At 50.4% G+C, this 57,671-nt stretch carries 51 protein-coding genes, 2 tRNA genes, 2 other RNA genes, 1 pseudogene and 1 riboswitch (2 of these 57 only partly in view); of the genes and pseudogenes, 33 read left to right on the top strand and 23 right to left on the bottom strand.

What is annotated here, in order from left to right; translation table 11 throughout:
• The 3 genes from oppB to ychE form a co-directional block, all read right to left on the bottom strand.
• Positions 1-119, bottom strand: the 5' end (the start) of a protein-coding gene (gene oppB, locus OGY01_RS06490; RefSeq protein ID WP_005126405.1) for an oligopeptide ABC transporter permease OppB. 802 nt of this gene lie to the left of the window's left edge; only the first 119 of its 921 coding nucleotides appear in the window; the start codon lies at positions 117-119; the stop codon falls past the left edge of the window.
• Positions 120-242: 123 nt separating this feature from the next.
• A complete protein-coding gene (gene oppA / locus OGY01_RS06485; protein WP_048221368.1) occupies positions 243-1,874 on the bottom strand; it encodes an oligopeptide ABC transporter substrate-binding protein OppA in 1,632 nt (543 codons plus the stop codon).
• A gap of 773 nt (positions 1,875-2,647) precedes the next feature.
• The gene (gene ychE, locus OGY01_RS06480; protein WP_003020714.1) at positions 2,648-3,295 is read right to left on the bottom strand and encodes an NAAT family transporter YchE; all 648 of its coding nucleotides are present in this window, start codon (positions 3,293-3,295) and stop codon (positions 2,648-2,650) included.
• Positions 3,296-3,782: 487 nt separating this feature from the next.
• Between ychE and adhE the strand changes: the two genes are divergently transcribed.
• On the top strand, positions 3,783-6,461 hold the full coding sequence (adhE, locus tag OGY01_RS06475; RefSeq protein WP_045443611.1) for a bifunctional acetaldehyde-CoA/alcohol dehydrogenase: 2,679 nt from the start codon (positions 3,783-3,785) through the stop codon (positions 6,459-6,461).
• Positions 6,462-6,687: 226 nt separating this feature from the next.
• Here the strand turns inward: adhE and tdk are convergent, their stop codons facing one another.
• Positions 6,688-7,305 carry a thymidine kinase gene (gene tdk, locus OGY01_RS06470; protein ID WP_286492826.1) on the bottom strand — a complete coding sequence of 206 codons (618 nt, stop codon included), beginning with the start codon at positions 7,303-7,305 and terminating at the stop codon, positions 6,688-6,690.
• 644 nt (positions 7,306-7,949) lie between these two features.
• Between tdk and hns the strand changes: the two genes are divergently transcribed.
• On the top strand, positions 7,950-8,363 hold the full coding sequence (gene hns / locus OGY01_RS06465; protein WP_006684280.1) for a histone-like nucleoid-structuring protein H-NS: 414 nt from the start codon (positions 7,950-7,952) through the stop codon (positions 8,361-8,363).
• Positions 8,364-8,502: 139 nt separating this feature from the next.
• Here the strand turns inward: hns and galU are convergent, their stop codons facing one another.
• The 3 genes from galU to rssA form a co-directional block, all read right to left on the bottom strand.
• Positions 8,503-9,411: a UTP--glucose-1-phosphate uridylyltransferase GalU gene (gene galU, locus OGY01_RS06460; protein WP_045443617.1), complete on the bottom strand. Its 909-nt coding sequence runs from the start codon at positions 9,409-9,411 to the stop codon at positions 8,503-8,505.
• Positions 9,412-9,615: 204 nt separating this feature from the next.
• Positions 9,616-10,629 carry a two-component system response regulator RssB gene (gene rssB, locus OGY01_RS06455; RefSeq protein WP_045443620.1) on the bottom strand — a complete coding sequence of 338 codons (1,014 nt, stop codon included), beginning with the start codon at positions 10,627-10,629 and terminating at the stop codon, positions 9,616-9,618.
• Positions 10,630-10,719: 90 nt separating this feature from the next.
• Positions 10,720-11,625, bottom strand: coding sequence for a patatin-like phospholipase RssA (gene rssA, locus OGY01_RS06450; protein ID WP_045443623.1), 906 nt, complete (start codon positions 11,623-11,625; stop codon positions 10,720-10,722).
• A gap of 111 nt (positions 11,626-11,736) precedes the next feature.
• On the opposite strand from rssA, the gene OGY01_RS06445 reads away from it, so the two are divergent.
• From OGY01_RS06445 to OGY01_RS06420, 6 genes are all read left to right on the top strand, one after another.
• The gene (locus tag OGY01_RS06445; protein ID WP_045443627.1) at positions 11,737-12,192 is read left to right on the top strand and encodes a YchJ family protein; all 456 of its coding nucleotides are present in this window, start codon (positions 11,737-11,739) and stop codon (positions 12,190-12,192) included.
• A 56-nt stretch (positions 12,193-12,248) separates the two neighbouring features.
• The gene (gene purU, locus OGY01_RS06440; protein WP_045443630.1) at positions 12,249-13,091 is read left to right on the top strand and encodes a formyltetrahydrofolate deformylase; all 843 of its coding nucleotides are present in this window, start codon (positions 12,249-12,251) and stop codon (positions 13,089-13,091) included.
• Positions 13,092-13,247: 156 nt separating this feature from the next.
• Positions 13,248-13,332, top strand: a tRNA-Tyr gene (locus OGY01_RS06435).
• A 35-nt stretch (positions 13,333-13,367) separates the two neighbouring features.
• Positions 13,368-13,452 (top strand) — tRNA-Tyr (locus OGY01_RS06430).
• Between the two features lie 44 nt (positions 13,453-13,496).
• Positions 13,497-13,627: non-coding RNA, RtT sRNA (locus OGY01_RS06425), on the top strand.
• Between the two features lie 44 nt (positions 13,628-13,671).
• Positions 13,672-13,802: non-coding RNA, RtT sRNA (locus tag OGY01_RS06420), on the top strand.
• A gap of 208 nt (positions 13,803-14,010) precedes the next feature.
• Here the strand turns inward: OGY01_RS06420 and narI are convergent.
• The 5 genes from narI to OGY01_RS06395 form a co-directional block, all read right to left on the bottom strand.
• A complete protein-coding gene (gene narI, locus OGY01_RS06415; RefSeq protein ID WP_286492677.1) occupies positions 14,011-14,688 on the bottom strand; it encodes a respiratory nitrate reductase subunit gamma in 678 nt (225 codons plus the stop codon).
• Positions 14,688-15,398, bottom strand: coding sequence for a nitrate reductase molybdenum cofactor assembly chaperone (gene narJ / locus OGY01_RS06410; protein ID WP_045443637.1), 711 nt, complete (start codon positions 15,396-15,398; stop codon positions 14,688-14,690). The genes narI and narJ overlap by 1 nt, the downstream gene beginning before the upstream one ends.
• Positions 15,395-16,933, bottom strand: a complete 1,539-nt coding sequence (gene narH, locus OGY01_RS06405) for a nitrate reductase subunit beta (protein ID WP_045443641.1) — start codon at positions 16,931-16,933, stop codon at positions 15,395-15,397. Before narH ends, narJ begins: the two co-directional genes overlap by 4 nt.
• A complete protein-coding gene (locus OGY01_RS06400) occupies positions 16,930-20,673 on the bottom strand; it encodes a nitrate reductase subunit alpha (protein ID WP_286492675.1) in 3,744 nt (1,247 codons plus the stop codon). Before OGY01_RS06400 ends, narH begins: the two co-directional genes overlap by 4 nt.
• 392 nt (positions 20,674-21,065) lie before the next feature.
• A complete protein-coding gene (locus tag OGY01_RS06395) occupies positions 21,066-22,457 on the bottom strand; it encodes a NarK family nitrate/nitrite MFS transporter (RefSeq protein ID WP_045443647.1) in 1,392 nt (463 codons plus the stop codon).
• A 340-nt stretch (positions 22,458-22,797) separates the two neighbouring features.
• Between OGY01_RS06395 and narX the strand changes: the two genes are divergently transcribed.
• Positions 22,798-24,594: a nitrate/nitrite two-component system sensor histidine kinase NarX gene (gene narX, locus OGY01_RS06390; protein ID WP_045443650.1), complete on the top strand. Its 1,797-nt coding sequence runs from the start codon at positions 22,798-22,800 to the stop codon at positions 24,592-24,594.
• Positions 24,587-25,237, top strand: a complete 651-nt coding sequence (narL, locus tag OGY01_RS06385) for a two-component system response regulator NarL (RefSeq protein WP_286492673.1) — start codon at positions 24,587-24,589, stop codon at positions 25,235-25,237. The genes narX and narL overlap by 8 nt, the downstream gene beginning before the upstream one ends.
• Before the next feature lie 20 nt (positions 25,238-25,257).
• Here the strand turns inward: narL and OGY01_RS06380 are convergent, their stop codons facing one another.
• Positions 25,258-26,643 carry a YchO/YchP family invasin gene (locus OGY01_RS06380; protein WP_502873401.1) on the bottom strand — a complete coding sequence of 462 codons (1,386 nt, stop codon included), beginning with the start codon at positions 26,641-26,643 and terminating at the stop codon, positions 25,258-25,260.
• Positions 26,644-26,866: 223 nt separating this feature from the next.
• Between OGY01_RS06380 and OGY01_RS06375 the strand changes: the two genes are divergently transcribed.
• Both OGY01_RS06375 and OGY01_RS06370 read left to right on the top strand, forming a co-directional pair.
• Positions 26,867-27,220: a DsrE/DsrF/TusD sulfur relay family protein gene (locus OGY01_RS06375; RefSeq protein ID WP_045443655.1), complete on the top strand. Its 354-nt coding sequence runs from the start codon at positions 26,867-26,869 to the stop codon at positions 27,218-27,220.
• A 263-nt stretch (positions 27,221-27,483) separates the two neighbouring features.
• Complete coding sequence (locus OGY01_RS06370) at positions 27,484-27,729, top strand: DUF1883 domain-containing protein (protein ID WP_045443658.1); 246 nt, start codon at positions 27,484-27,486, stop codon at positions 27,727-27,729.
• Positions 27,730-27,790: 61 nt separating this feature from the next.
• Here OGY01_RS06370 and OGY01_RS06365 read toward each other — a convergent pair whose 3' ends face one another.
• Positions 27,791-28,486 carry a gamma-glutamylcyclotransferase gene (locus OGY01_RS06365; RefSeq protein ID WP_045443661.1) on the bottom strand — a complete coding sequence of 232 codons (696 nt, stop codon included), beginning with the start codon at positions 28,484-28,486 and terminating at the stop codon, positions 27,791-27,793.
• A 401-nt stretch (positions 28,487-28,887) separates the two neighbouring features.
• On the opposite strand from OGY01_RS06365, the gene chaA reads away from it, so the two are divergent.
• Complete coding sequence (gene chaA, locus OGY01_RS06360; RefSeq protein WP_045443664.1) at positions 28,888-29,988, top strand: sodium-potassium/proton antiporter ChaA; 1,101 nt, start codon at positions 28,888-28,890, stop codon at positions 29,986-29,988.
• Positions 29,989-30,096: 108 nt separating this feature from the next.
• On the opposite strand, the gene kdsA is transcribed toward chaA, so the two are convergent.
• Genes kdsA through hemA form a run of 6 tightly spaced genes read right to left on the bottom strand, consistent with a single transcriptional unit; the run spans position 30,097 to position 35,402 of the window.
• The gene (kdsA, locus tag OGY01_RS06355) at positions 30,097-30,951 is read right to left on the bottom strand and encodes a 3-deoxy-8-phosphooctulonate synthase (protein WP_003020772.1); all 855 of its coding nucleotides are present in this window, start codon (positions 30,949-30,951) and stop codon (positions 30,097-30,099) included.
• A 35-nt stretch (positions 30,952-30,986) separates the two neighbouring features.
• A complete protein-coding gene (gene sirB1 / locus OGY01_RS06350) occupies positions 30,987-31,796 on the bottom strand; it encodes an invasion regulator SirB1 (protein ID WP_045443670.1) in 810 nt (269 codons plus the stop codon).
• 3 nt (positions 31,797-31,799) lie between these two features.
• Positions 31,800-32,192, bottom strand: a complete 393-nt coding sequence (gene sirB2, locus OGY01_RS06345) for an invasion regulator SirB2 (protein WP_045443673.1) — start codon at positions 32,190-32,192, stop codon at positions 31,800-31,802.
• Positions 32,189-33,022, bottom strand: a complete 834-nt coding sequence (gene prmC, locus OGY01_RS06340; protein WP_045443676.1) for a peptide chain release factor N(5)-glutamine methyltransferase — start codon at positions 33,020-33,022, stop codon at positions 32,189-32,191. Before prmC ends, sirB2 begins: the two co-directional genes overlap by 4 nt.
• On the bottom strand, positions 33,022-34,104 hold the full coding sequence (gene prfA / locus OGY01_RS06335) for a peptide chain release factor 1 (protein ID WP_045443679.1): 1,083 nt from the start codon (positions 34,102-34,104) through the stop codon (positions 33,022-33,024). The genes prmC and prfA overlap by 1 nt, the downstream gene beginning before the upstream one ends.
• A gap of 41 nt (positions 34,105-34,145) precedes the next feature.
• Positions 34,146-35,402, bottom strand: a complete 1,257-nt coding sequence (hemA, locus tag OGY01_RS06330; protein WP_045443682.1) for a glutamyl-tRNA reductase — start codon at positions 35,400-35,402, stop codon at positions 34,146-34,148.
• A 305-nt stretch (positions 35,403-35,707) separates the two neighbouring features.
• On the opposite strand from hemA, the gene lolB reads away from it, so the two are divergent.
• The 12 genes from lolB to OGY01_RS06270 all read left to right on the top strand — a co-directional run bounded on the left by lolB (position 35,708) and on the right by OGY01_RS06270 (position 47,506).
• Positions 35,708-36,331 carry a lipoprotein insertase outer membrane protein LolB gene (lolB, locus tag OGY01_RS06325; protein ID WP_045443685.1) on the top strand — a complete coding sequence of 208 codons (624 nt, stop codon included), beginning with the start codon at positions 35,708-35,710 and terminating at the stop codon, positions 36,329-36,331.
• Positions 36,328-37,179 (top strand): 4-(cytidine 5'-diphospho)-2-C-methyl-D-erythritol kinase, encoded by an 852-nt coding sequence (gene ispE, locus OGY01_RS06320; protein ID WP_286492671.1) that lies wholly within the window; start codon positions 36,328-36,330, stop codon positions 37,177-37,179. Before lolB ends, ispE begins: the two co-directional genes overlap by 4 nt.
• A 262-nt stretch (positions 37,180-37,441) precedes the next feature.
• Complete coding sequence (gene prs / locus OGY01_RS06315; RefSeq protein WP_001518537.1) at positions 37,442-38,389, top strand: ribose-phosphate diphosphokinase; 948 nt, start codon at positions 37,442-37,444, stop codon at positions 38,387-38,389.
• Between the two features lie 124 nt (positions 38,390-38,513).
• Complete coding sequence (gene dauA / locus OGY01_RS06310) at positions 38,514-40,193, top strand: C4-dicarboxylic acid transporter DauA (protein WP_225760978.1); 1,680 nt, start codon at positions 38,514-38,516, stop codon at positions 40,191-40,193.
• A gap of 108 nt (positions 40,194-40,301) precedes the next feature.
• On the top strand, positions 40,302-40,826 hold the full coding sequence (locus OGY01_RS06305; RefSeq protein ID WP_286492670.1) for a GNAT family N-acetyltransferase: 525 nt from the start codon (positions 40,302-40,304) through the stop codon (positions 40,824-40,826).
• Positions 40,827-41,059: 233 nt separating this feature from the next.
• Positions 41,060-41,287: riboswitch (cobalamin riboswitch) on the top strand.
• A 195-nt stretch (positions 41,288-41,482) separates the two neighbouring features.
• Positions 41,483-42,535 (top strand): ABC transporter substrate-binding protein, encoded by a 1,053-nt coding sequence (locus OGY01_RS06300; RefSeq protein WP_286492669.1) that lies wholly within the window; start codon positions 41,483-41,485, stop codon positions 42,533-42,535.
• Positions 42,536-42,601: 66 nt separating this feature from the next.
• The gene (locus OGY01_RS06295; protein ID WP_200010999.1) at positions 42,602-43,666 is read left to right on the top strand and encodes a FecCD family ABC transporter permease; all 1,065 of its coding nucleotides are present in this window, start codon (positions 42,602-42,604) and stop codon (positions 43,664-43,666) included.
• Positions 43,663-44,484, top strand: a complete 822-nt coding sequence (locus OGY01_RS06290) for an ABC transporter ATP-binding protein (RefSeq protein ID WP_200011001.1) — start codon at positions 43,663-43,665, stop codon at positions 44,482-44,484. The genes OGY01_RS06295 and OGY01_RS06290 overlap by 4 nt, the downstream gene beginning before the upstream one ends.
• Before the next feature lie 17 nt (positions 44,485-44,501).
• Entirely contained in the window at positions 44,502-44,942 is a 441-nt protein-coding gene (locus OGY01_RS06285; RefSeq protein ID WP_200011004.1) for a pseudoazurin, read from the top strand.
• A gap of 24 nt (positions 44,943-44,966) precedes the next feature.
• Positions 44,967-45,518 (top strand): ubiquinol-cytochrome c reductase iron-sulfur subunit, encoded by a 552-nt coding sequence (petA, locus tag OGY01_RS06280; protein WP_353622507.1) that lies wholly within the window; start codon positions 44,967-44,969, stop codon positions 45,516-45,518.
• Position 45,519: 1 nt separating this feature from the next.
• Positions 45,520-46,692: a cytochrome b gene (locus OGY01_RS06275; RefSeq protein ID WP_286492667.1), complete on the top strand. Its 1,173-nt coding sequence runs from the start codon at positions 45,520-45,522 to the stop codon at positions 46,690-46,692.
• 4 nt (positions 46,693-46,696) lie between these two features.
• On the top strand, positions 46,697-47,506 hold the full coding sequence (locus OGY01_RS06270; protein WP_286492666.1) for a cytochrome c1: 810 nt from the start codon (positions 46,697-46,699) through the stop codon (positions 47,504-47,506).
• Positions 47,507-47,551: 45 nt separating this feature from the next.
• On the opposite strand, the gene ychH is transcribed toward OGY01_RS06270, so the two are convergent.
• A complete protein-coding gene (gene ychH / locus OGY01_RS06265) occupies positions 47,552-47,830 on the bottom strand; it encodes a stress-induced protein YchH (RefSeq protein ID WP_045443721.1) in 279 nt (92 codons plus the stop codon).
• 274 nt (positions 47,831-48,104) lie between these two features.
• Here ychH and pth point away from each other — a divergent pair, with 274 nt between their 5' ends.
• The 3 genes and pseudogenes from pth to OGY01_RS06250 all read left to right on the top strand — a co-directional run.
• On the top strand, positions 48,105-48,689 hold the full coding sequence (pth, locus tag OGY01_RS06260; protein WP_016153302.1) for an aminoacyl-tRNA hydrolase: 585 nt from the start codon (positions 48,105-48,107) through the stop codon (positions 48,687-48,689).
• A gap of 115 nt (positions 48,690-48,804) precedes the next feature.
• Positions 48,805-49,899 (top strand): redox-regulated ATPase YchF, encoded by a 1,095-nt coding sequence (ychF, locus tag OGY01_RS06255; RefSeq protein WP_200011009.1) that lies wholly within the window; start codon positions 48,805-48,807, stop codon positions 49,897-49,899.
• Positions 49,900-50,065: 166 nt separating this feature from the next.
• A pseudogene (locus OGY01_RS06250) lies at positions 50,066-50,733 on the top strand (tyrosine-type recombinase/integrase); the annotation flags it as partial.
• Between the two features lie 267 nt (positions 50,734-51,000).
• On the opposite strand, the gene OGY01_RS06245 reads toward OGY01_RS06250, so the two are convergent.
• Positions 51,001-51,891 (bottom strand): LysR family transcriptional regulator, encoded by an 891-nt coding sequence (locus tag OGY01_RS06245; protein ID WP_286492664.1) that lies wholly within the window; start codon positions 51,889-51,891, stop codon positions 51,001-51,003.
• A gap of 174 nt (positions 51,892-52,065) precedes the next feature.
• On the opposite strand from OGY01_RS06245, the gene OGY01_RS06240 reads away from it, so the two are divergent.
• On the top strand, positions 52,066-52,755 hold the full coding sequence (locus tag OGY01_RS06240; RefSeq protein WP_286492662.1) for an aspartate/glutamate racemase family protein: 690 nt from the start codon (positions 52,066-52,068) through the stop codon (positions 52,753-52,755).
• Between the two features lie 170 nt (positions 52,756-52,925).
• Here the strand turns inward: OGY01_RS06240 and OGY01_RS06235 are convergent, their stop codons facing one another.
• Positions 52,926-53,483, bottom strand: coding sequence for a nucleotidyltransferase family protein (locus OGY01_RS06235; RefSeq protein WP_045443742.1), 558 nt, complete (start codon positions 53,481-53,483; stop codon positions 52,926-52,928).
• A gap of 581 nt (positions 53,484-54,064) precedes the next feature.
• On the opposite strand from OGY01_RS06235, the gene OGY01_RS06230 reads away from it, so the two are divergent.
• The 4 genes from OGY01_RS06230 to OGY01_RS06215 form a co-directional block, all read left to right on the top strand.
• Positions 54,065-54,241, top strand: a complete 177-nt coding sequence (locus OGY01_RS06230) for a hypothetical protein (RefSeq protein ID WP_156184442.1) — start codon at positions 54,065-54,067, stop codon at positions 54,239-54,241.
• Positions 54,242-54,441: 200 nt separating this feature from the next.
• Positions 54,442-56,544 carry a TonB-dependent receptor gene (locus tag OGY01_RS06225; protein ID WP_286492660.1) on the top strand — a complete coding sequence of 701 codons (2,103 nt, stop codon included), beginning with the start codon at positions 54,442-54,444 and terminating at the stop codon, positions 56,542-56,544.
• Positions 56,544-57,497, top strand: coding sequence for an ABC transporter substrate-binding protein (locus OGY01_RS06220; protein ID WP_045443748.1), 954 nt, complete (start codon positions 56,544-56,546; stop codon positions 57,495-57,497). Before OGY01_RS06225 ends, OGY01_RS06220 begins: the two co-directional genes overlap by 1 nt.
• Positions 57,494-57,671, top strand: partial view of a class I SAM-dependent methyltransferase gene (locus OGY01_RS06215; protein ID WP_200011020.1) — the 5' portion only. The gene runs 572 nt beyond the window's last position; 178 of the gene's 750 nt are visible here — the first part of the coding sequence; its start codon is at positions 57,494-57,496; its stop codon lies off the right edge, out of view. The genes OGY01_RS06220 and OGY01_RS06215 overlap by 4 nt, the downstream gene beginning before the upstream one ends.

The raw sequence follows: 57,671 nt of genomic DNA, 5'->3' as shown, positions 1-57,671 counted from the left end.
GCGCGCTCCCCGGTGAAAGGACTTCCCGGTGCAAGGCGCATCATAAAGAATGAAATCGTAATAAGAATAAACAGCGTCGGAATCGCTTCCAGACAGCGGCGTAATATAAATTTCAACATTGCCCGTACCTTCTGGCGTGTGCCTTTACACCTCTTTCACCCAAACGTCATGGCAAAGAGGTGTTTATAGTTCAATGAAAAAAGACACTGTGGGGCAAAAAAAGATTGCCCCACGTCTTGCCATTAATGCTTGATAATATACAAGTCTTTAACGTGGATATTATCCATCGGGTCTTTACCGGAGTATCCGCCTACCCATGGTTTCACCAGGCGGGCGTTAACATAGTAATAAACCGGTACAATCGCAGAGTCGGCATCAAGCTGCTGTTCTGCTTTCGAATACAGCTCACTACGCTGCGCTTCATCCGTAGCTTTCAGAGTATCTGCAATCAGCTTGTCAAATGCAGGGCTCTTATAGTGGACGGTGTTGTTGGAGCTGTCAGACAGCACCATATTCAGGAAAGAGGTCGGCTCGTTGTAATCCGCACACCAGCCTGCACGCGAAACATCATAGTTGCCCTGATGACGCGTATCGAGGAAGGTCTTCCACTCCTGGTTTTCCAGCTTCACGTTTGCGCCCAGATTTTTCTTCCAGATAGATGCCGCAGCGATAGCCAGTTTCTTATGCAGATCAGAGGTGTTATACAGCAGATCGAAGGTCAGTGGTTTTTCAGCAGTGAAGCCTGCTTCAGCCAGCAGTTTTTTAGCTTCTTCGTTACGTTTTTCCTGTGACCATTTGAACCACTCTGGTTCAACCAGTTTCGCGCCATCGGTATATGGCGGTGTAAAGCTATAAGCCGGTAGATCGCCCTGGTTTTTTACTTTGTTGACGATAATGTCACGATCCAGCGCCAGCTTCAGTGCGGTACGAACACGAACATCGTTGAACGGTGCTTTCTGGTTGTTAATTTCGTAATAGTAGGTACACAGATACGGATCAACGTGAACTTCGTTCGGGATCTCTTTTTTCAGCTTCTGGAATAACTCAATCGGCATGTTGTTATAGGTCATGTCGATTTCACCACTGCGATAGCGGTTAACGTCAGTGACTTCAGAGGAAATAGGCAGGTAGGTTACCTGGTTAATAACCGTTTTATCGTTGTCCCAGTAGTTGGTATTACGCTCAAGCACAATGCGTTCGTTAACTACCCAATCTTTCAGTTTGTATGACCCGTTAGAAACGATGTTAGCTGGCTGGGTCCATTTATCACCAAATTTTTCAACAACGGCTTTAGGGACTGGTGAAACGGAAGAGTGAACAAGCAGTTTATAAAAATAAGGAACTGGTTCACTAAGGGTCACTTCAAAGGTATGGTCATCAACCGCTTTTACACCGAGGTCTGTTACCGGCTTTTTACCGGCGATAATATCATCAATATTGACAATATGACCGTACTGCAAATAACTGGCATACGGTGATGCGGTATTCGGATTGGCCAGACGCTGCCAGCTATAGACGAAATCTTGTGCAGTAACAGGTGTTCCGTCAGACCATTTTGCGTCTTTACGCAGATGGAATGTCCAGACTTTAAAATCTTTATTTTCCCATTTCTCAGCCACGCCTGGTGATGGTTTGCCATCAACGTCACTGATTAATAAACCTTCGAATAAGTCACGGTTAATGTTGGATTCCGGTACACCTTCGATTTTATGTGGATCGAGTGACTGAACTTCCGAGCCATTATTACGCACCAGCGTCTGTTTTTCAGCAAGCTGAACACCAGCTGGCACAACTGCCGCCGTAGCAACATTCCCGGCTATTAGCGCAGTTAGGATCCCCGCAGCTACTAAACTTTTTTTTGTGATGTTAGACATTGTGTTTGTACTCCCTCATTATTATGGCTGGTTTTATAACCAGACTGTTAATCCTGTTAGGATTCCTGTACAGCACCGGAGATTTTCTGCCGTCAGGTGGTTTATTGTTTACTGCTCGCTATCACCGACTTTATTTATTCTGGCGATTCGTACGACCGCCTTGCGTCGATTATCTACGTACCTCCCCTGCCGGAAGCACGCTACTACTTTTGCTGTGAGAAACTAATTGAAAATTATTCTCATCAACGTGAAATCTTCTGCAAAATACCTGGCCGGAAAGTACCAAATGCGTTTCTTAACCGCCAATACATTTTACAGATTTGTTAACCAATTCTCTTTTATCGAAAATAAATCGTACTAAACAGAGTCTCAACAAAAGAGAGAGCTTGTAATAAAAACAACAAAATCAACTAGATACGTCAAATTCGCAGTAAACAACCCTGTCCGGTCTCTGCTTGACGTCAAAATGTACATAAAATTAACAATTGGTTATTAATTAGCACATTCATCTAAAATAGATGCTGAAATAACTAATAACATTTCGATAATCCTACAGCAAGCCCCAGAGTATGATGTTAATAAAATAACAATGACTCCGCAGCTCAACCGTAATGCCTTTAAAATAATTATCTTTAAAATCAATACATAATGTAAATATACGCAACCAGCCGCTTCAATCATTCCAGTGCTGGTTTTCAACTTTAGTGAGAGGTTTTACTAATAATGAAAAGAAACGGAGCTGGAATCAGCTCCGTTTGCGGTAAACAAACTCGTCAGGCAAGCAAGCCAGGGAAGATGGATTTGATCCCGGTGACAATGAATTCGATACCCAATGCCATAAGCAATAACCCCATAATTCGCGTAATGACGTTGATACCTGTTTGCCCCAGCAGGCGAACCAGCCAGGGTGCCATGCGGAAAAGTCCCCAACAACACAAGGCAAACAACGCAATTGCTACAAAGAAACCGAACAGGTTTATTGCACTGTGATAACGAGTTCCCCAGACGATGGTTGAACTTATCGCCCCCGGCCCCGCCATCAACGGCAATGCCAGCGGGACAACACCGATACTTTCACGTATGGCGGTCTCTGATTTTTCCTGTTTGTTTTGCTTATCTTCCCCGAGTTTTCCGCTGATCATCGACATCGCAATGGTGACAACCAGAATCCCACCGGCAATCCTGAACGAATCAATCGAAATACCGAAGAGTTGTAGAATACCGTCACCAAGGAACAAAGAGGTCCACAGGATGATAGCAACTGACAGGTTCGCCGTGAGGTTTGTTTTATTACGCGCCGCAGCGGTTTGGTAGCTGGTCATGCTGATGAAAACAGGGATGATCCCTACGGGGTTGACCAACGCAAATAACCCAATGAAAAATTTAAAATAAACAGGAAAATCAAATAGCGTTTGGATCACGGTTAGCTCCGAAGCGTTAGCCGGATAAAAATGAGTCATAAAAATTGATTAAAACCGCGCTGAAGATACGCCTTTTAGCAGCATAGTTCACCTTCTATCTGTGTATATGTGTGTAAACACGCTACCATTACTCAGTGTTATTAATATGTATTAAATATGATAATGTTACACCCATCCATCACATCAATTTATTAACACTTACCGATAAACGCTAAAAGGGCCTGCTGAAAGGTGTCAGCTTTGCGTAATTTTGATCCAGATCACGCAATTACTACTCAGAAGTGAGTAACCTTGCTTACGCCACCTGGAGGTAACGCGTTAGAGTTAAATGACGCTAGCGTATAAGCTCTTTTAGTAAATCAATGTAAATGGACGTTAATTAACCGTTTGATTTTCAAAACGTTACACAAATTTTCGTCGATCTGTCTATACTCTCGTATCGAGCAGATGATTTACTAAAAAAGTTTAACATTATCAGGAGAGCATTATGGCTGTTACTAATGTCGCTGAACTTAACGCACTTGTAGAGCGCGTAAAAAAAGCCCAGCGTGAATATGCCAGTTTCACTCAAGAACAAGTCGACAAAATCTTCCGCGCCGCCGCTCTGGCTGCCGCAGATGCTCGAATCCCTCTCGCGAAGATGGCCGTTGCCGAATCCGGCATGGGTATCGTCGAAGATAAAGTGATTAAAAACCACTTTGCTTCCGAATACATCTATAACGCTTATAAAGATGAAAAAACCTGTGGTGTCTTAGCTGAAGACCACACCTTCGGTACTATCACTATTGCTGAACCTATCGGCATTATCTGCGGTATCGTACCAACTACTAACCCGACTTCTACCGCTATCTTCAAATCGCTGATCAGCCTGAAGACCCGTAACGCCATCATCTTTTCTCCGCACCCACGTGCTAAAGATGCAACCAACAAAGCAGCTGATATTGTTCTGCAGGCTGCTATCGCTGCTGGTGCACCGAAAGATCTGATCGGCTGGATCGATCAACCTTCCGTTGAACTGTCTAACGCCCTGATGCATCACCCGGACATCAACCTGATCCTTGCGACCGGTGGTCCAGGCATGGTTAAAGCAGCATACAGCTCTGGTAAACCGGCAATCGGCGTAGGCGCAGGTAACACTCCTGTTGTTATCGATGAAACGGCTGATATCAAACGTGCTGTTGCATCTGTACTGATGTCCAAAACCTTCGATAACGGCGTAATCTGTGCTTCCGAGCAGTCCGTTGTGGTTGTTGATTCTGTCTATGACGCTGTTCGCGAACGTTTCGCCAGCCACGGCGGCTACATGCTGCAGGGCAAAGAGCTGAAAGCTGTTCAGGATGTTATCCTGAAAAATGGCGCGCTGAATGCTGCTATCGTTGGTCAACCGGCGTACAAAATTGCTGAGCTGGCAGGTTTCTCAGTACCGACTACCACCAAGATTCTGATTGGTGAAGTTAAAGTTGTTGATGAAAGCGAACCGTTTGCACACGAGAAACTGTCACCAACGCTGGCAATGTACCGTGCTAAAGACTTCGAAGACGCTGTTGAGAAAGCAGAAAAATTGGTTGCAATGGGCGGTATCGGTCACACCTCGTGCCTGTACACTGACCAGGACAACCAGCCAGAACGCGTTGCTCACTTCGGTCAGATGATGAAAACCGCGCGTATCCTGATTAACACCCCTGCTTCTCAGGGTGGTATCGGTGACCTGTACAACTTTAAACTCGCGCCTTCCCTGACTCTGGGTTGTGGTTCCTGGGGTGGTAACTCCATCTCTGAAAACGTTGGTCCTAAGCACCTGATCAACAAGAAAACCGTTGCTAAGCGAGCTGAAAACATGTTGTGGCACAAACTTCCGAAATCTATCTACTTCCGTCGTGGCTCACTGCCAATCGCACTGGATGAAGTGATTACCGATGGTCACAAACGTGCTCTGATCGTGACCGACCGCTTCCTGTTCAACAACGGTTACGCTGATCAGATCACCTCCGTTCTGAAAGCTGCTGGCGTTGAAACTGAAGTGTTCTTTGAAGTTGAAGCTGACCCGACTCTGACCGTTGTTCGCAAAGGCGCTGAGCTGGCTAACTCCTTCAAACCAGACGTTATCATTGCGCTGGGTGGTGGTTCCCCGATGGACGCCGCGAAGATCATGTGGGTAATGTACGAACATCCGGAAACCCACTTCGAAGAACTGGCGCTGCGCTTTATGGATATTCGTAAACGTATCTACAAGTTCCCGAAAATGGGTGTGAAAGCGAAAATGATCGCTGTCACTACCACTTCCGGTACGGGTTCTGAAGTAACGCCGTTTGCGGTTGTTACCGACGATGCAACCGGTCAGAAATATCCGCTGGCAGATTACGCTCTGACCCCGGATATGGCGATTGTCGACGCCAACCTGGTGATGGATATGCCGAAGTCTCTGTGTGCTTTCGGTGGTCTGGATGCTGTAACTCACGCTCTGGAAGCTTACGTTTCCGTGCTGGCTTCTGAATTCTCCGATGGCCAGGCTCTGCAAGCGCTGAAACTGCTGAAAGAAAACCTGCCAGCGTCCTACCATGAAGGTTCTAAGAACCCGGTAGCACGTGAACGTGTACACAGTGCAGCGACTATTGCCGGTATCGCGTTTGCTAACGCCTTCCTGGGCGTATGTCACTCAATGGCGCACAAATTGGGTTCTCAGTTCCACATTCCTCACGGTCTGGCGAACGCCCTGTTGATCAGCAACGTTATCCGCTATAACGCGAACGACAACCCAACTAAGCAGACTGCATTCAGCCAATACGACCGCCCTCAGGCACGTCGTCGCTACGCTGAAATCGCAGATCATCTGGGTCTGAGTGCTCCGGGCGACCGTACGGCAGCAAAAATCCAGAAACTGCTGGCATGGCTGGAAGAAATCAAAGCTGAGCTGGGTATTCCTAAGTCTATCCGTGAAGCTGGCGTTCAGGAAGCTGACTTCCTGGCACACGTTGACAAACTGTCTGAAGATGCGTTTGATGACCAGTGTACCGGTGCTAACCCGCGTTATCCGCTGATTTCTGAACTGAAACAGATCCTGATGGATACTTACTACGGTCGTGAATACAACGAAGGTGAAACTGTCGCTAAAACAGAAGTAACTGCTGCGCCAAAAGCTGAGAAAAAAGCGAAAAAATCCGCTTAATTCCCACGCATAAGTTTTAGCATCACCATAAACGGTCCCGATGGGACCGTTTTTTTTCGTCTGAATCTTACAAATTCAAACGGTTCTGGCATCAGACATTGTAGGTCAATGGCACTAACAGAAAATCGTACATAGAAGGCAAGAACGGCGTCAGAAGAGAGAGTATGGTCAGGGTAGACCAATAGACCTACCCAGGGTGTATCAGCGCTTATGAGCGTTTGAGGGATTAATTGTGGTTGTGTCGTTCCTGAATGGCCGTTAAAGAGCCTTCAGACTGCGCTTCTTTATAATGCTTGCGGCATACCGATACATAACGCTCATTCCCGCCTATTACGACCTGCTCGCCCTCATTAAAAGGTCGCCCAGCCTGATCAAGTCGTAATACCATGCTCGCCTTGCGGCCACAGAAGCAAATGGTCTTTAATTCAACCAGCTTATCTGACCATGCGAGCAGGTATTCGCTGCCACAAAATAATTCACCACGAAAATCGGTGCGTAAACCGTAACATAAAACAGGAATATCGAGCTGATCGACAACCTCTGATAATTCATAAACCTGTTGTCGTGTCAAAAACTGAGACTCGTCCACCAGCACACAATGTATTCTTTGCTGCGCATTCTCCGCACGAATCTCTTCGAACAATGATGAATTTTGGTTAAACAATTTTGCAGGTGACGACAGTCCTATACGTGAACTTACTTTTCCCGCACCAAAGCGATCATCAATTTCCGCTGTATATACAACAGCACGCATACCGCGTTCCTGATAATTGTACGAAGATTGCAGCAATGCAGTCGACTTACCTGCATTCATTGCAGAATAGTAAAAATATAGCTGTGCCATTGACCGTAAGCCCTCACCTGGGGAAATAAATATGCGCAGGATTGTAGCATAACTCGCAAACTTGTCGGTGTTCGTCGTCACCAGAAGGTATAAAAGAGCGGACACTCATCACCCTCCTCCCCCTAAATAATGTGGGTACAGTAAGTGTTCGCGGGAGCATTCTTAAGTGTGTAATGGTGTAAATGCGCACAACCAAAGTGCAAGTGACATGAAGTATGACGAGTATATACACACTCTTTCACAAATAGTGCTAACAAAATTCATCAATGCTACTTATCGTCACAGATCAATAAAGAACCCTTGCTCTTATTGTTATTGCCTCTCGCTGTGACAACCTCGTAATAGCGAATTTCCGTAAGCAAAACTAATACAAAAGGTTGAAATTGCTGCAAAGAGATACTATTACAACACGGTAAAAATGTGACCTGAATCCTGAATTTTTACTCTCCCCTGATGAGAAGCCCCCTCACCAATAAGCCTTTTTTATGCCGTTCATCAGGTAAAATTTAAGACTGGAGAATAAATAATGATACTAAATAAAGCGCAATTTTGAATTCCTTACATTCCTGGCTATTGCACAACTGAATTTATAGCTCTATTATTAGCTCAACAAACCACCCCAATATAAGTTTGAGATTACTAAAATGAGCGAAGCACTTAAAATTCTGAACAACATCCGTACTCTTCGTGCGCAGGCAAGAGAATGTACTCTGGAAACGCTTGAAGAAATGCTGGAAAAATTAGAAGTTGTCGTTAGCGAGCGTCGCGAAGAAGAAAGCGCTGCCGCTGCTGAAGTTGAAGAGCGTACTCGTAAACTGCAACAATATCGTGAAATGCTGATTGCTGACGGTATTGACCCTAACGAACTGCTGAATAGCATGGCTGCTGTTAAATCTGGCACCAAAGCTAAGCGCGCAGCACGTCCGGCTAAATATAGCTATGTAGACGAAAATGGTGAAACCAAAACCTGGACTGGTCAGGGTCGTACACCGGCTGTGATCAAGAAAGCAATGGAAGAACAAGGTAAACAACTGGACGATTTCCTGATCAAGGATTAATTCAGAATTAGTTTGCTTAAAATCCCGCCTGTGGCGGGATTTTTTTTATCTGTACTTCGTACAACCCCCCACCCGGATTAGGTATAAAAAAACGGCGCTGGATTAACAGCGCCGTTTCGTCCTGATTAATACCGGACTGTTACTTCTTAATACCCATCTCGTCTTCGAGCCAGGCTTTAAATTCAGCGCCAAGCGTATTATGGCGAATACCATATTCAACGAACGCCTGCATATAACCTAGCTTATTACCACAGTCATGGCTTTTGCCCTTCATATGGTAGGCTTCAACTGTTTCTTTTTCAATCAGCATATCGATGGCATCGGTCAACTGAATTTCATCACCGGCTCCCGGAGGTGTTTTTGCCAGCAGAGGCCAGATATCTGCGCTGAGAACATAACGTCCGACAACAGCAAGATTAGAAGGTGCAACATCGGCTTTTGGTTTTTCAACTACACCAACCATCGGTACGCTTTCACCCGGTGTTAATTCAACGCCTTTACAATCAACAACACCGTAAGCCGTCACATCCGCTACAGGTTCCACCATAATCTGACTGCTTCCAGTTTCATCGAAACGGTGGATCATTTCAGCGAGGTTATCGCGGGATAAATCAGATTCGTATTCATCAAGAATAACGTCTGGCAGAATGACCGCAACGGGTTCATCGCCAACAACCGGATGCGCGCACAATACCGCGTGACCCAGACCTTTAGCCAGCCCTTGACGAACTTGCATAATAGTCACGTGTGGCGGGCAAATAGATTGAACCTCTTCGAGAAGCTGACGTTTTACACGTTTTTCCAGCATAGCTTCAAGTTCAAAGCTTGTATCGAAGTGGTTTTCAATTGAATTTTTAGACGAATGAGTCACCAGCACAATTTCAGTGATACCCGCAGCAATACATTCGTTTACGACGTACTGAATTAATGGCTTATCAACCAGTGGAAGCATCTCTTTCGGGATTGCTTTCGTAGCCGGTAGCATCCTGGTTCCTAATCCCGCTACCGGGATAACGGCCTTTTTGACTTTTGAATTTAGGGCAGCCATTTAAAACTCTCCTGGACTGTTCATGTATTGAACGTGTTCATTAATCTGTATCGCATCCGAGTATATCAGTACCGCGACAAGCATCAGGTCTGAAAAGGACGCGGGTCGGAATAATTAAGACAATTACCAATAAATCTGGCGCTGATAGTAGCACTCACGCAGACAAGGAGGTGAAGTAATTTTATTCTCCTCCTATTCGATTGTTCATTCCGCAGACAACATCAGACGCAGGCGTCCTCCAGCCCCCCAAATTTGGCACTGCCAGGACTCACAGCGTTGACTTAGCTGGTTAAGATAAGTATTACCTAATGTCCCCAGGGGAACACCATTACTGATTTGTACGTGATGTGAGCCTGTATTTAATGTCGCATTCAGACCCGCGGATACCAGTATCAGATTTTTTAATCCACTATGATAATACCCCACCAGCAACGGAAACTGACCCGGTAAGTTGGCCTGTCGCAGCAGATGGTTAACCTGTTTCAATAATGTTCCCAGTTCCGGCAACCGTTGATTTTGATGTGCCAGTTGTTCCTGCAGCAGTCCATTAAACAATGCACGCAATAACAGTGCGGCCAAAACACCATTGTCCCCCGCTCGAGTCACATCCAGACAATAGAAAGCGAGGTCGTGGTCTGACAGCGGCGCGATATCAAGCACCAACCCCGGTTGGTCGGCGGCAACCAGTTGTCGATAATTAATTCGACATTGAGAGATAACTTGCTGAACCGGAGGCTGTAACTCCTGCAGCAGTTTTGCAGCCGCCGCAGGGTCATCTACCATTGCATCCCAGTCACGGAACAACCGCTCCTCTTCTTCTACACGCGAGTTAAACATGTTGGGATAGAGACACGCAAAGACCGTTTCACGCAGGCGGTTGAGGTCCTTTACTGGCTTTAGCAGTACATCGTCCACTCCGAGTCGCAGCGCTTTGGCAATATCAGCCATATTTTCTGTTGCAGAGATAACCAGAATCGGCGTTTGATCGCCGCGATTACGCAAATATTCGACCAGTTTAAGACCGTTCATTCTCGGCATAGCAAGATCGCAGATCATCAAATCAGGTGTGAAGTGTCCAAGTAACTCCAGCGCATCAAGCCCATCGCCTGCTACAGCCGTTGTCGCTCCCAAAGAGGAAAACCATGAATCCAGAAGCGAGCGAAATACAGGCTCATCTTCAACAATAAGAATCTGTTTTCCGACCAATGGCTGCGTCATATTCTCCCCCCTGACTGGCTTTAATAAATAGTGGCATGCTATTGCTACTCACGCCTGTCAGAATTTACTTAAGTGTTGATAAAAAATGCGTTAAACGTTGGTCTTCACCAGGGGCAAAAGTTCATCCATTTTCTTCTCTACCGCTAACTGCCCGGCAGCAATCGCGGCGCTTGCGCGGTGAAAATCCAGCGTGGATATTTGCGGACAAAATGGCTGAATAAGGATATCTGGCGGATCACCGGCCATGCGGTTGCGTTTAAGACGGTTTTCCAGAACCTGAATTGAGGTCGTCATGATCTCCATCGCCGTCGGCGCGGTTACTGCACGTCGCGCAGTAATATTACTCAACCGCTCTTTCAGGCGAGCATGCCACGAAAGCTCATCATCACTCGATTCTGTATCATTGCTGACGTTGAAGGAGAGCAGATCTTGTTGCATGAGATGCGCATCATGTTGCAGATCGACTGCAATGACGATATCAGCGCCCATCGCTCGCGTGAGAGAGACTGGCACGGGGTTAACTACTGCGCCATCAACCAACCAGTAGCCATTATGTGCAACCGGAGACATCAGGCCAGGAATACTGCAGGAGGCTCGGACTGCAAGGTGCAAGTCACCTTCCGTAAACCATAGCTCCCGGCCAGTACTCAAATTAGTCGCAACAGTTGCAAAACGGCGAGAGCATTGTTCGATGGCTTCCACCGGCATGACATTACGATACTGGTTAAATACCCGTTCACCGCGCAGTAATCCCCCCCTGCGCCACGAGAGATCCATCAGACGTAACACATCCCAGTAGCTAAATGAGCAGACCCACTGCTCAAGGGCGGGTAATTTGTTGCAAGCGTAGGCGGCCCCGACCAGCGAACCGATGGAACACCCTGCCACAATATCAATATCAATGCCCATGTGTTTAAGGGCCTTAATCACACCGATGTGCGACCAGCCTCGTGCTGCGCCGGAACCTAGCGCCAGCCCAATTTTAATTTTTCTCATTGTACCTACAGACTTCCCCTGGCTTGCAGACGTAGCAACATCGCCACGGCTCAGTTAACATAGTGCCACCGTGGCGTTTTTACGCCGTTTTTTTATTCCAGGGAGTAATTTGTGTCTCAGCTTTGTCCCTGTGGTAGCGCTGTCGAGTATAGCCTATGTTGCTACCGTTATGTGTCCGGCGCGCAAGTAGCACCTACGCCGTCACACCTCATGCGTTCTCGTTACTGTGCTTTTGTGATGAAAGACGCAGATTACCTGATTAAAACCTGGCACCCGGACTGTAATGCAGCCGCTTATCGGGATGATATTATCGCAGGGTTTGCCCATACCGAATGGCTCGGACTGACCATTTTTGAACAGGCGACGTCAGACACAGACAATGTCGGATATGTCAGCTTCGTTGCGCGTTTTTCTGAACAGGGGAAAACAGGCGCAATTATCGAGCGATCTCGTTTTTTAAAGGAAAACGGCCAGTGGTATTATATTGATGGTACGCGCCCTCAACCAGGCCGAAACGACCCCTGCCCTTGCGGGTCAGGTAAAAAATTTAAAAAGTGCTGCGGCTAACCAATGCCCGACAGCGCATCAATGATGCAAACATTCTCAACAGGATTACCCCGGCAATGCATTCACAACAACGTAAAGTTCTTCGCACTATCTGTCCCGATCAGAAAGGTTTGATCGCACGGATCACCAATATTTGTTACAAGCATGAACTGAACATCGTGCAAAACAATGAATTTGTTGACCATCGCACCGGGCGCTTTTTTATGCGCACGGAACTGGAAGGTATTTTTAATGACGTCACGCTACTGACCGATCTGGACAGCGCCTTACCAGAAGGTTCAATTCGCGAACTAACGCCGGCAGGACGTCGCCGCATCGTTATATTGGTCACCAAGGAAGCACATTGTTTGGGTGACCTGTTAATGAAAGCCAATTATGGCGGACTCGATGTTGAAATTGCTGCGGTTATTGGCAACCACGATACGCTGCGTTCTCTGGTTGAGCGTTTTGATATTCCCTTTGAGCTGGTCAGCCACGAAGGATTAACACGCGAAGAACACGATCAGAAAATGGCCGATGCCATCGACGCACATCAGCCCGATTATGTTGTATTGGCGAAATATATGCGTGTTTTGACCCCAGAATTTGTTTCACGCTTTCCGAATAAGATCATTAATATTCACCACTCGTTCCTGCCAGCCTTTATTGGTGCACGTCCGTACCATCAGGCTTATGAGCGCGGTGTTAAAATTATCGGTGCAACGGCTCACTATGTGAATGATAACCTCGATGAAGGTCCAATTATTATGCAGGACGTGATTCATGTGGATCACACCTATACCGCAGAAGATATGATGCGTGCGGGCCGCGACGTAGAAAAAAATGTTTTAAGCCGGGCCTTGTATCAGGTTCTGGCCCAGCGAGTCTTTGTCTACGGTAACCGAACGATTATTCTGTAATCGATTGATAATTAAATTGGTTACCTTTACATCTTTACGCGTAAAAATCAGGCAACCAGTTCTTTTTTATCAACGGAATACTTTACAGCGGCGCGTCATTTGATATGATGCGCCCCGCTTCCCACCGGAAGCAGGCCAGTACAAGCATTACCCCGTGGTGGGGTTCCCGAGCGGCCAAAGGGAGCAGACTGTAAATCTGCCGTCATCGACTTCGAAGGTTCGAATCCTTCCCCCACCACCATTTCAAAGTATCGTCCTACAATTTGAATTACCCCTGGTGGGGTTCCCGAGCGGCCAAAGGGAGCAGACTGTAAATCTGCCGTCATCGACTTCGAAGGTTCGAATCCTTCCCCCACCACCATCACTTCCCTGAAGCACAATAACCAACTCAAAAACTACTGCTTAATGTTCTGCCCTTGGGGAAGGACGAGAATCTTCGACTAAGGTTCGATTCGAGCGTAGCGAGAAAGCGTTGTCGCAGGCAACGACCCGAAGGGCGAAGCGCGCAGCGCTGAGTAATCCTTCCCCCACCACCATCACTTCCCTGAAGCACAATAACCAACTCAAAAACTGCTGCTTAATGTTCTGCCCTTGGGGAAGGACGAGAATCTTCGACTAAGATTCGATTCGTGCGTAGCGAGAAAGCGTTGCCGCAGGCAACGACCCGAAGGGCGAAGCGCGCAGCGCTGAGTAATCCTTCCCCCACCACCATCACTTCCCTGTAGCATTTAAACCCAATCAAATCACAATCCCCTATATTCTGCCCATGCGGGAAGGATGAGAAGCTTCGATTCGAGCACACCATTTGCCTGATGCACGATGCTTATCAGACTTACAAAAAACGCCTGCATTCACCATCCTGCAAACAGTTATAAAAAAACCCCGCCGAAGCAGGGTTTTGTCTTACGAAAATAACGGATTAGTGACGTGCGCGCACAATCTGGTATTTACGCGCCAGATACTCGACAGGAACGCTCCAGATATGCACCAGACGCGAGAACGGGAACAACAGGAACAACGTCATACCGAGCACCAGGTGCATACGGAAGATGAACGCCACACCGTCCAGATATTGAGAAGCGCCGCCGTGGAAAGTCACCACGGACTGTGCCCAGTTCACCAGCTTCATCATCTCGCTGCCGTCCATATGCTGGGCAGAGAATGGGATAGTCAGCAGACCCAACGCACACTGGATAACCAGGACAGATAGCACCAGAATATCCGCGCCAGTAGTGGTTGCGCGTACGCGTGGGCTGAACAGACGGCGTTTAAGCAGTAATACGCCCCCCACCAGGCACATCACACCGGATGCACCGCCAGCAAACATTGCCATCTTTTGTTTTACTTCCAAAGGCAGCCACGCTTCGTACATCCAGTGCGGCGTCAGCATACCAAGGAAGTGACCAGCGAAAATACCCAGGATCCCGATGTGGAACAGGTTTGACGCCAGGTTCATTCCTTTACGATCCAGCATCTGGCTGGAAGCCGCGCGCCAGGTGTACTGACCGTAGTCATAACGCAGCCAACTACCAATCAGGAAGACAGAACCCGCGATGTACGGATAGATGTCAAAGAAGAACGTATTCAGGAAGTGCATTATTGCTGTCCTCCGGTGGTGATATTCAGGTACTGCGGCGCAACGGCCCCGGCAAAACGACGCTGGTGAGCGGAGATTTCAGATTCGCCGCACCCCTGGTCGGCAAAGAATTTCACCTGCTCTTCTTCCCAGACCGCATCCAGCGCCTGCGGAGTGTCGTCACGAACTTCATCCGCAATTTTTTCAGCCACTTTGTTGCTGTCGATAGCAGCGTTAGCCAGTTTCAACAACAGATCGAACAGCACGGCGTAGCGGCTCTCGCGCTGTTGCAGACGCGCACTGAGCAGCGCCAGAATCGGTGCGATATCCTGCAAGCCGCCCAACGCTTCTTCCTTCGGCAACTGAGCCAGATATTCCAGATATAACGGAAGATGATCTGGCAGTTCGCGGCTGTCGAGCTGTAAACCGTGTTGCTCGTACTGAGCCATCAGGTCTACCATCGCCTGACCGCGATCGCGGGATTCTCCATGAACATGTTCAAACAACAGCAGAGAGGTTGCACGACCACGGTCGAACAGCTCGCTGTAGCTTGCCTGCACATCCAGCATATCCTGCGCGGTTAAATCACGCAGGAAGACGCCCAGGGTCTGAGCATCCTCTTTGTCCAGGTTCTCAGATGATGCGAGTGCATCGAAAAGTTCCTGCTGATGCTGCCACAGGGCAGCATCTGGGTATTCGAGCAGGCGCGAAACAATGACGAGTTCAATCATTGGTGCGGCTCCGTTTTACTGGTCACATCGACAGCATCGATGCGGCGGCTGTTGAACAGATTGAATTTTGTGTCAGAACCATGACAACCATCACCAAAGCTAAAGCCGCAACCCCCTTTCTCCGGGAACGCTTCGCGCGCCAGTTCACGATGGCTGCTCGGCACGACGAAACGATCTTCGTAGTTAGCAATCGCCAGGTAACGATACATCTCCTGTGCCTGAGCTTCAGTCAGTCCGACCTCTTCCAGCGCACGGGTGTCGACTTTACCGTCAACCGTTTCCGCACGTTTGTAGTGACGCATCGCCAGCATACGTTTTAGTGCCAACAGCACCGGCTGGGTATCGCCGGCAGTCAGCAGGTTTGCCAGGTACTGAACCGGAATACGCAGGCTGTCTACATCCGGCAGAATGCCATTGCTGCCCAGTTCGCCCGCGTCAGCCGCTGACTGAATCGGTGACAATGGCGGCACATACCAGACCATTGGCAATGTGCGATACTCCGGATGTAGCGGCAGTGCCAATTTCCAGTCCATCGCCATTTTGTACACCGGAGACTGCTGTGCCGCGTCAATCACGCTCAGTGGGATGCCATCTTTCAGCGCCTGTTCAATGATCGCCGGATCGTTCGGATCGAGGAATACATCCAGTTGACGCTGGTACAGGTCTTTCTCGTTTTCCGTGCTTGCCGCGCTTTCAATCGCGTCCGCGTCATACAACAGCACGCCGAGGTAGCGAATACGACCTACGCATGTTTCGGAACAAATGGTCGGCTGACCAGCTTCGATACGCGGGTAGCAGAAAATGCATTTCTCGGATTTGCCGCTCTTCCAGTTGAAGTAGATTTTTTTGTACGGACAACCTGTGATGCACATACGCCAGCCACGGCACTTATCCTGGTCAATCAGTACGATGCCATCTTCTTCACGCTTGTAGATGGCGCCGCTTGGGCAGGTCGCCACGCACGCCGGGTTAAGGCAATGCTCACACAGACGCGGCAGATACATCATGAAGGTGTTCTCGAACTGACCGTACATCGCCTTCTGCATGTTCTCGAAGTTTTTGTCTTTCGACAGCTTCTCAAACTCACCACCCAGATCATCTTCCCAGTTCGGACCCTTGGTGATTTTATCCATACGCTTGCCGGTGATCAGCGAACGAGGACGAGCAATCGGCTGCGCCTTGCTGTCAGCTGGCGTGTTATGCAGCGTCTGGTAGTCGAAATCAAACGGTTCGTAGTAATCATCCAGGCCCGGCAGGTGCGGGTTGGCAAAGATTTTACCCAGAAGCATCGCGCGGTTACCCATACGCGGCTGCAGTTTGCCGTTGATCTTACGAACCCAACCGCCTTTCATTTTCTCCTGGTTTTCCCAGTCAGTTGGGAAACCGGTACCCGGCTTGGTTTCAACATTGTTGAACCACGCATACTCGGTCCCTTCACGGCTGGTCCAGACGTTTTTACAGGTGACTGAGCAGGTATGACAGCCGATGCACTTATCGAGATTCAGCACCATGCCGACTTGTGAACGAATTTTCATTTTACGCTCTCCTGTACCTGGTCATTGCCTTCGCCATCCAACCAGTTAATGTTCTTCATCTTACGTACAACCACGAACTCATCACGGTTTGAACCTACGGTACCGTAGTAGTTAAAGCCGTATGCCAGGTGCGCATAACCGCCAATCATATGGGTCGGTTTCGGCGTAATGCGGGTCACCGAGTTATGGATACCACCACGTTGACCGGTAATTTCAGAGCCAGGCAGGTTAACGATACGTTCCTGTGCGTGGTACATCATGGTCATCCCGGCAGGGACACGCTGGCTTACTACAGCACGAGCAGTCAGCGCACCATTGCTGTTGAAGACTTCAATCCAGTCGTTGTCTTCAATACCAATCTCTTTGGCATCCTCTTCACTCATCCATACAACCGGACCACCGCGGCCTAAAGTCAGCATCAGCAGGTTGTCACTGTAGGTGGAGTGGATACCCCACTTCTGGTGTGGCGTCAGGAAGTTGAGCGCTTTTTCCGGGTTGCCATTGGATTTCTCACCCATCACCTCTTTCACCGAACGGGTATCGATTGGCGGACGATAGACCAGCAGGCTTTCACCGAAGTCACGCATCCACTGATGATCCTGATACAGTTGCTGGCGACCCGTCAGCGTACGCCATGGGATCAGCTCATGAACGTTGGTATAACCGGCATTGTAAGAAACGTGTTCATCTTCCAGGCCAGACCATGTCGGGCTGGAGATAATTTTGCGCGGCTGCGCCTGAATATCACGGAAGCGGATTTTCTCGTCTTCTTTATTGAGCGCCAGGTGCGTATGGTCCCGACCGGTAAACTCGCTCAGCGCCGCCCATGCTTTGACGGCTACCTGGCCGTTAGTTTCCGGGGCCAGTGTCAGAATCATCTCTGCCGCATCAATCGCCGTATTCAGCATAGGCTGGCCTTTAGCCGGACCTTCTGCCTTGGTGTAATTGAGCTTACGCAGCAGATCCATTTCACTCTGGGTGTTCCAGGTAATCCCTTTACCACCGTTACCGACTTTATCCATCAGCGGGCCAATAGAGGTGAAACGCTCGTAGGTGGCCGGATAATCACGCTCAACGGTCATGATGTGCGGTGCAGTTACGCCTGGTATCAGATCACATTCGCCTTTCTTCCAGTCTTTTACATCCAGCGGCTGCGCCAGTTCGGCGGCAGAGTCGTGCTGGATAGGCAGTGTAACCACATCAGTTTCTTTACCGAGATGGCCAACACAAACTTCAGAGAATTTCTTCGCGATGGCTTTATAGATTTCCCAGTCGCTTTTCGATTCCCATGCCGGGTCAACGGCGGCAGACAACGGATGAATAAACGGATGCATATCCGAGGTATTCATGTCGTCTTTTTCGTACCAGGTCGCGGTTGGCAGCACGATGTCTGAATAGAGGCAGGTGCTTGACAGACGGAAGTCCAGCGTCACCACCAGATCCAGTTTGCCGTCGAGACCGTTATCCTGCCATTCCACTTCTTCCGGCTTCACACCGCCCTGTTTGCCCAGATCCAGCCCCTGAATACCGTGCTCGGTACCCAGCAGGTACTTCAGCATATATTCATGGCCTTTACCGGAAGAACCCAGCAGGTTTGAACGCCAGATAAACAGGTTACGCGGATGGTTTTTACCGTTTTCCGGCTGCTCTGCCGCGAAACGAATCGAGCCTTCTTTCAGCGCTTTCACGGTGTAATCAACTGGCGTCATACCCGCTTTCTTCGCTTCATCGGCGATGCGCAGTGGGTTAGTGCCTAACTGCGGAGCAGACGGCAGCCAGCCCATACGTTCTGCGCGGACGTTGAAGTCCAGCAGATGGCCGGTGTAACGGGATTTATCCGCCAGCGGTGACAGCAGTTCTTGCGCCGTAACCGACTCGTAGCGCCATTGGCTGGAGTGGTTATAGAAGTAAGAGGTGCTGTTCATGTGACGCGCTGGACGCTGCCAGTCGAGGGCAAACGCCAGAGGCTGCCAGCCGGTTTGCGGACGCAGTTTTTCCTGGCCCACGTAGTGCGCCCAACCGCCGCCGCTCTGACCGACACAGCCGCAGAAGATCAACATGTTGATCAGGCCGCGATAGTTCATGTCGAGGTGATACCAGTGGTTCAGACCGGCCCCGACGATAATCATCGAACGACCGTGCGTTTTATCCGCGTTATCGGCAAATTCACGCGCGATACGGACGATCTGTGAGCGGGAAACACCGGTGATTTTTTCTGCCCACGCTGGGGTATACGCTTTGATGTCATCGTAGCTGGTCGCACAGTTTTCATCGTTCAGACCGCGTTCCAGACCGTAGTTAGCCATGGTCAGATCGTAAACGGTAGTCACCAGTGCAGTAGAACCATCTGCCAGACGCAGGCGTTTCACCGGCAGTTTATGCAGCAGAACATTTTCCAGTTCGACTTTATTGAAGTGTTCAGTACCTTCACCGCCGAAGTACGGGAAACCAACTTCAGCGATATCATCCTGACTACCCAGCAGGCTGAGCTGCAGTTCGGTTTCTTCACCAGACGTGCCGTCACGCTGCTCAAGATTCCATTTGCCTTTTTCGCCCCAACGGAAACCGATTGAGCCGTTTGGCGCGACCATATCGCCATTGGTATTAATCGCGACAGTTTTCCATTCCGGGTTGTTTTCCTGACCCAGAGAATCAACAAGATCCGCAGCACGCAGCATACGGCCCGCAGCATAGTAACCGTCACGCTCTTCAAGCATTACCAGCATCGGCATGTCGGTATAACGACGCACGTAGTCGGTAAAATACTGGCTCGGATTATCGAGGTGGAACTCACGCAACATAACGTGGCCCATCGCCAGTGCCATCGCGGCATCGGTACCCTGCTTCGGCGCCAGCCACAAGTCGCACAGCTTGGCGATTTCTGCATAGTCCGGCGTAATCGCAACGGTTTTGGTGCCTTTGTAACGAACTTCCGTGAAGAAGTGGGCGTCCGGAGTACGGGTCTGCGGAACGTTAGAGCCCCAGGCGATGATATAGCTGGAGTTGTACCAGTCAGCAGATTCAGGTACGTCGGTCTGTTCACCCCAGGTCTGTGGAGACGCAGGCGGCAGGTCGCAGTACCAGTCGTAGAAGCTCAGGCAGGTACCGCCAATCAGGGACAGGTAGCGTGCGCCGGAAGCGTAAGAAACCATCGACATTGCCGGGATCGGAGAGAAACCAGCGACACGGTCAGGACCGTAGGTTTTGACCGTGTAAACGTTGGAAGCCGCAATCAGTTCATTCACTTCCTGCCAGGAAGAACGGACAAACCCACCACGACCACGCGCTTGTTTGAAGCTTTTTGCTTTATCGGCGTCTTCAATGATGGATGCCCATGCGTCTACCGGATCGCTGTGCAGTCTTTTCGCTTCACGCCACATCTTCATCAGACGTTTGCGCATCAGCGGATATTTGAGACGGTTAGCGCTGTAGAGATACCAGGAATAGCTCGCACCGCGCGGGCAGCCGCGTGGTTCGTGGTTCGGCAGATCAGGACGGGTACGCGGGTAGTCAGTTTGCTGAGTTTCCCAGGTCACCAGACCATTCTTCACGTAGATTTTCCAGCTGCATGAACCGGTGCAGTTTACCCCATGGGTTGAGCGCACGACTTTGTCATGCTGCCAACGCTGGCGGTATCCATCCTCCCAGTCCCTGTTAGTATCGAGAAGCTGGCCGTGCCCATCGGCAAAGGTTTCGCCCTTCTGTTTGAAGTAGCGAAACCGGTCCAGGAATTTACTCATCGGTTGTCTCCTGTAGGAGCCTGACGGCTCTCTGATAAATCGACATTGCTTGATTGCCTGCGAAGTTAACGCTCTGAAAGCACGTAGGAATTGATAACGATCAAGGCAGACAGGGATGAAAAATGGAGGTTAATTTTCATATACCCCCTAAGTGGGATATTTTTATTGAATCTAACTAATTGATATTAAATAATATTTCCAATAACGCTCATCATGCAAATGTTAATTTCTTTACAAGTGGGTATTAAGGGGTATGCCCCCTGCCTGGCATATTGCATGCACACTATCTCAGGCGGTCACCTTGAAATAACTCATTAGTATGTTGTAACTAAAACCAGACAAAAAAAAAGCGCGGTCTAACACCGCGCAATGGATAATCAATTGTTACTTTTTTACTTTTTAGAATGCCGTCCGTATACCACCCAGGTGATTACCACGCAGGCGACATAGAAGATTAGAAAGACTTTCATCGCCCCCACAGGCGAACCGGTTAACGCCAGAGAAGTACCAAATGCTTTTGGAATAAAAAAGCCGCCAATTGCGCCAATGGCTGAGATAAAGCCCAACGCTGCAGCTGTATCAGTTGCCGCTTCACGCATCGCTTTCTCTTCAGAACCACCTTCCGCTTTAACCCTGTCCATCGTCAGCTTACGGAAGATGACAGAGATCATCTGGAAGGTAGAGCCACTGCCCAGACCGGCTGTCAGGAACAACGCCAGGAACACGACGAAGAAGGCCATAAAGTTGCCACCCTCACCGTTTACAGGCAAGGTCAGGAACAGCAAGGCGCTGAAAACTGCCATCAGTACAAAGTTCACCAGCGTAACGCGCGTCCCGCCCAGTCGGTCAGAGATTGCACCGCCCGCAGAACGAGCCAGGGCACCAATCAGCGGACCAAAGAAGGCGTAATGCAGGATCTGCACATCCGGAAACTGAGTTTTTGACAGCATCGCGAAACCGGCAGAGAAGCCGATGAAGGAGCCAAAGGTCGCCAGATACAGCAGGCTCATAATCCACAGATGCCCACGTTTCAGCACCGGAAGTTGCTCTTTCAGCGACGCTTTCGAGGTTGCCAGTTCGTTCATACCGAACCATGCCGCCAGTGTGAACACCGCCAGGAACGGTACCCAAACCCATGCAGCGTTTGCCAGATACAATTGCGTGCCATCCGGTTGTTCCACGCCATGACTGCCAAATACGGCGAAAATGGACAACGAAACCACCAGCGGCGCAACCAGTTGCATCACGCTGACGCCCATATTGCCCAAACCGCCATTCAGACCCAGCGCACCACCCTGTTTCTGTTTTGGAAAGAAGAAACTGATGTTTGCCATGCTGGAAGCAAAGTTTGCACCCGCAAAACCGCACAACAAGGAGATCACAATAAAGGTACTAAAAGGCGTGGTGGTATCCTGCACGGCAAAACCTAACCATACGCAAGGGATGATCAGGATACCGGTGCTGAATGCCGTCCAGCGGCGTCCACCAAATAGTGGAACCATAAAGGAGTACGGTACGCGCAACAGTGCGCCGGAAACCGATGGTAACGCCGTCAGCATAAACAGCTGTTCAGTTGTGAAGTCGAAACCGACCTTCGGCAGATTCACCGCAACGGCGCTGAATAACATCCACACACAAAACGCCAGCAGCAGACAAGGGACGGAAATCCACAGGTTACGGCTGGCAACTCGTTGACCACGCTGTTGCCAGAAGACGGGATCTTCCGGCCGCCATTCTGTAATTACAGCTCCAGATGCCCTTTCCGGGGCAGATGAGTGACTCATAGACACCTCTGATACTTGTTTCGATGCCTGCCACATTAGGGTTTACAGCCGGTGGTAAGTTGATATAAATCAAAGGAAAAGGTGTCATTATTGATGCTTAAAATTTATCATTACCCCAAATGAGTAGCTAACATCGGTAAAAAAGATGTGGTTTTTCACGCTTCTGTCACACGCTACTCCCCTCTGTCAGGAATCGCTCCCACCAGTGGCAATTAAGGGGTAGCCCGTTTGAGGTATGGGTATACTCCAGTGTATAGCTGAGAATAACGCCACTGCCTGCAGCAGAATCGTCATTCAATAAGGTTTTCTGCTCAATGAAAACCCGAAGGAAGAAGTCACCATGTTTAAACGTTGTCTCTCACCGCTTACGCTGGTCAACCAGGTGGCGCTTATTGTTTTACTGTCCACTGCTATTGGCGTGGCGGGTATGGCTGTCTCCGGCTGGCTGGTTCAGGGGGTTCAGGGCAGCGCCCATGCGATCAACAAAGCGGGCTCACTGCGAATGCAAAGCTATCGCCTGCTGGCAGCGGTGCCACTGGATGCCGACGACCAACCGCTGCTGGAAGAGATGGAAAAAACCGCGTTTAGCCCGGAACTGACTCGCGCCGCGCTCCGTGACGGGCAGCAGGAACAGTTGAAAGCATTGCAGAATTACTGGCACACCGAACTGGCGCCAGGGCTCGCGCATGCACAAAATGGCGCAGCGGTGGCCGGGGACGTTTCACGTTTCGTGACAGGGTTGGATCAACTGGTCACGGCCTTCGACCACACCACCGAACTGCGTATTGAACGCGTGGTCATGCTGCATCGCCTGATGGCGATATTTATGGCATTGCTGCTGGTCTTCACCATTATCTGGCTACGCGTGCGCCTGTTGCAGCCGTGGAAACAACTACTGGCGATGGCTCGTGCAGTCAGTCAGCGCGACTTCACCCAACGCGCACATATCAGTGGCCGTAATGAAATGGCCGCACTGGGATCGGCACTGAATAATATGTCAGAGGAACTGGCCGAAAGTTACGCGGTACTGGAACAGCGGGTCCAGGAGAAAACAGCAGGTCTGGAACATAAAAATCAGATCCTCTCTTTCCTGTGGCAAGCTAATCGTCGTCTGCACTCCCAGATACCACTTTGTGAACGCCTTTCCCCGGTACTCAACGGCCTGCAAAATTTAACATTACTGCATGATATTGAACTGCGGGTTTACGATCTGGAGGATGAAGATAACCATCAGGAGTTTACCTGTCAGTCTACTGTCAGCTGTGATGAAAAAGGGTGTCACCTGTGTCCACGCGGCATTCAACCCGCAATTGACGGGGGAATTACGCTGAAATGGCGGCTAACCGATGCACATACCCAGTACGGTATTCTGCTCGCCACCTTGCCATACGGACGCCATCTCAGCCACGACCAACAGCAACTGGTGGACACGCTGGTTGAACAACTGACCGCTACGCTGGCGCTGGACAGGCACCAGGAGCGCCAGCAGCAGTTGATTGTTATGGAGGAGCGTGCCACCATTGCTCGCGAACTGCATGATTCTATTGCACAATCTCTCTCTTGTATGAAAATGCAGGTCAGTTGCTTGCAGATGCAGGGTGACGCGCTACCAGAAAACAGCCGCGAGCTGTTGAGTCAAATACGTAACGAACTGAACGCCTCGTGGGCGCAGTTGCGCGAACTGTTAACCACCTTCCGTTTGCAGCTAACGGAACCTGGATTGCGGCCTGCGCTGGAAGCCAGCTGTCAGGAATACAGCGCCCGCTTTGGCTTTACGGTGAAGCTGGATTATCAATTGCCGCCACGTCTGGTGCCTTCCCATCAGGCGATCCACTTGCTGCAAATTGCCCGCGAAGCCCTGAGTAATGCCCTTAAACACTCCCAGGCCGATGACGTTATCGTGACGGTGGTGCAAAATGGCAAGCAGGTCAAACTGACTGTACAAGATAACGGCTGCGGCGTACCGGAAAACGCCGAACGCAGTAACCACTACGGCATGATAATAATGCGTGACCGTGCGCAGAGCTTGCGCGGCGATTGCCGCGTTCGCCGTCGCGAGACAGGCGGTACTGAAGTTACTGTCACTTTTATTCCCGAAACAAACTTCACAGATGTCCAAGGAGATACCCATGAGTAATCAGGAACCGGCAACCATCCTGTTGATCGACGATCATCCGATGCTACGAACCGGTGTAAAACAGCTTGTCAGCATGGCGCCCGATATTACCGTGGTCGGTGAAGCCAGTAGTGGCGAGCAGGGTATTGAGCTGGCTGAATCCCTTGATCCGGATCTGATTCTGCTGGATCTGAACATGCCCGGAATGAACGGTCTGGAAACACTCGATAAGTTGCGAGAAAAATCACTTTCCGGCCGCATCGTGGTTTTCAGCGTATCTAACCATGAAGAAGACGTTGTTACCGCACTGAAACGCGGCGCAGATGGCTATCTGCTAAAAGACATGGAACCGGAAGATCTGCTGAAAGCGCTGCAGCAGGCAGCAGCAGGTGAAATGGTACTAAGCGAAGCCCTGACACCTGTTCTGGCTGCCAGTCTGCGGGCGAACCGTGCGACTTCCGACCGGGACGTTACCCAGTTGACGCCACGCGAGCGCGACATTCTGAAGCTGATTGCCCAGGGTCTACCAAACAAGATGATTGCCCGTCGTCTGGACATCACCGAAAGCACGGTAAAAGTGCATGTTAAGCATATGCTGAAGAAGATGAAACTCAAATCACGCGTTGAAGCAGCGGTGTGGGTGCATCAGGAACGTATATTCTGATAATGAGTTCCTGAAGTATTTTAACGAGGATCATTTTCCGACACGGTGATGAACGGTTCGGCCAGCGATAGCGTGATCTCATTGGAAGAGACACGCTGGCCCAGCCCGTCTTCCACTACCACTGACAACCGCCAGCGGTTTGTTGCCCCTTCGCTACCGTCCCACTTCGGCATAATAATCGTCCAGCCTTCCGCACTGCGGGTATTTGTCCCGGCCGTTAAGCTCAGTGCCTGCGTATCCCCCTGCCACGCCAGATGGCGAATACCATGCAGACTACGGACCTCAAGCTTCAGTACCACCGTTTCACCCGGTTTGAGATCCCAGGGCGGCGTTGCCAAAAAGACGGAAAGAGATTTGCGCTGGCGATATTCCATCGTTGGCAGATTATCACGTTGCGGAAAGTCATAACGACTGCCACGCAGTGACTGGCTGCTCGCCACTTCACTGACCATCAGCTGTTTTTTCAGGGAGACGCCAAAACGATAATTGAGGTTTAATCCAAGGTTATTTTGACTCACTCCACTTTCCCCCTGCTTGTGCTGTGCGGTCAATGTTATCAGTGGGACCGGCGTATAGCTTAGCCCCAGTTTGACCGCTACAGGGTTGTGGTATCCGGCTCCGGAATGAAACAGATCCACCCGATCGCCGAAATATTGTTCAACGCTGACACTGGTATTGAGGTGCTCATAAAATGGCACCCGCATCAGCGCGGTAAGGTCATACCCACGCGCCATCCGCTGCTCTTGCGTCGCTGAACGCTCCTGCCAGGCAGAGAACGGTTGATAGTAATTCGCGGATAAGCGCAGATACTCTCCCCACGCTTCTGCCCCCAATCCGCCCCGGGACAGATTTTCATCCAACAGGTTATCGTAAAAGGTGTTGTAGCCCAGCAACCAACCGTCCCGCACCCAGCGTTGTCCGATACCCACATTACTGACTAATCCCTCATCCTGTTGAGTCAGCCCCAACTGGCTCCAGGTAAGGTAACGCTGATTATCCTGCCAGGGTATAAACCAGTTACCACGACTGCCGCTAAAACTGCCCTCATTATCAATCTGGAGCCCAACGCTGGCTCTTCCCCAGGGAGAAAGCCATGATTCAAGCTGCTGATTAACCTGTTCACTCACCGTGTCACGCACCTGGCCAAACGCGAACTGCTTCGCCTGCTCGCCCGTATCAAGCCCGTTGTCGGTCATACTGGCTTCGCCAAACGCTTTAACCATTTCAGCAAAATGCTTTTCTCCTGCCCTGGACTCCGGTGCCATGCCAAGGTCAGGCAGACCATCATCATTATTGTCGAAAGGGTTTTCAGCTTTCTGAATAAAGGAAGGGGGTGCGCTGGCAATACCGCCTGCCGGCGGCAAGAGTAGGAGGAGATACAGCGGACTACAGACTATACGGCTCAAAACGTCAGTTGTTTCTTACATCAATAAATTACAGCGGCATACATATCCTAAACCATAGCGTTTTCACGCAATATTTGCAGCCCTGCTCTCTCTTTTCCGGATTATCCCTGGACGAAAAGTACTTGTGACCCGCCCCTTCACTCATGCTTCCTTTTCCATACAAACAACACGGAGTAACATAGATGCTGATGAGTAATCCTGTCCCCTGACAACCGGAGTCAAAATGCAAAAGATTGTGATCATCGCGAACGGTGCGGCCTATGGAAGCGAATCGTTATTCAATAGTCTGCGTCTGGCCATTGCGCTGCGTGAACAGGAGAGTAGCCTGGAGCTACGTCTGTTTTTGATGTCGGACGCAGTGACAGCTGGGTTACGTGGGCAAAAACCCGCGGAAGGCTACAATATTCAGCAAATGCTGGAAATTCTGACCGCACAAAATGTGCCGGTAAAACTCTGCAAAACCTGCACCGATGGACGCGGGATCACCGCATTGCCATTAATCGACGGAGTGGAAGTCGGTACGCTGGTAGAACTGGCACAGTGGACGCTGGCGGCAGATAAGGTTCTGACCTTCTGATTCGCTAAGTTTCAGGCAAGCGCACTACCAGGAGCAGCTATTCCCCGATTTAATCTTACATGGGCGTGGTTTCACTGAAAGTTAGCACGCCCTTTCAACGCTTCTGAGGGATTTTGTCATTTTTGTTTAATCGTTATGCCATTTTTTGATCAAAATCAGCATCCTGTTACTCCCCCTTTGGTGTTATGCAATGAGTGAAATGTGAACAACATCACGCAGCACTTTCGAAAGAGAGTACGTTGTTTTCAAGAACGGGGTGAAAAATGGCATTAGTGAAGGCAAGTTTAAAGTTATTTGGTGGAGATACGGTGGTTGTGCGCTGCTCTGAGCGCTGTCACATCCACCTGATGAGCGAGAAAAATCACGTCAAAGACATGCAGACTGACATTTTAAGCGTGCAGGATCGTGATAACGCGTGGCTGACCGTACCGTACACAGGCGTCTGGAATGTGCTGATCGACAGTCACAGCCAGTCGCTGGAGCACTCAATCAGTTATATTGCAGCCTGATTGTAAAAGGCCCGATAGCGCATACGCTTATCGGGCATCTTACAGGTAAGCGGGTTCTCGCTTACGCATATCCTGGTCGCATAACTCCTTCCGGCAGATCCTCACCCAACAATCTTTTGACGGTTATCACCAGATCGTTAAGACAATCATCCTTCATTCCCAATCTGGAAAGCTCTTGTTCCAGCGAGAACAAATACTGTGCGTTAGTCCCTAATGGCCCACTGGCGGCAGCGATAAGCGGCGCGATGACCTGCGCTCGGGTATCGGACTCAAACAGTGGGTGACGCGGATCCATAATAAAGACCAGCGCATTGACCGTCCTGCCATCATCCAGCGCCAGCTGACACCAGGTTGGAAGATAACAGCCAGTAATCATTTCACGCTTCCACAGCAGGGAAAGCTCTTGTTCCAGGGTGGCATCCGGTAAGCGATATGCGACACCGGTCGTGCGCCCGCCCTCCTTCAGAGCCAGCATACGTCCTGGCTGACACGCCGTTCCTCGCCCCGCAGTCAGACGCAGACAAAAAGCCCGATGCCAGCCAACCAACGTCCCGGTACAGGACTCTTCAAACTCTAAAGCCGGGTTCCACATCAACGATCCATAACCAAAGATCCACACCGGTCCATCATCAGGTCGGCAAGAGAGCGTGGCTGCCAGTGAGGCTGCCCGTTGTTCCGCTGACCAGAGTAGTGATTCTTCAATTGTACCAAATGCCGTTTTACAGTCGGCATTCAACAAAAAATCACGCGTTAACACCTTACACCTCCGCCACTGCGACTTCCCTGCGACAACTTTTGACGCCTTCCGGGCTTTTTTACTGCTCATTTTGAAACCAATACCAGGACAATAGGCAATTCACCGACAGCTTGCAAGACAACAAAGGCTCAACGGCACTTTATATCCTGTTCCGATGACCCCAATTCTCCGAGTATTTGCATCATCACCATTGTCAATTTTTGTGCTCAATGGAAGCTAACACTTTGTTATTTAAACACTCTATAAACAAGATAAACGATTTTACTCACTTTGAGGCAAAAACTGACTCATGCCGTAAAATTACGTAAAAACAGATCGGAAATACCGAGAGATCTGTTATTTTTTACATTCTTTAATACATTTATAATTATAAATACCTGCAGAGATGGAGAATTAATTAAATGACACATGCACATGAGGCGGTTAAAACCCGCCACAAGGAGACCTCGCTCGTCTTCCCGATTTTGGCGCTGGTAGTCCTGTTCTTATGGGGGAGCAGTCAGTCACTACCAGTGGTCATCGGCATTAATGCTCTTGCCCTTGTTGGTATATTAAGCAGCGCTTTTAGCGTTGTCCGTCATGCTGACGTATTAGCCCACCGTCTGGGCGAACCTTATGGCTCGTTAATCCTGAGCCTTTCGGTAGTTATTCTTGAAGTTAGTTTAATTTCCGCATTAATGGCAACTGGTGATGCCGCACCGACGCTAATGCGCGATACGCTCTACTCCATCATTATGATTGTTACCGGCGGTCTGGTCGGTTTTTCATTACTGCTGGGTGGGCAAAAATTTGCCACTCAGTATATGAACCTGTTTGGAATTAAGCAGTATTTAATTGCTTTGTTCCCGCTGGCTATTATTGTGTTGGTCTTTCCGATGGCATTGCCGGAAGCAAACTTCACTACCGCGCAAGCGCTGCTGGTAGCGTTAATCTCTGCGGCAATGTATGGCGTATTTCTGCTGATTCAGACCAAAACACACCAGAGCTTGTTTATTTACGAGCATGAGGATGAAAGCGACGACGACGATCCGCATCACGGTAAACCATCAGCACACAGCAATATGTGGCATGCTGCCTGGCTTATCATCCATTTAATTGCGGTCATCGCCGTGACCAAAATGAATGCCAATCCTCTGGAGACTCTGTTAACTGAGCTGAATGCACCAGTCGCATTTACTGGTTTCCTGGTTGCTCTGTTGATCCTCTCCCCGGAAGGGCTGGGAGCACTAAAAGCGGTGCTCAGCAATCAAGTACAGCGTGCGATGAATTTGTTCTTCGGCTCAGTATTAGCCACCATCTCACTGACAGTACCGGTGGTGACACTGATTGCATGGGCGACGGGGAACGATCTGGTATTTGGCTTAGGCGCGCCAGAGATGATCGTGATGGTTTCTTCGTTGGTGCTGTGCCATATTTCCTTCTCAACGGGGCGCACTAACGTGCTAAACGGTGCGGCACATCTGGCACTTTTCATCGCCTATCTGATGACGATATTTGCCTGACCGTGTAAAAAAGCCCGATAAGCGTTAACGCATATCGGGCTTACATGCCTGGTTTTGCAGACCGGATAAAACGCTCAGGCGTGTTATCCGGCAGACAAAAACCGCAGTTTAGTTTTCAGTATCCAGTTCGTCGAAACTTTTCACCAGATCATCAATCGCTTTAATCTGCGTCAGGAACTGTTCCAGCTTCGCCAGCGGCAGCGCGGACGGACCATCACATTTCGCATTCGCTGGATCCGGGTGTGCTTCAATAAACAGACCTGCCAGACCTACCGCCATACCAGCGCGCGCCAGTTCGGTAACCTGCGCACGACGACCGCCGGAAGCAGCGCCGAACGGATCGCGGCACTGCAGTGCGTGAGTGACGTCAAAAATAACCGGAGAGTTGCCGGAAACTTTTTTCATCACGCTAAAGCCCAGCATATCCACAACCAGGTTGTCGTAACCAAAATTGGCACCACGATCGCACAGAATAACTTTATCGTTACCGCCTTCATGGAATTTATCCACGATGTTACCCATTTGACCAGGGCTTACGAACTGCGGTTTTTTCACGTTGATAACGGCACCGGTCTTCGCCATGGCTTCCACCAGATCGGTCTGACGAGCAAGGAATGCCGGAAGCTGAATTACATCCACAACGTCAGCAACTGGCTGTGCCTGGCTGGCTTCATGAACGTCGGTGATCACTTTTACGCCAAAAGTTTGCTTCAGTTCCTGGAAGATTTTCATCCCTTCTTCAAGGCCTGGTCCACGGTATGAGTGGATGGAAGAACGGTTGGCTTTATCAAAGGAGGCTTTGAACACGTAAGGGATACCCAGTTTTTGAGTAACGGTTACGTAGTGCTCACAAATGCGCATCGCCAGATCGCGGGATTCCAGCACGTTCATTCCGCCAAACAGCACGAACGGCAGGTCATTTGCCACGTTGATGTCGCCAATGCTAACCACTTTTTGTTTCATAGGATCGCCTTAAACGGTAGGTAAAGTGTCATTAATCAATGCAATACAATTTGTTTGTGCGAAATAGTATTGATCTGCGCACGGATCATTTCGCTGATCGGGTCTTCCGGACACTGCTCAACGAAATAACTTAAATCATTTAATGCAACATGTTCACATTCCAGTTGCGCGTAAATCAATCCGCGATCGCGTATTTCATACGGGTCTTCAGGATTAAACTGCAATAACGCTTCGCTGGCGCGTAGTGCCAGCTCCATTTGACGCTCTTCCATTAGCGAAGATTTCAGCGTATCGAGCAGTTTGCGGATCACTTCCGCATTATCCGCTTCATCCAGATCTTCGTTAAATAACTCAGCAACCGGGCTGATATTCCCCTTCAGCCACACTTCCAGAGTGTGCTCATTTAACGTTTCGCCATTGAACGGATTGATCAGCCACATTTCGCCATCCAGCGATTCAATACGCAGAATTAACTGCGTCGGGAAAATCACCGGGACCAGCGGGAGATCAAGCCGATTGGCAATCCACAATAAGATTGCGCCAAGCGACACAGCGCTACCCTGGCGATTTTTCAGAACCTGGTCGAGCCATAGTGCATCAGAAAGACGATAGACGCCGCGGGTATCCGTAAACCCCCATTCGCCGTAAAAAAGTGCCAGCAGTTTTTCCAGTTGCTCATCCTGAGACAGGAGCTGGCTAATTTCTTCATGCGCCAGACTTGCCAGACGTTCCAGTTCGGCATAGACAGACTGCGTAGGGAAATCCAGGCGGATAGATTCCGATGCCAGGATCATTCCTTCGCACAATGGCGCTTTATTAAATTCGAAATCAGCTAACGACCTCATGACTTACCCCAGTAACGGTATTTTTGTGGTGGCGAGTTTAATGATGATGTACAGCACCACCAGCGCCAGCGGAAAAGCGATTAATCGCGCCTGCTGGCTGCGCGCCCGACGATAATCGAGCGCAATAAAACCCAAAACGATGTAAATGATAACCCCAAACAGCTTTTCAGTCAGCCATGTCCCCTGCCCGGTGAATGGCAGGATGTGCGTTTTAACGATCAACGCCACGCCGCTAAGTAATAAAACGGTATCAATGATCGGTGGCACAATACGCGACCAGCGCGCAGATGCAAGGCGTCCGTCGGTATAACGCCACCAGAAACGTAACGTTAACAGACCGACAGAAAGCGCGATGCTGATAAGATGAATGCTAAGTAGCACGCTGAATGTAGTCATAATGCGGTGTGTCCGAACGTAATTCGTTCGTTGCCGCCGTAGTCGCGACAGGTTTCAACAGCCTGGTAACCCGCGCGAAGAAAAGCATCGCGCACTGCCTGCCCCTGCTGCCAGCCATGTTCCAGTAACAGGTAACCACCGGGAATTAATACGCTGCGCGACTGGTCGATGATATGCACAATATCTGCAAGACCATGATCGCCCGCCACCAGTGCTGATAACGGCTCAAAGCGCACATCGCCTTGCGCCAGGTGCGGGTCCTGCTCATCGATATACGGCGGATTGCTGACAATCATGTCAAACTGTTCCCCCTGCAGGGCGCTAAACCAGTTGCTTTGCAATACGCGAACATTACTGACGGTCAGGTGCTGTGCGTTACGCGTCGCCAGATCAACAGCATCTGGCATGCGGTCAACTGCAGTTACCGCGCAATCCGGGCGCTCGGTAGCCAACGCCAGCGCAATTGCCCCCGTGCCGGTACCCAAATCAAGAATACGACACGGCGAGGCCGGTAGACGCGCCAACGCCTGTTCAACCAGACATTCGGTATCCGGGCGCGGTATTAGCGTTGCCGGAGAAACAAACAGCGGCAGCGACCAGAACTCGCGAATACCGGTCAAGTGTGCCACAGGCTCTCCCCGCTGGCGGCGCGCCACCAGAGAGTCCAGCTGTTCACGCTGCGCCCCGGTTAATTCCGTTTCGCCAAATGCCAGAATAAAAGTCCGCCCCTTGCCAGTGACATGCTCGAGTATGATCTCGGCGTCACGGCGCGGGCTTTCGCTGTCCTGTAATTGGCTTATCGCCTCACGCAGCCAGTGCTGATAGTCCATTAATCCTGCTCGGACAATGCCGCCAGTTGGTCGGCTTGATATTCCTGGACAATTGGCTCAATGAGCATGTCCAGCTTACCTTCCATCGCTTCGTCCAGACGGTAAAGCGTCAGATTGATGCGATGGTCTGTCACGCGCCCCTGCGGGAAGTTATAGGTGCGGTTACGATCGCTGCGATCGCCGCTACCCAAGAGGTTACGACGCTCAGAAGCTTCTGCCTGCTGACGCCTTGCCACTTCGGCTGCACGAATACGCGCCCCCAGCACCGACATCGCTTTCGCTTTGTTTTTATGCTGCGAACGTTCGTCCTGGCATTCCACCACAATACCGGTCGGCAAGTGGGTAATACGGATTGCCGAGTCGGTGGTGTTAACGTGCTGACCACCCGCCCCCGATGAACGGAAGGTGTCAATACGCAAATCGGCCGGGTTGATGTCCGGCAGTTCGGCCTCTGGCAGTTCCGGCATCACCGCTACCGTACAGGCGGAGGTATGAATACGCCCCTGCGATTCAGTGGCCGGTACGCGCTGTACACGGTGGCCACCAGACTCGAACTTCAGACGACCATACACACCGTCGCCGCTCACCTTGGCAATAATCTCTTTGTAACCGCCATGTTCACCTTCATTGGCGCTCATGATCTCGACGCGCCAACGGCGTGATTCAGCGTAACGGCTGTACATACGGAACAGATCGCCGGCAAACAGTGCGGCCTCATCGCCGCCGGTACCCGCGCGAACTTCCAGGAACGCGTTGCGTTCGTCATCCGGATCTTTTGGCAGCAGCAGAACCTGCAGATGCTGTTCCAGCTGTTCACATTTTTCTTTTGCTTCGCGCAGTTCATCCTGCGCCATCTCACGCATTTCAGGATCGTCGAGCATCATCTGTGCCGTTTCGATATCATCCTGAACCTGTTGCCAGTCCGTAAAACAGCGAGATACATCGCTTAATTGGGCATATTCGCGCGACAATGCACGAAAGCGTTCCTGGTCTGCGATAGTTCCCGCATCGCCGAGCAGCGCCTGAACTTCTTCATGGCGTTCATGCAGGGCTTCCAGTTTGGCAACGATAGAAGGCTTCATAGGCGTAAATGCACCCTGTAAAAAATGAGATTGGTGTGCTGCTACTCCAGCCCGAGGCTGTCGCGCAGAATATTCAGGCGTTCACTATCCCCGTCACGGGCAGCCTGTTGAAGTGATTTGGTTGGTGCATGGATCAGGCGGTTAGTCAGTTTCCAGGCCAGATCCTGCATAATAGCTTGCGCATCACCGCCCTGTTCAAGAGCAGCCAACGCTTTGGCGGTCAGTTCATCACGAACCTGTTCTGACTGACTGCGGTATTCGCGGATGGTTTCACTTGCGCTCTGGGCGCGCAGCCAGGCCATAAACTCGCTGGTTTCCTGCTCAACGATCGTCTCAGCCTCCACTGCCGCCGCTTTGCGCTGCGCCAGGTTATGCGAAATGATACTTTGCAGGTCGTCAACGCTATACAGGTAGGCGTTAGACAGTTTGCCAACTTCCGGTTCAACATCGCGCGGTACAGCGATATCGACCAGCAGCATCGGCTGATTGCGGCGATTTTTAAGCGCGCGTTCCACCATTCCTTTACCGATAATCGGTAGTGGGCTGGCTGTGGAACTAATAATGATATCGGCGTCCTGCAAACGCTCGTCGATTTCACTCAGTGAGATCACCTCGGCACCGACCTCATCTGCCAGAACCTGTGCGCGTTCACGCGTGCGGTTGGCAATAATCATCTTCTTCACTTTGTGTTCACGCAGATGACGCGCCACCAGCTCGATGGTTTCACCTGCGCCGACCAACAGCACGGTCACCGTGGAAAGAGATTCAAATATCTGACGCGCCAGTGTACAGGCGGCAAAAGCAACGGATACCGCGCTGGCGCCGATATCGGTTTCAGTTCGAACGCGCTTGGCAACCGAGAAGGATTTCTGGAACATGCGTTCCAGCGCACTGGCGTTCAGGTGACCTTTTTGCGAATCCGCAAACGCTTTTTTCACTTGACCCAGAATTTGTGGCTCACCGAGCACCAGCGAATCCAGGCCGCTGGCAACACGCATCAAATGGCTGACGGCGTCGTTGTCCTGGTGCCAGTAAAGGCTGCTGCGCAGATCGTCTTCATTCAGATTATGGTATTCACACAACCAACGAATCAGCGCCTCTTGCAGGTTATCCTGCTCCTCGACGCTGAGGTAAAGCTCCGTACGGTTACACGTCGACAGCACCACCCCGCCCTGCACCATTGGCTGCGCAAGCAGGCTGTCCAGCGCCTGATCGAGCGTGTCCGGCGAAAACGTTACGCGTTCTCGCAGCGATACAGGTGCCGTTTTATGGTTAATACCAAGCGCTAAAAGGGTCATGTGTGCGGGAATAGTACCAGCGTTGATAAGGTTAGACTGGGGGCATCATACAGGATGCGTGCGGTCAATAAAAGAGACAGCCCCCTTTTGGAGTAATAGCTTACGGTTTAAATTAAGATAACGTGAACGTAGACGATATACCCGCTCGGCGCTAGCATTAAGGGTTATAACTGCAACCGATGGCAAGATTTTGCCGGATGGCTAAAAATTAGCCTTATCCGGCCTACGGGTTGAGTTTGTAGGCCTGATGAGTCGTAGCGCCATCAGGCAATTATTGCACCGTACTACAAGGATTTGTCATCATTATGACCCTGCCTGATTTTCGCTTGATCCGCCTGCTGCCGCTGGCAAGTCTGGTCCTCACCGCCTGTACGCTCAACGCGCCGAAAGGTCCTGGCAAAAGCCCCGACTCCCCAGAATGGCGTCAACACCAGCAGGAAGTGCGCGCACTACATCAGTATCAGACGCGCGGCGCGTTTGCCTACATTTCCGACCAGCAGAAAGTCTATGCCCGCTTTTTCTGGCAGCAAACCGGTCAGGATCGCTATCGTCTTTTGTTGACTAACCCACTGGGCAGCACCGAACTGGAGCTGAATGCCCAGCCAGGCAATGTAGAGCTTGTCGATAACAAAGGTAAGCATTACACCGCTGACGACGCCGAAGAGATGATCGGTAAATTGACCGGAATGCCAATTCCTTTAAACAGTCTGCGTCAGTGGATCCTCGGTCTGCCTGGCGAGGCTACTGATTACAAACTCGATGAGAAATACCGTCTGAGTGAAGTGAACTACAGTCAGGACGGTAAGAACTGGAAAGTGGTCTATAGCAGCTATGACAGTAAAACGCAGCCCGCTATGCCCGCTAATATGGAACTGTCGGACGGCGCTCAACGCATTAAGTTGAAAATGGATAACTGGATTGTGAAATGATGACCCACTGGCCCTCCCCGGCAAAGCTGAATCTGTTTTTGTACATTACTGGACAACGTGCAGATGGTTACCACACGCTACAGACGCTGTTCCAGTTTCTCGATTATGGTGACGACATCACTATTGATGTGCGTAGCGACGGTGAAATTCACCTGCTAACCGCAGTTGAAGGCGTGGAGCATGAAGATAACCTAATCGTTCGCGCAGCACGTTTACTGATGAAAACCGCCGCTGGGAGTGGGCGCCTGCCCACAGGAAGCGGCGCTGACATCAGTATTAAGAAACGTCTGCCGATGGGCGGCGGTCTTGGAGGTGGCTCATCGAATGCCGCTACCGTGCTGGTTGCGCTAAATCATCTTTGGGGTTGTGGGCTGTCACAAGATGAGCTGGCGGCGATTGGATTAATGTTAGGCGCCGACGTACCGGTATTCGTGCGCGGACAGGCCGCTTTCGCCGAAGGTGTAGGCGAAGTCCTTACACCGGTTAATCCCCCCGAAAAATGGTATCTGGTCGCCCATCCTGGCGTCAGCATCCCAACACCGGTTATTTTTAAAGATCCGCAACTGCCGCGCAACACGCCAAAAAGGTCAATAGAAACGTTACTAAAATGTGAATTCAGCAATGATTGCGAGGTTATCGCAAGAAAACGTTTTCGCGAGGTTGATGCAGCGCTTTCCTGGCTGTTAGAATACGCGCCGTCGCGCCTGACTGGTACAGGGGCTTGTGTCTTTGCTGAATTTGACACAGAGTCCCGTGCTCGCCAGGTGCTTGAGCAAGCCCCGGAATGGCTCCAAGGCTTTGTGGCGAAAGGTGTCAACCTCTCCCCATTGCACAGAGCGTTACTTTAAATCATTCGGGTTTCAGGAAAATGGTAAGATGGCGAATCCCCGGAAGCATACAAAATGTGACGGTGTGAATCATTGATGCCAGCAGACATGAAACGTGAATGACGATGAGTAAGCCGGGCAAGCTGAGTTGCGGTGACAACGTCACCCTGTTCCAGACGTTGCATCGCGCTCTTTAATACACCGCCTGGAGAGGATACTGCCTGGCCCGCACAGTTTTCGGCAGATTCTTTCCACCAATGGACGCATGCCTGAGGTTCTTCTCGTGCCTGATATGAAGCTTTTTGCTGGTAACGCCACCCCGGAACTAGCACAACGTATTGCCAACCGCCTGTACACTTCACTCGGCGACGCCGCTGTAGGTCGCTTTAGCGACGGCGAAGTCAGCGTACAAATTAATGAAAATGTACGCGGTGGTGATATTTTCATCATCCAGTCCACTTGTGCCCCTACTAACGACAACCTGATGGAATTGGTCGTTATGGTCGATGCTCTGCGCCGTGCTTCCGCAGGCCGTATCACCGCCGTTATTCCTTACTTCGGCTATGCACGTCAGGATCGTCGCGTACGTTCCGCTCGTGTACCGATTACCGCAAAAGTCGTCGCGGACTTCCTGTCCAGCGTTGGCGTTGACCGCGTCCTCACCGTTGACCTGCATGCTGAACAGATCCAGGGCTTCTTTGATGTACCGGTTGATAACGTATTCGGTAGCCCAATTCTGTTAGAAGACATGCTGCAGCTGAATCTGGACAACCCAATTGTGGTTTCTCCGGACATCGGTGGCGTCGTGCGTGCCCGTGCTATCGCTAAGCTGCTGAACGATACCGATATGGCTATCATCGATAAACGTCGCCCACGTGCGAACGTTTCTCAGGTGATGCACATCATTGGTGACGTAGCAGGTCGTGACTGCGTGCTGGTTGATGATATGATCGATACCGGCGGTACGCTGTGCAAAGCAGCAGAAGCGCTGAAAGAACGTGGTGCAAAACGCGTATTCGCTTACGCTACCCACCCGATCTTCTCAGGCAATGCGGCAAACAACCTGCGCAACTCTGTGATTGATGAAGTCGTTGTCTGTGACACCATTCCACTGACTGATGAAATCAAAGCACTGCCGAACGTGCGTACGTTGACCCTGTCGGGTATGCTGGCCGAAGCGATTCGTCGTATCAGCAACGAAGAATCCATCTCTGCTATGTTCGAGCATTAATCGAGCCCGGCTCAAAAACCCGCTGCGGCGGGTTTTTTTATCTGCAACATTTATTTGTATGACTTATGCCTCCTTCACCTGCCATTTAGTTGACAGATGATGCGCTCATGGATGAAACATTATTGTGAACAGATTACTTTCCTCACATGTGATGCCTTTCCGCGCTCTCATCGACGCTTGCTGGAAAGAAAAATATACCGTCTCACGCTTTACCCGTGATTTGATCGCCGGGATAACCGTTGGGATCATTGCTATCCCGCTGGCGATGGCACTGGCAATTGGCAGCGGCGTTGCGCCACAGTACGGCTTGTATACCTCAGCCGTTGCTGGGATTGTTATTGCCCTCACCGGGGGGTCACGCTTTAGCGTTTCTGGTCCGACCGCCGCCTTCGTGGTGATCCTGTATCCGGTATCGCAGCAGTTCGGATTGGCAGGCCTGTTGGTTGCCACGCTCATGTCCGGGATATTTCTGATCCTTTTCGGCCTCGCCCGCTTTGGTCGCCTGATCGAATATATCCCCGTGTCTGTCACCTTAGGTTTTACATCCGGTATTGGTATCACCATCGGTACCATGCAGATTAAAGACTTTCTTGGTCTGCAAATGGCTCATGTACCGGAGCACTACCTGCAAAAGGTAGGTGCACTGTTTATGGCATTACCGACCATCAACCTCGGCGATGCCGCTATTGGTGTGGTCACGCTTGGGATCCTGATTTTCTGGCCTCGTCTGGGGATCCGTCTGCCAGGCCATCTTCCTGCACTGCTGGCCGGTTGTGCGGTGATGGGCATTGTTAACCTGATGGGCGGCCATGTGGCGACCATCGGTTCTCAGTTCCACTATATTCTGGCTGACGGTTCCCAGGGTAACGGTATCCCACAACTATTGCCGCAACTGGTATTGCCGTGGAACCTGCCAGATTCAGACTTCACGCTAAGCTGGAGTTCATTACAGGCACTGTTACCCGCGGCTTTCTCTATGGCGATGCTGGGGGCAATTGAATCCCTGTTGTGCGCCGTGGTGCTCGACGGTATGACCGGAACCAAACACAAAGCCAACAGTGAACTGATTGGTCAGGGTCTGGGGAATATTGTCGCACCGTTCTTTGGCGGCATAACGGCTACCGCTGCTATTGCCCGCTCTGCGGCTAACGTCCGTGCCGGGGCAACCTCACCAGTTTCCGCAGTCATCCACGCAATTCTTGTGATCCTCGCTCTGCTGGTGTTAGCGCCGTTGCTCTCCTGGTTACCCCTCTCGGCAATGGCTGCACTGCTGTTGATGGTGGCGTGGAACATGAGCGAAGCCCATAAAGTGGTGGATCTGCTGCGCCACGCACCGAAAGACGACATCATCGTCATGCTGATGTGTATGTCGCTGACAGTTCTGTTCGATATGGTGGTCGCCATCAGCGTCGGTATCGTTCTTGCCTCCCTGTTGTTTATGCGCCGTATTGCCCGCATGACCCGTCTGGCACCGGTGAACGTGGTTGTACCGGATGATGTGCTGGTACTGCGCGTGATTGGCCCACTGTTCTTTGCCGCAGCTGAGGGACTATTTACCGATCTCGAGTCTCGTATTGAAGGCAAACGCATTGTGGTGCTGAAATGGGACGCTGTACCGGTACTGGATGCTGGTGGCCTTGACGCCTTCCAGCGTTTTGTAAAACGTCTTCCGGAAGGCTGTGAATTACGCATCAGCAATCTGGAATTCCAGCCGCTGCGCACGATGGCGCGCGCGGGCATCCAACCGATCCCGGGCCGTCTGGCATTCTTCCCGAACCGCGACGCAGCGTTGGCGGATATTTAATGTTCATCTGTTACCGGCATGCTCTTGCCTGCCGGTAACACTTCTCTTCTGTAAACACGTCTGAGTTGTTATCATCATTTCTCCTGCTCTCTGACGATACCTGTAGCCATGAAATCTGACTCTACATTTGTCTATCGCGAAATCACCGAGATTGATATTCCAGCCGTGCAATCGTTTATTATCCGGCATCTGAATCTCTATTTTAATGCCAACAGGCCACTCCCCGACTCAAGTCAGGATGTGTTAGCGTTACGTTCACAATACATTCACCAGCCACGAAATCTATTGATCGGCGTATGGGATGAACAACAACAGCTTATCGCCACGCTGGCGGTATGCCAGTACGATGACAGAATATCGACATTACGTGGGCGTTATAATTTATCTACAACCGCTGAGATTTGTCGTTGTTACGTTGAACAAAATTATCGTCGCCAGGGAATAGGCGGTCAGTTAGTTTCATTGGCAGAACAATTTTGCCTGCGTCAACAATATAAAACACTCTACCTGCACACCCATCATTTTTTACCTGGCGGTTATCCGTTTTGGCTACGCCATCATTTCACCGAGTTTTTAGATGAAGGTGGAGAACAACAAATTGTGCATATGGAGAAATATGCTATCGGAATGTGACATTGTGCAAATAATTAAATAATTGTGCATCCGCACTATTAATTCCGGTCATTTTTATCGCAGCAAAATTAATTGATCAGAATCAAATAATTCTCATTTAATTTATCTGATATTCACCATCAACATAGAACACACTAAAAAATATTCTCATAACCTTATGTTTTTAAAGGAATTAACAATAGCAAAACAAATACCCCTACTTATTCAAGCGGTTGACTCGATAATTGGATGCCGATACATTCGCCGATGACAGTATTTCAGAATGTACTTATTATTTTGAAACGGAATATGGTGCGGATTATTTCAATCTTATGCCATAGCTGCCCCCGCAACTGTAAGCGGATACAGAATATCTTCGTATGGTAATAAATCACCATAGGTCACTGTAAAGATTTATTTATGGGAAGGCCGATATTCTGATTGCCGCGAGCCAGGAGACCTACTGTCAAGGTTGTATACATTGAGTGGACGGGATGGTCCATGGGGTGATTTATTTGACGAACTAATGATCGTGATTCCTGACCTGGTAGACGAGAATATACTTTTTTTCATATTATCTTGTCTGTACATCATGATTCGATGTCATCTATCGTCATGCGCCTGTCCCGAAATTATATACCAGACGATCAGATTCTGGCATGAAAGGGACAATTATAATGCACGTTGACATTACCTCTTCTTATTCCAAACTTTCACTTCTGGCCTTGACTGGCGCAGCACTTTTCCTGGCCAGTAATATGGCTTCTGCGGCCAAAACGGAATATCCACTGACTATCAAAAACTGTGGCCGGGATATTACTTTTAATAAAGCTCCCCAGCGAGTTGCCACCGTAGGGCAAAATAGTACTGAAATACTCTATTCTCTGGGTCTGGCCGATCGCGTTGTCGGAACGTCACTCTGGTTCGGTCCCGTCCCGGAACAGTACAAGGCGGTGAATGATAAAATTGCGGTCATTGCACAGAACATCCCGAGCTTTGAAGGGATTATTGCTAAAAAGCCAGATTTAGTAGCCAGCCAGTTTGAATGGCAAATTGGCCCTGCCGGTACGGTCGCGTCCTACGAGCAATTCAGCGAATTGAAAGTTCCGGTTTATACCGCTCCCGCCGATTGTGCCAAAGATAACGAAGACGGCGGAGATGGTGTACGTAAGGGGATGTTTGATATTGCCATGGTTTACCAGGAAGTCGCAGATCTGGCAAAAATTTTCGATGTTCAGGACAAAGGTGATGAACTGATTGCCAGCCTCAAAGCACGTGAGGCTGCGGCAAAATCCAAAATTACCGGTATGGACAACAACGTTTCCGCCGTCTTTTGGTTCTCCAGCGCCGATCTGCAACTTGACCCGTATGTCGCAGGAAAATTTGGCCCCGCCGCGTGGATCGCCCAATCACTTGGGGTGAAAAACGTCATTGATTCCGCCGAAGAGTGGCCAACTGTAGGCTGGGAGACCATCGCCAAAGCGGATCCATCGGTTATCGTTCTGGGCGAAATGGGACGTCGCCGTTTCCCAGCTGATGACTGGAAAGTCAAAATGGAATACCTCAAGTCTGATCCTGTCACCAGCCTGATCCCGGCGGTTAAAGAAAACCACCTGCCAGTGATCGACGTGCAAACCATGAATGCCGGGATAAGAACTATCGATGGTCTTGAGAAACTCGCTGATGCGCTGGTGCAGTACGGCCTGGCACATCCAAAAGCCACTCATTAATCCTCGTCGCGCGTTATGCCTTTTGCAGGCATAACGCCCTTTTGTACTCAGGGCAGCCGTAAAATAATGAGTGAATTACGCAGGACGCGCCAGGCCATTCGTCAATTAACAAACCGGGCAGTGCTACACAGCCTGTGGGTCAGTGTGGTGATGTGTGGCGTTCTTCTGGCAGGGATCTCCATCGGTGAAACATTTATTCCGTGGCAGCACGTTATCCATACGCTGGCAAACCGACTGTTTGACACCCAGTATGTGGTGGATGCGTTGGATGCCGGGATTATCTGGAACTACCGTCTGACTCGCGCGCTGGTTTCCGCCTGTTGCGGCGCATGTCTGGCGGTTTCCGGGGTAGTGTTACAGTCACTGCTACGTAATGCGCTGGCCGAACCCTATCTGCTGGGGATTTCCGCCGGAGCGTCAACCGGAGCCGTGCTCATTGCATTAACCGGACTGGGTGCAGGGATCGTCAGCATGTCTCTCGGCGCATTTATCGGCGCCTTGACGGCGTTTTTGTTTGTCGCACTGTTGGCGATGGCTGCGCGGGGAAAACACGGTTCCGCCACCACGCAAATCATTCTCGCCGGGATTGCCAGCTCACAGTTGTTCAATGCCATCACTTCACTGATTATCACCCGCTCAGCCAATGCCGAGCAGGCTCGCGGCATTATGTTCTGGCTACTGGGCAACCTTAGCGGCGTTCGCTGGCCAGATGTGGTTCTGGCTATCCCAACTGCGCTGGTCGGCATAATTATCTGCTTTTGCTACGCCCGCCATCTTGATGCATTTTCCTTTGGCGCTGAATCGGCCGCATCGCTGGGTATTCCGGTTAAACGCACCCGCGTCGTACTGATTACCGCAGTGACGGGAATGACGGCCATTATGGTATCGATTGTAGGCGCTATTGGTTTTGTCGGGCTGGTCATTCCTCATGCCGCCCGTTTACTGGTGGGAAACCAGCATCACCGCTTATTGCCCGTAAGCGCCTTTATTGGCGCTATTTTTCTCATCGTGGCGGATGTCATCTCCCGAACCCTGCTTCCAGGGCAAGTGTTGCCAATCGGCGTGATCACCGCCCTGGTCGGCGCTCCCGCATTTTCACTCATATTGATACGAGGGAATCCGAGCAAATGACCGTTAACCCATGCTTTACATCACCTCTACGCAGAGCGAATGCGGCTAATCATGTGGTTTGCGCGCAAAATCTGCACTGGGAAGTGAAAGGCAAAGCAATTGTAAATGATGTCTCTTTTCAGGTTTCTCCCGGGGAGTTTGTTGGGATTATCGGCCCCAATGGTTCCGGGAAAACATCACTGATTTCGCTTCTGGCCGGTTTACTGAAACCCTCCGCAGGCAAGGTTTTGCTGAACAACAAAGACGTTCACTGCTATTCGCGGCGCCATTTGGCGCAAAAAGTGGCTCTTGTTGAACAACAGGCAGAAACCAGCGAGCGTCTTACCGCCATTCAGGCCGTTTCTCTTGGCCGCACACCATTTCTAAGCCTGTTGTCGCCATGGTCGCGTTCTGACGATGAGATTGTGCAAGCGATGCTGGAAAAAGTCTCCATGCAAAACGTACAGCATCGCTGCTGGCATACATTCTCCGGGGGCGAACGCCAGCGCCTGCATATAGCCAGGGCGTTGGCGCAACAACCGCAAGTACTGCTGATGGATGAGCCGACAAATCATCTCGATATCCAACATCAGATTGGCCTGCTCAACCTTGTCAAACGCGAGAAACTTACCGTTATTGCTGCCCTGCACGACCTGAATCATGCCGCAATGTTCTGCGACCGCATCATGGTGATGAAAGCCGGACAACTCGCGATGCAGGGCAATCCTTCTGCAGTGTTCACCCGAGAAAACCTTAACTGCTGGTTTGGCATCGATGCAATTGTCGAACGTCCACCTGATGGGGCGAGCTGCTTCATCCGCTACCAACGACCAGCGTAAATACCAAAGGAACTGATATGAAATGTATTAAGCAAAGTCTGCAAATCCTGTGCCTGTTAGCCTTCACCTCCACGGCTTTCGCACAAACGCATGAAGTGCTGATGAAAAACCGAGGTGCTGGTGGGCCAATGGTCTACGAGCCGGACTATCTGGCGATCCAACCGGGCGATAGCGTGAAGTTTATCCGCAAACATAAGAGCCACAATGCAGCCTCGATTGCCGAACTCTCACCCGCAGGCTATCCCGGTTTCATTGGCAAAATCGATGAAGAGATTGAAGTCAAATACGACAACGCAGGCTTCTACGGCATCAAATGCTCACCCCACTATGCCCAGGGCATGATCATGCTGATCAAAGTCGGTGACGCCGTATTGCCCGACAGCTACCGCGCGTTTAAAGCACCGGGCCTTGCGGATAAACGCTTTCAGGATATTTATACCCGCATCGATAAACAGTAACGCCACGATAAAGGGAGAATACTGGTGGTGGATAAAAAACCCGATAGTGAAACGATCCAGACCGGGCGACGTGACTGCCTGTGCAAACTGACAAAATTTGTCGGCGCGGCGGGTGTCACTGCCGCCGTCTGGCCGCTCATCTCAGCACTGGGCCCGGATGATAAAACCGAGGCAGAAAATGAGCCAATTGATGTCTCTCTTGCAGGCGTAGCAGCAGGCCAGACAGTGAAGCGTATCTGGCAGGGAAAACTGATCCTCATTCACCACCGAACTCCGCAAGAGATTGCAGCGGCGCAACAGGCAGATAATCGATTACTGCTGGCTCCTCAGGCAGATAGCGAACGGGTTACAGCGGCACATCCACAGTGGCTGGTTATACAGGGCTATTGCCCTCACGCGGGGTGTGTTCCTAACGCCAACCCCAATGGCCAGGGATGGATCTGTCCGTGTCATGGTTCAGAGTTTGATACCTCCGGACGTGTGACGCGCGGTCCGGCCACTGCGAATCTGGCAATCCCGGACTATACCTTGTCTGCCGATGGTCTGAGCGTACGTATTGGTGCAAAGGATGCCTGATATGAGCACTTCTGATATAACGACGTCATGGCGCAACTTTCAGTTGCGCCTTCCGCTTCCCCGCTCCGTTTCCGGGCTGTGGGTATTTGCTATCGGTTTGATATTGCTGGTGATGCTGGGTGTCCAAATCCTGTCGGGCATTGTACTGGCAATGTTCTACGTACCTACGGCGGAGTCCGCATTTGATTCCATTATTCATATTATGCGTTCAGTCAGGCACGGTGAACTGGTGCGCAACATGCATGCAACTGGCGCTTCACTCTTTTTCTTTGCCTGTTATTTGCATATTTTCCGCGCGATGTATTACAACGTTTACCGCAAACCCTATCTGAAGATGTGGACCATCAGCGTGACATTATATGTGCTACTGATGATCACTGCTTTTCTGGGCTATAGCCTTATTTGGGGGCAAAAAAGCTACTGGGCCGCCACGGTTATTACCAGTTTTGCCCGGGCAATTCCGTTTATCGGGGATTCGCTGTATACCTATTTAGTCGGTGGATATGCGCCCGGTACACCAACACTTGGGCGTTTTTATGTGCTTCACTTTATTATTCCATTCGCGATTGTCGCGGTGACGATATGGCATGTACGCACCGTTCAGTCGGCTTTTGCCCATGCGATGAAGAAAACATTTTCCGCACAAGAGTCTCAACGGCTGCTGTTTGATTTTCGCGTCACCGAGAGCGATGCCATTAAACTCACTCTCTTTTTAATGTTGTTTACCTGGTTTCTCTTCTTCGCGCCCCATTATCTCAGCAGCGCCGATAACTTTATTCCCGCCGATCCGACAGTCACGCCGGCCATCGTCGCACCGGAATGGTACTTTCTGCCCTTCTTCTCTATTTTGCGCTGCTTTCCCAATGAGCTGGCGGGTATTACTGCGATGTGCGCCTCGGTACTGATTTTCTATTTTCTCCCCTGGCTGGATACGTCACGTGCGCGGTTTCGCAACTATAGCAAGCTGGTTAAAGTCAGCTTCTGGATTTGGGTAGTCAACGCCTTCTTTTTAGGCTGGCTGGGATCAAAAGCGCTGGTTGGTCCGGATTTAGTTGATGGGTTTAATCATGACGAGGGCTGGATCCGTGCAGCATCTCAGCTTTCAACGCTGGTCTATTTCGCATGGTTTCTGATTGTTCTGCCGTGTCGACGCTTACTGGAAAAACAGGACTGACATTATGGGCCGATTTTTAACGTACACCACCCTCAGTCTGGGTCTGTTCTTCAGCAACGTACTCAGTGCGCAGCAACCGCCACCGCAGACGTGGTCTTTTAGCGGTGCGAACGGCAAATACGACACAGAGCAGTTACGACGCGGTCTGCAGGTTTACGAAGAAAAATGTCGGGCCTGCCACAGCATGAAATATCTGACGTTCCGAACGCTGACCAAACCGGGAGGGCCGGAGCTGAATCAGGCTGAAGCTAAAACAATGGCGAGCGGTTACGTCTTTGCAACCGTGGAGGACGACGGGCAACCCGGCGAACGGGATGGCAATCTGAATGATGTCTTTGCTTCCCCTTATCTCAATGAGCAGGAAGCCAAATACCTCAACAATGGCGCGCTGCCGGTAGATTTGAGCTATATCGTTCGGGCACGAACCTACGATCGCGGATTTCCACAATTTTTACTGGATGCGTTTATTCCTTATTCCGAACAAGGGGCTGATTATATTTATGCATTGCTGACGGGGTATGTTCCCGATGATCCTGAGATGAAGGCTAACCGGTATTTCCCGGGCGGGATTATCAATATGCCAAAACCACTGACAGACGGTGAGGTAATCTGGGCTACGCAAACACACATACCCCAAACGGAAGAACAGTACGCACGCGATGTCACCGCATTTCTGGCGTGGGTAGCCGATCCGCAGCTGGAGTCGAGAAAGCATCAGGGAATGTATGCTATGGGATATCTGGCGGTTGTTTTGGCGCTAGTCGTGTTATTACAGCGTATCCGTTCCCGCTCGCGCAGAAACAAGGCGAACTAACAACCAGTCAGCATAAAGCTGACTGGTTTACAATAACGTCACCGCTTAGCTGTGGCGTTGGCTGTTATTCCGGCGACAGCGTTTGTCGTAATGACGAACCCACCAGTAGCGGTCGCTGATTTGTTCATGCCCACCGACGCGGGCCCCCGCCAGCCAGAGAACACCACCAACAAAAATACTGAGCACAGCACCATGTGCGAAAAACTGTGGCAGATTAAATTGCGGCAACTGATTTAAAATAGAATAGCCAACACCGACAACCATCACCACCAACCCTAAAGCCATGAGCACGTTACCGAGTAACGAAGCATTTTTGCGTTTCATGTGTCACCTCCGGAACTTTGGGTTGCTACAGGGAATACCCCTAATCCTTATGTGTAAAGTATAGACAACACTGCCGTTTGCATGTGCGGGAGCGATCACAATTACAAACACCAATGCAACAAAACTTTACAAATAAGCTACTGAACAACCTCATTTTCTAATAGTCCATTTAGGCAATTATTCAGATTTTGCAGTTACGCACGCAGTTTTTTGTCAAGCGCACCGACAGACAGTAAACTACACGCCGGTTATAGACACACTCAGGACAAAATACGTGACGATTAAATTGATTGTCGGCCTGGCGAACCCCGGCGCAGAGTATGCGGCAACGCGACATAATGCAGGCGCATGGTACGTCGATCTACTGGCAGAGAGATTACGAGCCCCCCTGCGCGATGAGCCGAAATTCTTCGGTTACACCTCCAGAGTGACGCTCGAAGGTGAAGATGTCCGTTTGCTGGTGCCGACCACATTTATGAATCTGAGCGGCAAGGCCGTCGGCGCGATGGCCAGTTTTTATCGCATTAACCCCGATGAAATTTTAGTCGCCCACGACGAATTGGATCTGCCCCCGGGCGTCGCAAAATTTAAGCTTGGCGGTGGTCATGGTGGGCACAATGGCCTGAAGGACATCATCAGCAAGTTAGGCAATAACCCGAACTTTCATCGTTTACGCGTCGGAATTGGCCATCCTGGCGATAAAAACAAAGTTGTCGGCTTTGTTTTAGGTAAACCGCCTGTTTCAGAACAGAAGTTAATTGATGAAGCTATTGACGAAGCGGCTCGTTGTACCGAGATTTTATTCAAAGATGGCCTGACGAAAGCAACGAGCCGCTTACATACCTTTAAAGCTCAATAAGCAGTGATGTGCGGCATTTTTCTCGCGTGCTGTGTATAATAGGCAGAGTTATTTACTTTTCTACAATCTGTTTTCTATAACAGGTTGAATATCAAAAGATTAAGGTGATTTAAACATGGGATTCAAATGCGGTATCGTCGGTTTGCCAAACGTAGGCAAATCCACCCTGTTCAACGCGCTCACAAAAGCGGGTATTGAAGCGGCAAACTTCCCGTTCTGTACTATCGAGCCGAACACCGGTGTTGTTCCGATGCCCGATCCGCGTCTGGATCAACTGGCCGAAATCGTAAAACCACAGCGTATCCTGCCAACCACAATGGAATTTGTGGATATCGCGGGCCTGGTAAAAGGCGCGTCCAAAGGTGAAGGTCTGGGCAACCAGTTCCTGACCAACATCCGTGAAACCGAAGCTATCGGTCACGTAGTTCGCTGCTTCGAAAACGACAACATTATCCATGTTAATAATAAAGTGGATCCGGCTGACGATATCGACGTTATCAACACCGAACTGGCTTTATCCGACCTTGATACCTGTGAGCGCGCTATCCACCGCGTGCAGAAGAAAGCCAAAGGTGGCGACAAAGACGCTAAAGCAGAACTGGCTGCACTGGAAAAATGCCTGCCACAGCTGGAAAACGCCGGTATGTTGCGTGCACTGAAAAACCTGACTGACGAAGACAAAGCGGCTATCAAATACCTGAGCTTCCTGACCCTGAAGCCAACTATGTATATTGCCAACGTCAACGAAGATGGTTTTGAGAACAACCCATATCTCGATAAAGTTCGTGAAATCGCCGCCGCTGAAGGTTCTGTGGTCGTTGCCGTTTGTGCTGCAGTTGAATCCGATATCGCAGAACTTGACGATGCCGATCGTGACGAATTTATGGCTGAACTGGGTCTGGAAGAACCGGGCCTGAACCGCGTGATCCGTGCCGGTTACGAACTACTTAACCTGCAGACCTATTTCACCGCTGGTGTGAAAGAAGTCCGCGCATGGACAATCCCTGTTGGCGCCACCGCGCCACAGGCTGCCGGTAAAATCCATACCGACTTCGAGAAAGGCTTTATCCGCGCACAAACCATCGCATTTGAAGATTTCATCACCTACAAGGGTGAGCAAGGCGCGAAAGAAGCCGGTAAAATGCGTGCAGAAGGTAAAGATTACATCGTTAAAGATGGCGACGTAATGAACTTCCTGTTCAACGTCTAAATAAAATTTGTCGTCTCATGAGGTTTCACTGAATCTCATGAAAACCACAAAAACCTTTAAAATCCACGCAATTGCGTGGATTTTTCATTTCACAGAGTCTCAGTTCATCTCGTAGCAACGCAGTCAAAAATGAGTGCGCGGATGAGTACAACATTCTTCCATCTTCATCCTTGAAATTCTTCAGGAAACAGCTAAACGGGGAGCCCCGACAGTTGCAGCGGAAGCTCGCCGCACCGTTTCATCAATTTTCGAGTTGGCAGTCGCGACGCCTGGAGCTGATAGCGATCCCGTCTGGTCTGCGCGCAAGCCCCTTCCTGCTAATAAAACACAAACAGGCATTAAACCCACAGCAAATCGGGAGATTATTGAGCTGTTTTGACAATAGTCATGGCTCGTACCAGGTTAACTATTGCATGTGGTTAATGTGGTGGACACTTGCGCGTCCCGCTGAAGTTACCGAAGCAGAATGGGCAGAATCGATCTTGATAGCGCCCTGTGGACCATTCCGGCAGCGCGAATGAAAGCTTGTAGAGAACACGGTATTCCCCTGCCCTCCCAAGCTGTCAAAAAGCTCAGAACACTACAGGGATTAACCGGGCATCGGTAGCACCTTTTTCCGGGCAGGGATAATCCGCTAAGCCCAATGACATCGCACTCTCTGTGTCGGCTACTTAAAAGTCTCGGCTGGAGTGGTATCTATATACCAGAACTACAGGAAGAACACGTTTAAACGAGATGGGCTATCAACCCGACGCTATTGAGGCCCAACTTGCGTTCGCTGATACCAACAATGTTCGTCGCACATACAACCATGTAACTTATCTCGATGAGTGAAAGGTTATGATGCAGGAATGGGCTGATAAGCTGGGCAAAGGGGGTAGCAGGATTCGAGTAGAACTTATTGCACTTAGTAAACCTCGAGGATTGAACTCCTTCCTCAATGTCCGCTTTGTACCAGAAGCGGAAGGTGACAGTTTAAGCTTTTGTTAACGGATCAAAGTCGGCCATTAGCCTCTGGCAGGATAGAAAAGTCCAGAAGTGTCATTTCACCCGGTAGGGATTGCGACATTGTAGACACCGTCAGGCGGTCATAATCTCAAACTAGATTGCAGCACCTTGCCTGTCAGGCAATTTCGACGTTGAGGACAAGATATCAATCAGGGCACCTGTATTAGCCGAGAGATCTCCCTTGCGCCATACCAGTTCCGTTGTTATTTGACTGTTTTCTGAATCAAAGGGATGGATTGTGATGAGTTCCTGTGTCGGAAACGTATCGAGGATTGGTGTTGGTATCACGCCCGCCCCCATTCCAGAACTGACTCCCCCCAGAATGGCATGGTAGGAGGACATTTCTGCCAGCCTGTAAGGTCTGATCCCAGCCTCTCTGAACCAGGTTGTTAGCCGGTCGCGATAGGAGCAACCGTCGCTGAATACCAGCAACGTTGTGTGAGCTAAATCGGCAGCAGAACGTATCGACGGGAAATTTGCTGCGGCGATAATAACCAGTTCTTCCTTGTAAACAACCATGCGTTCCAGTCTGTCATCAGCCGGCGCGTCTGCAATGAAGGCTGCATCAAGTTCGTGACTAAGCACTGCATCGAGCAGTGTGCGGCTTATCCCGGTAACCAGCTCCACCTTTACTGATTGATGTTGCTGGTAGAGGCGCGCCAGCGGCTCTGGCAACCTTGTTGCGGCCATACTATCGAGCGCCCCCAGTCGGAATCGACCGCCAGGCATCGGCTTAACTATCTGCTGTTCTGCTAAGGTAACCAGCTCGATAATTTTCAATGCGTTGTCATAAAGCACCTGGCCTTCATTTGTCGGAAGAAACCTACGTCCAGACTTTACAAACAGTGTGGTTCCGAGCTGGTTCTCCAGGTTCTGAACTCGAGTGGTGATTGCGGAGGGGACTCGGCAGAGCAAATTTGCTGCTGCAGTAATAGTACCTGTTTCTACCAGTGCTATGATGGTTCGGAAGTCAGCTATATCCATACTTTCACCATAATTGAAAATTGGATTCTATTTTATTCAATTGAAATGAATCTACATGTTTTTTAATTTATTAACTCCATTTATACAGCTACCAGCCTCCCTGCTAGTCTTAAGCGCTTGTTGATCATCGCAAAATGGTCACGTTTGATTAATACGGGAGCTATTGAGGGTAAAATGAAGAAACTTGGATTAATCGGCGGCACCGGACCAGAATCAACATTGCTCTACTATCGCAAATTTGTTTATGAAGCTAACAAAAGAATTGGTGGTACATTCTTCCCGCCTCTAACTATTGAAAGTATCAACGTATATGACGTCCTGGCTATGTGTGGACGTAAAGATTATGAAGCGCTGACGAAGTACCTGGCCAAGGCTGTCGGGAATCTGGTGGCCGCCGGGGCTGAAGTCGTCGCCTTGACCGGTAACACACCGCACATCGTCTTCAATGAACTCCAGTTGTGTACAACAGTTCCTCTTGTCAGCATTATCGAGTCCACTTGCGCAGAAGTTCAGACTCAGGGCCTGAAAAAAGTAGGTCTCGTGGGAACACGATTTACAATGGAGGCTGACTTCTTCAAACGGCCTTTCACAGAAGCTGGCATTCAGGTGGTCGTCCCGCATGCTGACGAGATCGATTACATCGCAGAAAAAATCCACGATGAACTCGAAAGAGGCATTATTGAGTCACAGACGCGAGACAAGTTTACCGCGATCATTGAGCGAATGTATCAGGATGAAGGCATTGAGGCCATCATTCTGGGATGCACAGAGCTTCCCCTTTTATTCGCGGGCACAAAGTTACCTGTTAAAGCACTGGACACGGTTGATATTCATATTGAGACGTTGTTTAAAGCTCTTCAGTAGTGTTTTAAAGCAATTTGCGGAAAGAACCGGGGGGGCCACCTGCTCCCTTTGTTTAAAACGCTACGATTTAAGTAATGCCTTAATAAAACTTCGAACTTCCGCTGTTCGCTCACATCGGACTGTCAATCATACAATCGAACTGCAATAGCCGGGATATCTGCGTATAGAGGTTATAAGGAAACGATGAGCTGTAATCTGGGATAACGTTCCAACCATTGCTTTGTAGTGACCCGTTGTTTGAAAGAGTCCAACTTTTCACGTTCAAATGCAGGAGTCGGTCGTAAACGCAGTTCAAATAAGTCAGAAAGTCCATAAGGCGCAGTGATATCGAGACCTTCCTTCCCCAATCTGACAGCCACGGCCGTAGCTGTTTCAGGCCAGTGCAGTAAAGCATTTCCTGTTGAGGTATAGGGATGATCACCATTACGTTGATGCATTCTGGCTTGATTCTTCACTGACCAGTATAACGAAGGTAATTGTTGCCTAAGCCTGTCTTCAAGGAAGCGATCATGGTCTGGGCTACAGTGCTCACAGTCAAACCAGACGACATCTACATCACCAGAAATTGGACTTAGCCCATATCCATGTAAGTGATCCCAAACAGCGTCTCGTACAAATCCTGCGCCGATCCAACCATCATTGAGTTCCAGTGCTCGAACTGCATATAGGATCTTCATTCTTACAGGGTCATCTGACAATATTTTCTGCAATGACGTTTGGTATTCCATTCGTATCCCCCTGTTGGAAACAATAACCCACTGGTGGAAATATTATCAGCATCCTCCTGTCCATGTCCGCTCCTCGCTGTGAGTTCAACGGGTCGATGCAACGCTATCCTTAATCAAGGGGGACGTTGCCATGAAACGAAGAACTCGGATTAACTACACGTCAGAGCAGAAGGCGATTATCTGGGACAGACATAAACAAGCCTGCATTACTACGGACTGACGCTATTAGACCTTCTATTCTTCCTCCATATGGTGCCGGGATTAAGACCGGTATGGCATTTCATTGCACGGGGGAATGTCTGTTGAGATTCGTAACCCTATTGAACAGCAATATCAATGACAGATGCTCCTTTCTTAATCAGATCAATTTCAGCATGGTCCAGACGGACAATTTTGATATATCAGTGAAGAGTCATAGCTGTGTACTGTTTGAATAACCACTGAAGATAGATGCCAGAGCAAAAAGCCAGCCCTTCTTGCAGCGATTTCAGTATCCCTATTTTTGGCTGAGCTGCGATTTATCCAGCAAATAAGTTTAGTGGTAACCTCCCGTTGGTATCCGTTGTCATATGGCATGCTGTTTGCCAGAACTCAAGCAAAGTACCGTTGCACTCGCACACTTTGAAATCCCTCTGGAAACCGCACGCGACGGACTACGAAAAGCGAAGGGTTTGGGCAATACAACGTTTCTCAACCCGGCACCGACTCGCAATTTACGCGGCATCGCCCTGAGTGCCGTTGATAATCTGACGACATAGCTACCGACGATCAGGCTGTTACAGACGCAACCTACCCGTTCTAACTCTCCTGGCAGGGGAAGTAATACCACTGAAACGCATTCCGTCATGGAACCATTTGGCATGCCATGCAGTTTTTTTCGACTTAAACCACTTAGGGTGATTCTTTTTATTACGAATAATGTTATGTTATAACATAACTTAAAAATAGAAGAAGATTTATGAAATTTACACCCTCCCTTATCGCACTTAGCGTTTTTGCCAGTCTTTCATCCTTCGCTCATGCCGCTGAAGAAACACTGGTGGTTACGGCCACCAGCAATGGCAGCAGTTTTTCCGAGCAGACGGATTCTAAACTGCTTGCCGTAGGCTCCGGCTCCAGTCTGGGTTTAACCGACAAACAGACGCCACGCCATACGGAAACCATCAGCCAAGAAACCCTGAAGAAGAAAGGCAAACGCACCCTGACTGAAGTGGTGGAAACAGCGCCAGGTCTGTCGGGCACCAGTTCCCCTACGCTGTCTAACTCGGTATCCCTGCGCGGTTTCTCTGGTGTGTCCTGGCTGCTGAATGGCGTAGCCGTTCCAGGCAGTACCATCCAGATTGCCGATCCGGCGCACTATGAAAACGTCGATATCCTCTACGGCACGGGTTCTGTGCTGAACGGGCTTAGTAATGCAGGCGGCAGCGTAAACCTGATTTCCCGCAAGGCCTCCTTCATACCGCAGCCTGTTGAAGTGGATTATGGCTATTCCAGCCATAACAGCCATCGCGCCCATGTAGGCGCAGGCGGTACTCTGGTAGACGGTCTGGCCGCTGGCCGTGTGGATGTGAGCGCATCCAATACCGGAACTCAGGTCGAAAAAGAACGCAGCCGTCCAGAACGCGTGACGGCCAACCTGCTGCTGACCCCGACCGACACCACCGAGATTACGCTTGATCTTGACCGCAGCCTGACCGACCAGCACAACCCGTATTTTGGTACGCCGGTAATTGATGGCAAAATCGATAAAGGCTTGCGCCATGTGAACTACAACAACATTCAGGACGCATTCATCCGCAGCCAGGCCACCTCTATCCAGTCCACCCAGACCTGGCGCGCCACGGAAGACCTAACCTTTGATAACCAGTTTTACTATTACAAAGGCTTCCGCGAGTGGCAGAACGCCGAGCGCTATTTCCAGTCGAAGACGCAGGCAGCAGGCACCACCACCCGCGATTCCTACGGCGCAATCGCGCACGATGACAAGCTGGCGGGCAACCGCACCATGGTGACCTGGGATCACTCCATCGCCTCCATGGATAACCGTGTGACCGCAGGCGTGGACTTCAGCAAGCGTGAATTCCAGTATTACTCGAACGGCTTCCCTGGTGGTGAAGATGTATCCCTGACTAACCCGGCCTCTAACACCTTCCGCGCTGGCGCGGGTGGCAAGATGCGCGCCCCAGTTCGTCACATTATCCAGAACCAGTACGCCCTGTTGCTGGAAGACAACCTTAACGTAACGGATTCCGTCGCCCTGCTTACCCAGCTCCGCTACACCAATATGGATATGCACTGGAACTACCAGCAGGCGGGGAAAGTCATCGACCGTGGTTATAATTTCATGAGTGTGGGCGTGGGTCCGAGCTGGGCTATCAACGATGACTGGACGGTGTACGCAAACTACTCCACCGGGAAAGAACCTGGCAGCGATATCTTCTTTATCAGCCCGGAACAGACATCCCTGCCGCTCACCGATGTTCGCCAGTATGAAGCAGGCGTGAAGGGTGCTTTCTGGGATAAACGCGGCGAAATGAAACTGGCCGTTTACGATCTCCAGAAGACCAACCTCTACCAGCAATCTGCGACGCAAGCAGGCGTATGGAACGCGGTCGGCAAACAGACCTCACGCGGTGTTGAGTTAAGCGGCGCAATGAAGCCAGTTGATAGCGTCACGCTTGCCGGTAATGTGGCGTACACCCACGCCCGCTTTGATGAGTTCAAGCAAGGCACTAAAGACCTGTCTGGCAACCAGCCGCGCTACGTACCAGAATGGACGGCCAACCTGTTTGGGCGCTACATGCCGACCGAGAAACTGGGCTTAGACGCGCAACTCCACTACGTGGGGAGCAGCTACAACGATGATGCGAACACCAACAAGATGAGTGATTACACCACCGTTGATCTGGGCGCTGATTACGAGCTGGTGAAAGATGTTGTGGTGGGCACCCGCGTGCGCAACCTGACCGATCGCTTCTACACCTGGCAGCGCACCTACGCAGGCCAGGAAATGATCGCACCAGGCCGTACCTATGAAGCCTACGTGAACATGAAGTTCTGATGCGTCGTCTCGCCATTCTTCCGCTTCTGGTTGCCTGCAACAACTTTGCCCATCCGGTAACGCTTGAAAACTGCGGCAAGCGCTGGACGTTCGCACACCCACCGAAACGGGCTATCGCCTACATGCCGACCGCGATAGAAAACATGCTCGCTCTGCATCTGGGGGATTCCATCATCAGCGCGGTGGGGTATCGGCCAGATGAAGATACCGCGCCGTCGCCCTGGGCTGCTCCACTAAAAGCCCAGCTCGATGACGCGGCCTGGTCTGGCGAGGCGCTGTTAGCCTCCCGGCCGGACTTTATCTACTCAGGGAGCTATTACTGGTTTAACAGCCCTGAAACCGCTAACCGCGAACGCCTGGAGGAATGGCGAATCGGGAGCTGGCTTATCGAAAGCATGTGCAACGGGCAGCAAGGTGCAACCCCTGCCCCCGTCACCTTCGAGGGGATTTACGATGAGCTGCGCAATCTCGCCCGTATCTATGACGTTGCCCCCCGCGCTGACGCTCTGATAACCAGGCTGAAAGCGCAGGTAGCTGCCGATACTCGCGTGAAGCTCCCGCCCAAAACACTGATGTGGTGGTACTCCAATACCGCCACGCCTTATGTGGCAGGCGGTTACGGTGCATCCGAGCTGCTTACGCAGACCATTGGCAGTAAAAACATCTTTGATGGTTATCGTGAGCTGTGGCCCGCGATGAACTGGGAAGTAATAGCGGTTCTCGATCCTGATTTTCTGGTGCTGGGCGACTTAAACCGTGGCGGCCCAGGTGACAGCGCCAAAAGCAAAATTGAGTTTCTGGAGCACAACCCGCTTACGGCCAGCATGAAAGCCGTCAAAGCAAGGCACTACATCATCTTGCCAGGCTACGACATGGACGCTTCTGCGCGTTCTGTACTGGCCTTGCATCGACTTGTCACGCAAATGCAGTCTTTTACCAAGGAACCACAATGACTTTTCCAGCCCGCGATTTACTGAATAACTGGGATCAGCAACAAAACGCCTACATCGCGCACCGCGAAGAACGTTTCACCGCCGCTCTCGATGTACTGGCAATGACCTTTGGTGATGATTTTCACGTTGTCGATGTGGCCTGTGGCCCAGGCTCCTTTAGCCTGCGCCTGTTAA

The organism is Citrobacter sp. Cm038 (assembly GCF_030333105.1).
In the GTDB taxonomy this organism is placed as follows: Bacteria; Pseudomonadota; Gammaproteobacteria; order Enterobacterales; family Enterobacteriaceae; genus Citrobacter; species Citrobacter murliniae.
The sequence above is the reverse complement of the archived record's forward strand: the minus strand, read 5'-3'. Positions and strand labels throughout refer to the sequence as shown.

Bases quoted from the DNA above. Each gene is read 5' to 3' on its own strand.
- oppA (WP_048221368.1), bottom strand. From the start codon at position 1,874: ATGTCTAACATCACAAAAAAAAGTTTAGTAGCTGCGGGGATCCTAACT.
- adhE (WP_045443611.1), top strand. From the start codon at position 3,783: ATGGCTGTTACTAATGTCGCTGAACTTAACGCACTTGTAGAGCGCGTA.
- tdk (WP_286492826.1), bottom strand. From the start codon at position 7,305: ATGGCACAGCTATATTTTTACTATTCTGCAATGAATGCAGGTAAGTCG.
- hns (WP_006684280.1), top strand. From the start codon at position 7,950: ATGAGCGAAGCACTTAAAATTCTGAACAACATCCGTACTCTTCGTGCG.
- galU (WP_045443617.1), bottom strand. From the start codon at position 9,411: ATGGCTGCCCTAAATTCAAAAGTCAAAAAGGCCGTTATCCCGGTAGCG.
- rssB (WP_045443620.1), bottom strand. From the start codon at position 10,629: ATGACGCAGCCATTGGTCGGAAAACAGATTCTTATTGTTGAAGATGAG.
- rssA (WP_045443623.1), bottom strand. From the start codon at position 11,625: ATGAGAAAAATTAAAATTGGGCTGGCGCTAGGTTCCGGCGCAGCACGA.
- purU (WP_045443630.1), top strand. From the start codon at position 12,249: ATGCATTCACAACAACGTAAAGTTCTTCGCACTATCTGTCCCGATCAG.
- narI (WP_286492677.1), bottom strand. From the start codon at position 14,688: ATGCACTTCCTGAATACGTTCTTCTTTGACATCTATCCGTACATCGCG.
- narJ (WP_045443637.1), bottom strand. From the start codon at position 15,398: ATGATTGAACTCGTCATTGTTTCGCGCCTGCTCGAATACCCAGATGCT.
- narH (WP_045443641.1), bottom strand. From the start codon at position 16,933: ATGAAAATTCGTTCACAAGTCGGCATGGTGCTGAATCTCGATAAGTGC.
- OGY01_RS06400 (WP_286492675.1), bottom strand. From the start codon at position 20,673: ATGAGTAAATTCCTGGACCGGTTTCGCTACTTCAAACAGAAGGGCGAA.
- OGY01_RS06395 (WP_045443647.1), bottom strand. From the start codon at position 22,457: ATGAGTCACTCATCTGCCCCGGAAAGGGCATCTGGAGCTGTAATTACA.
- narX (WP_045443650.1), top strand. From the start codon at position 22,798: ATGTTTAAACGTTGTCTCTCACCGCTTACGCTGGTCAACCAGGTGGCG.
- narL (WP_286492673.1), top strand. From the start codon at position 24,587: ATGAGTAATCAGGAACCGGCAACCATCCTGTTGATCGACGATCATCCG.
- OGY01_RS06375 (WP_045443655.1), top strand. From the start codon at position 26,867: ATGCAAAAGATTGTGATCATCGCGAACGGTGCGGCCTATGGAAGCGAA.
- OGY01_RS06370 (WP_045443658.1), top strand. From the start codon at position 27,484: ATGGCATTAGTGAAGGCAAGTTTAAAGTTATTTGGTGGAGATACGGTG.
- chaA (WP_045443664.1), top strand. From the start codon at position 28,888: ATGACACATGCACATGAGGCGGTTAAAACCCGCCACAAGGAGACCTCG.
- kdsA (WP_003020772.1), bottom strand. From the start codon at position 30,951: ATGAAACAAAAAGTGGTTAGCATTGGCGACATCAACGTGGCAAATGAC.
- sirB1 (WP_045443670.1), bottom strand. From the start codon at position 31,796: ATGAGGTCGTTAGCTGATTTCGAATTTAATAAAGCGCCATTGTGCGAA.
- sirB2 (WP_045443673.1), bottom strand. From the start codon at position 32,192: ATGACTACATTCAGCGTGCTACTTAGCATTCATCTTATCAGCATCGCG.
- prmC (WP_045443676.1), bottom strand. From the start codon at position 33,022: ATGGACTATCAGCACTGGCTGCGTGAGGCGATAAGCCAATTACAGGAC.
- prfA (WP_045443679.1), bottom strand. From the start codon at position 34,104: ATGAAGCCTTCTATCGTTGCCAAACTGGAAGCCCTGCATGAACGCCAT.
- hemA (WP_045443682.1), bottom strand. From the start codon at position 35,402: ATGACCCTTTTAGCGCTTGGTATTAACCATAAAACGGCACCTGTATCG.
- lolB (WP_045443685.1), top strand. From the start codon at position 35,708: ATGACCCTGCCTGATTTTCGCTTGATCCGCCTGCTGCCGCTGGCAAGT.
- ispE (WP_286492671.1), top strand. From the start codon at position 36,328: ATGATGACCCACTGGCCCTCCCCGGCAAAGCTGAATCTGTTTTTGTAC.
- OGY01_RS06305 (WP_286492670.1), top strand. From the start codon at position 40,302: ATGAAATCTGACTCTACATTTGTCTATCGCGAAATCACCGAGATTGAT.
- OGY01_RS06300 (WP_286492669.1), top strand. From the start codon at position 41,483: ATGCACGTTGACATTACCTCTTCTTATTCCAAACTTTCACTTCTGGCC.
- OGY01_RS06295 (WP_200010999.1), top strand. From the start codon at position 42,602: ATGAGTGAATTACGCAGGACGCGCCAGGCCATTCGTCAATTAACAAAC.
- OGY01_RS06290 (WP_200011001.1), top strand. From the start codon at position 43,663: ATGACCGTTAACCCATGCTTTACATCACCTCTACGCAGAGCGAATGCG.
- OGY01_RS06285 (WP_200011004.1), top strand. From the start codon at position 44,502: ATGAAATGTATTAAGCAAAGTCTGCAAATCCTGTGCCTGTTAGCCTTC.
- OGY01_RS06275 (WP_286492667.1), top strand. From the start codon at position 45,520: ATGAGCACTTCTGATATAACGACGTCATGGCGCAACTTTCAGTTGCGC.
- OGY01_RS06270 (WP_286492666.1), top strand. From the start codon at position 46,697: ATGGGCCGATTTTTAACGTACACCACCCTCAGTCTGGGTCTGTTCTTC.
- ychH (WP_045443721.1), bottom strand. From the start codon at position 47,830: ATGAAACGCAAAAATGCTTCGTTACTCGGTAACGTGCTCATGGCTTTA.
- ychF (WP_200011009.1), top strand. From the start codon at position 48,805: ATGGGATTCAAATGCGGTATCGTCGGTTTGCCAAACGTAGGCAAATCC.
- OGY01_RS06245 (WP_286492664.1), bottom strand. From the start codon at position 51,891: ATGGATATAGCTGACTTCCGAACCATCATAGCACTGGTAGAAACAGGT.
- OGY01_RS06240 (WP_286492662.1), top strand. From the start codon at position 52,066: ATGAAGAAACTTGGATTAATCGGCGGCACCGGACCAGAATCAACATTG.
- OGY01_RS06235 (WP_045443742.1), bottom strand. From the start codon at position 53,483: ATGGAATACCAAACGTCATTGCAGAAAATATTGTCAGATGACCCTGTA.
- OGY01_RS06225 (WP_286492660.1), top strand. From the start codon at position 54,442: ATGAAATTTACACCCTCCCTTATCGCACTTAGCGTTTTTGCCAGTCTT.
- OGY01_RS06220 (WP_045443748.1), top strand. From the start codon at position 56,544: ATGCGTCGTCTCGCCATTCTTCCGCTTCTGGTTGCCTGCAACAACTTT.